Here is a 57,671-nt window from a genome sequence, read left to right as displayed (position 1 = left end):
CCTCAACTTCCTAAAACTTACACAGTAAGCTTTTAGGGGATTTTCGGCTCGTGCTGATCCCACTGGAGTCGCCGCCTTCCACTCCTGAAGCAATACCTATTTTCAGGGTAGACCTCACATGCAAGCAATATTTGCACCATGGAGGATGAAAATACTCATCAAGGTCGTTCAATATGATATCGCTTATTACAAAACATTAAATTGTTAAAAACAATTTTGCATTGATTATATAAAAGAATAGATTCACGGAAATTCACATGAACGGAGGTAGAATGGCGTGTTAGAAGAAATAGGTCAACCATCATCACAAACCTTTCAATTAGTCTCTAAATATGAACCAGAAGGGGATCAACCTACTGCAATTAAACAGCTCGTTGAGGGAATAAATAATGGGGCGAAATATCAAACTCTCTTAGGTGCAACAGGTACTGGAAAAACTTTTACGGTCTCTAACGTAATTAAAGAAGTGAATAAACCAACACTTGTCATTGCCCACAATAAAACGTTAGCAGGGCAGCTATATAGTGAGTTTAAAGAATTTTTTCCGAACAATGCCGTTGAATATTTTGTCAGCTATTACGATTATTATCAACCAGAGGCATATATTCCATCGTCGGATACTTACATTGAAAAGGATGCAAGTATTAATGATGAAATTGATAAATTACGTCACTCTGCTACAAGTGCCCTCTTTGAACGGAAGGATGTCATTATTGTTGCAAGTGTATCGTGTATATACGGGTTGGGTTCTCCAACGGAATATAGCGAATTAGTTGTTTCCATGAGAACAGGTATGGAAAAGGAACGGAACGAGCTTCTTCGTGATCTAGTAGATATTCAATATGAAAGAAATGACATTAATTTTACCCGTGGTACCTTTCGTGTTCGTGGAGATGTTGTGGAAATATTTCCAGCCTCCCGTGATGAGCATTGCCTTCGAGTAGAGTTTTTCGGTGATGAAATCGATCGGATTACAGAGGTGGATGCACTCACAGGTGAAATTCTTGGTGAACGAAACCACGCAGCAATATTCCCAGCCTCCCACTTTGTCACGCGGGAGGAAAAACTAAAGCGAGCCATCGTTAACATTGAGAAAGAGCTAGAAGAAAGACTAAAAGAATTAAACGAACATGGAAAGCTCCTAGAAGCACAGCGATTAGAACAACGAACCCGGTATGATATAGAGATGATGCATGAAATGGGCTACTGCTCTGGTATTGAGAATTACTCTAGACATTTAACGTTAAGAGGAGCTGGAGCTACTCCATACACATTGATCGATTATTTCCCAGATGATTTTCTTATTGTCGTAGATGAATCACACGTTACATTACCTCAAGTGCGGGGAATGTACAACGGTGACCAAGCTCGAAAAGGGGTACTTGTTGATCATGGGTTTCGTCTACCGTCGGCGAAGGATAACAGACCATTAAGGTTTGAAGAGTTTGAGGATCATATTCATCAAACGATTTTCGTTTCCGCCACACCAGGACCATATGAGTTAGAGCATTGTCCAACGATGGTTGAACAGATCATTCGTCCAACTGGTCTATTAGATCCGACCATCGACGTCCGTCCAATTGAAGGACAAATTGACGATCTTATTGAAGAGATTCACGTAAGAAAAGAACGGAATGAACGAGTTTTAATTACAACTTTAACAAAAAAAATGTCGGAGGACCTTACAGATTATCTGAAGGAGATCGGAATTCGAGTGCGTTATCTCCACTCTGATATAAAAACATTAGAACGAATTCAAATCATTCGTGAGCTTCGTCTCGGTCACTTTGATGTACTTGTAGGGATTAACCTATTACGGGAAGGACTAGACATTCCAGAGGTATCACTCGTAGCTATACTAGATGCAGATAAGGAAGGCTTCCTTCGTTCAGAACGATCCCTTATCCAAACGATGGGAAGAGCTGCGCGAAATGCTAATGGACATGTCATTATGTATGCAGACAAAATTACGAAATCAATGGAAATTGCTATGGAAGAAACAAAACGACGAAGAACCATTCAAAAAGAGCATAACGAAAATCATGGAATCGTACCTCAGACCATCCAAAAGGCTGTTCCGGAAATTATAAAAGCAACCTATGCTGCTGAAGAAGATGAAGCATATGAAGTAATGGAAATTGCGAAAGCAGCACCGAAACAAAAGTTAAGTAAGCAGGAACGATTAAAGGTCATCGAAAGAATGGAGAAAGAAATGAAGGAGGCTGCGAAGAACTTAGACTTCGAACGGGCCGCAGAGCTTCGTGATATTGTTATTGAATTGAAAGGGGAAGGGTGACCAAAGCATATGGCACTAAATAATATTGAAGTTAAAGGTGCACGATCACATAATTTAAAAAACATAGACGTAACTATTCCGAGAAATAAGCTCGTTGTTTTAACAGGACTATCAGGATCAGGAAAATCTTCTCTGGCATTTGATACCATTTATGCAGAAGGACAGCGACGGTATGTGGAATCATTGTCTGCTTATGCACGACAATTTTTAGGACAAATGGATAAACCAGATGTGGATGCCATTGAGGGTTTGTCCCCAGCCATCTCTATCGACCAAAAAACGACCAGTCGAAATCCTCGTTCAACAGTAGGAACAGTAACGGAAATTTACGACTACCTACGGCTTCTCTTCAGTCGTGTAGGAAGACCAATTTGTCCAACGCACGGAGTGGAAATTACGTCGCAAACGATACAGCAAATGGTGGATCGTATGCTCCAATATTCAGAACGAACGAAAATGCAAATCCTATCCCCAGTTGTTTCTGGTCGTAAAGGGACACACGTGAAGGTACTTGAAGATATGAAAAAACAAGGATTTGTACGTATCCGAGTGGACGGTGAGATGCGAGAGGTAGCTGAAGAAATTGAATTAGAAAAAAATAAAAAGCACAATATCGAAGTAGTAATTGATCGTATCGTTATTAAGGAAGGGATTGAATCCCGCCTTGCAGATTCGTTAGAAACAGCATTAAATTTAGCTGATGGACGTGTTATTGTAGATGTCATTGGGGAAGAGGAACTTCTTTTTAGCCAGAAGCACTCCTGTCCTCATTGTGGTTTTTCCATTGGTGAATTAGAACCGAGAATGTTTTCCTTCAACAGTCCCTTTGGGGCTTGCCAATCGTGTGATGGGTTAGGGACAAAGCTTGAGGTAGATTTGGAGCTTGTTATTCCTGATTGGAGTAAATCATTAAATGAAAATGCTATTGCCGCTTGGGAACCAACAAGCTCACAATATTATCCACAGCTATTATCGAGTGTGTGTGATCATTTTGGAATTGACATGGACGGACCTCTTGAACAGCTTCCAAAGTCTCAAGTAGATAAAATTTTATATGGCAGTGGTAGTGAAAAAGTATATTTCCGTTATGAAAATGAATTTGGAAACGTCCGAGAAAAGGAAATCTATTTCGAAGGTGTAGTCAAAAATATTGATCGTCGTTACCATGAAACAAGCTCTGATTATATCCGTGAACAAATGGAAGGCTATATGGCCCAAAAGGATTGTCCAACTTGTAAAGGAAACCGTCTGAGAAAAGAAAGTCTTGCTGTTAAGATTGGGGACAAGCATATTGGAGAAGTTACGCACTTTGCTATTAAAGATGCAAAGGAGTTTTTCAACAATCTTCAGCTTACAAATAAAGAAATGACAATTGCACGAATGATCTTAAAGGAAATTGACGAACGACTCGGTTTTCTAATAAATGTAGGACTTGACTATTTATCGTTGTCTCGTTCAGCAGGGACATTGTCAGGTGGAGAGGCACAGCGAATTCGTTTAGCTACTCAAATTGGTTCATCCCTAATGGGTGTTTTATACATTTTAGATGAACCGTCCATCGGTCTTCATCAGCGAGACAATAATCGACTTATTGAGACGTTACAAAAGATGCGTGATTTAGGAAATACACTCATTGTGGTGGAGCACGATGAAGATACGATGCTAGCAGCAGATCATATTATTGATATTGGACCTGGAGCTGGTGTTCACGGTGGAATGGTTACAGCAGAAGGTACGCCTGAGGAAATATGTCATGACGATAATTCTTTAACTGGGCATTATTTGTCAGGAAAAAAATTCATTCCTTTACCTGCAGAACGTAGAAAGCCGAATGGAAAGAAACTTTCTATTTTGGGAGCAAAGGAAAATAATTTAAAAGGGACGAATGTTCATATTCCATTAGGCATAATGGTAGCAGTCACAGGTGTATCAGGATCAGGAAAAAGTACGCTAATTAACGATATTTTATACAAATCAATCGCACAAAAGCTCACAACTGCAAAGGATAAGCCTGGGGAGCATAAGGGTGTTGAAGGAATTGAGTATCTTGATAAGGTAGTTGATATTGATCAATCTCCTATTGGTCGTACGCCACGATCTAATCCAGCAACGTATACAGGTGTCTTTGATCAAATTAGAGATGTATATGCTATGACGAATGAAGCAAAGGTCCGAGGGTATAAGAAGGGACGCTTTAGCTTTAATGTAAAAGGTGGCCGTTGTGAAGCGTGCCGTGGGGACGGAATTATTAAGATAGAAATGCATTTTCTCCCTGATGTGTATGTTCCTTGTGAGGATTGTGATGGGAAACGTTATAATAGAGAAACGTTAGAGGTTAAGTACAAAGGAAAAACGATAGCAGATGTCCTTGATATGACAGTTGAGGATGCCGTGGAATTTTTTGAAAACATCCCTCGTATTAAGCGGAAGATTGATACATTATTTGATGTAGGTCTCGGCTATATGAAGCTCGGTCAACCTGCCACAACCTTATCAGGAGGAGAGGCTCAACGAGTAAAATTAGCGTCTCAGCTCCATCGCCGTTCAACTGGTCGTACGCTTTACATTTTAGACGAACCAACAACAGGCTTGCATGTTGCTGATATTGATCGATTACTAAAGGTTCTGCAACGTTTAGTTGAAAACGGTGATACAGTTCTCGTCATTGAGCATAACCTGGACGTTATTAAGACAGTTGACCACATTATTGATCTTGGTCCTGAAGGTGGAGACAAAGGGGGAACTCTTGTAGCTCAAGGAACTCCAGAAGAAGTGGCTGAGGTGTCTGTATCTTATACGGGAGAATATTTGAAACCTATATTAGATCGGGATCGACAGCGAATGGAACAGCGTATAATGGAAAAAGAAAAATTAGCTACCCACTCCTAATAAGAGGAAGGGAACGGCATTTCATTATTTGAGGGATATCGGTTTTAACTAAGAAGTCCCGTATAGAGAGAGAAAAAAATAAAGCAAAGACGAGACCTTTTCACTTAGTGAATTTGTCTCGTTTTTTATTGAAAGTTAATTTATACATTCTTTTCTCGACTAGAGTCTAGGAGACAGGACGTAATGACGGGCTAATAATAGTGATCAAGACATAAAATACAAAAACATACAGAGGTTGAAAAACATAAATATTGAAGGAGAACTAGGTTTGCTTGTCGAAAAAGAATGTGGGTATATTTGTAATAAAATTTGCATGAAATAAGAGAAACATAGAAGGGATTGTTCATATGGGGAAATATAAACGAGAATTAACAGAAGAACTTATTCATTTTATAAAACAACAAAAATTATTTTTTGTTGCTACCGCACCTTCTGATGAAGGAAGAATCAATCTATCTCCAAAAGGCTATGATTCTCTTGTTGTTATTGATAGTCATACAATTGCTTACCTAGATTATGCTGGAAGTGGCAATGAGACGGCCAACCACATTAACGATAATAAAAAAATAACATTTATGTGGTGTAGTTTTGAGGAAACACCATTGATTTTGCGTGCGTATTGTTTTGGTCACATTCTTGAAAAGGATGGTGATGTTTACCATCAATACATGCAAAAATATTTTGAAGAAATTGATCCTAAATCTGCTAGAAGAATCTTTATTTGTGATATAGAAGCAATACAAACTAGCTGTGGATTTGGGGTACCTTTATTTGATTATATTGGAGAACGAGATACGATGGCAAAATGGACTGAAAAGCAACTTGCTAATGGGAATCTTGATCAATATATAGAAGAGCATAGTGCACGTCTTGAAGAAAAATTCCCTCTATTAAAAAAGTGAGTGCAACAGGTTTTAATATATAAATGATTAGTATAAACCGTTTTGTTTTAAAAACGTGGTAATAACAGTTGATAATCAATGACACATATCTAAAGGTACACAACGCAGAAATTTAAAAGCATAGTTTTTTTGGAGTGGCGGACATGATAGCCTCGTTTGGCTTGCCAGCTACCTTTTGAAAATGGAACTTTAAACTAAAAGAACTGACTACTCTGTGTAGTTGGTTCTTTTACATGTATCTTTATTTGATATTTAATTTCTGTCTAACTCCGAATGTGTAATTGATATGGTCTAAAATTTAACCACTATTATTCATCCTGCATGATCATGGTGCAAATTAAAACTTGCATGAGTGGTCTACCTTGAAAATAACTGAAATTAATCGGTTCAATCCGAGAGCAAGAGGGAGTATGAGGGAGGTTGAACCAGGGGAAAACAAAGCAGGTACAGACGAAGCAGGTACAAAAACCCCCGGTTCAAATCGAGAGCAAGAGGGAGTATGAGAGAGGTTGAACCAGGGGAAAACAAAGCAGGTACAGCTGAAGCAGGTACAAAAACCCCTGGTTCAATCCGCGAGCAAGAGGGAGTATGAGAGAGATTGAACCAGGGGGTAACGAAGCAGGTACAGGGGAAGCAGGTACAAAAACCCCTGGTTCAAACCGAGAGCAAGAGGGAGTATGAGAGAGGTTGAACCAGGGGAAAACAAAGCAGGTACAGCTGAAGCAGGTACAAAAACCCCCGGTTCAATCCGAGAGCAAGAGGGAGTATGAGAGAGATTGAACTAGGGGAAAACGAAGCAGGTACAGGTGAAGCAGGTACAAAAACCCCTGGTTCAATCCGAGAGCAAGAGGGAGTATGAGAGAGATTGAACCAGGGGAAAACGAAGCAGGTACAGCTGAAGCAGGTACAAAAACCCCCGGTTCAATCCGAGAGCAAGAGGGAGTGAGTATTTTCTTCCTCCATGGTGCAAGTTTGACTTCACTTGCATAGGCGTTCTACCCTAAAAGACTCAGGAATGGAATGGAATGGGGCTCCATGGGGAAAGCAACAGCTACGAGAAATCTAGCTAGAGCTCTGTGTTTAAAAAAATATCAGTCTCAGGTCCTAGTTCAATACAGTCTCCCGTCCGTAGGAAATAGGAAGTCGGTATTGTATTCTTTATATATAAACCTTTACTATTTAGAAGATAATTTTAGGTCAATATGTAAAACCTTATAAAAGTCAGCATGAATGATATAGAAAAGCAAAAATGTGGGAAGAGAATAGTAACTGAATTTTTTCTAATTCTTGTGTAAACTGTATACATTTTTGAAACCTTTTTATGAAATTATCGTAAAAATAGTAGAAGATTAATGAATATTATCCATTCCATCAAAGGGGAAGTTGTACCTTAAGACTTCATTACTCCATTTCTTACTAAGGTAAACAAAAGCAGACAAACAATATGTGATAAAAATTATTTAACTATGTTAAGGAGGATGTTATTTATGCAAGAAGAACGTAAGATGATATTAAAAATGATTGAGGACGGGAAAATCACAGCAGAAGAAGGACTTCAGCTATTAAATGCATTGAAGGAAGATAATGGTGAAGGTACTGATGCAACATCGTTCAAAACAGATTCGACTGAGACCTCCGTTTCTCGTGATGTGGATTGGGAAAAAGGATCAGGATATCGCCAGCAGCATACGCAACGAAATCCATCCTTTGCTACGAAGTTTACAGAGTTCATTGAAGATGCAGTTCAGAAAATTAAGGAGTTTGATTTAGACTTTAACTTTGGTTCTTCTATCGAAATTCAACACATTTTTCAGCACCGTGATGCAGATGTATCAAAGGTGGACGTATCCATTGAAAACGGAAGCTTGACGTTCAAGCCATGGGATGAGAATGACATTCGAGTAGAATGTAATGTAAAGGTTTATAAAGTGAGAGATTCAGATGAAGCACGACGGACGTTTTTAGATGAAGTGTTTTTCGACTTAACGGATGAAAAGCTACGCTTTGAATCGCGTCGCAAGACAATGAAGGTAAATACTGTTGTTTATGTACCTAAAAAGTCATTAGAAAAGATAAAGCTCTATACTTTCAATGGTAAGATTACAGGGGATGTAGTATCCACAGATAAATTCGAAGCGCAAACGGTGAATGGCCGAATTAGTCTAGAGGAATTAGAAGCTGAAGAAGTTCGATTGGAAACAGTAAATGGGACAATATCTATCAGTCAGCTTGATGCAGAGCATTGTGATGCAAAAACCGTGAATGGTACGATTGCTTTAAGTGCATTGAAAGGAAAGCTAGATGCAGAAACATTAAACGGTACGATTCACTATACACTATTAAAGGCAAATGATAGTCGAGCATATATTAAAACAACGACAGGAAGTGTCTCTGTACATGTACCGGAGAATGTGAAAACAGAAGGAGAACTTAAAACAACAGTTGGTGGTATACAGTGTGATTTGCCACAGCTATCTATTATTGAAGAAAAGAAGGATTTTGCAAATAAGCAAATGTCATTTTTAGCAAATAAAACTGGGGAGCACACATTCTACATTGAGGCAGAAGCAACTACAGGATCCATATCTGTACGGAACAAATAAACGTGCTTCGCCTTATGGAACTCCCTCTTTCTCCATCTTGATTCATCATTTCTAACAATATGGTAAGCATAATAGATATAATAACAGACCATATACGATATTTTTGTGAAAGAATGAAAGGGGCGTATTACCATGAAGCGTTTATACCGTACAATCCATGATAGAAAATTAGCAGGAGTTTGCGGGGGACTTGGTCATTATTTCAATATAGACCCAACGATGGTTCGTATATTAGCCATTATCCTTTTCTTCGCATCAGGAGGAGTAGGCTTTATTATCGGCTACATTATTGCAGTATTTGTTATTCCAAACGAGACGGAAGTTTGATAAAGATGAAGGTATGGATTTTACAATTATTTGTTCATGCTATTACTCTTTTGATTATTGCACACTTCATGAATGGAGTTGAGATTTCAGGTATTGGTATTGCCATATTAGCGAGCTTCATTTTGTCTTTTGTGAATGCTATTGTTAAGCCGATACTTGTCGTTCTGACTCTTCCCATTACTGTGTTGACCCTTGGTTTGTTTCTACTCGTCATTAATGGAATGACATTGATGCTTACCTCTTTTATAATGGGGAGTAGCTTTGTAATCAGTGGATTAGGAACAGCAATTATTGCAGCAATCATCTTTACAGTATTAAATACACTCATTAATTCGTACGTTGTAGATCCAGTAACGAAAAGATGACCATTAGGATTAAGAGTTATTGATAAAAAGGTATGGGAATGGAAACATTTTCCCATGCTTTTTTTATTTCTGATAAGTACATTTATAAAAAAATCATAAACGATCTTAATTTATGTATAGTGAAAGGATGGGGTATGATAAAATGAGAGATGTCTAAATGAACGGGAAAAGCTCGTATTTTGATTTTACCCAATAAAAAAAGCTTAGGAAAGCAGTACAATAGAAATAGAACCTTTCCCTTTTTTTCATGAGACGTAATGGCACCTAGAGTTTTTCTAATCCCATCACGATGCTGCTTGTATACATAAAGGAGGTCAAAAGAATAATATGGTGAAAGTAAATGCCAAAGACTTAATGGAAGAGTTCGACTTAGAATTGTTAAATAAAGAAGAGGATGTAGCGTTTAGGCCCATTACCACGAGTGACCTTTCTCGTCCTGGTATGGAAATGGCTGGTTTTTTCACTTACTATCCTGCAAAACGTATTCAACTACTAGGAAAAACGGAAGTCTCTTTTTACAATCAATTAAATGATGTTGATAAAAAGGATCGCATTGAACGACTCTGTACATACGATACTCCAGCGATTGTTTTATCTCGTGGATTAGATTGTCCGAAGTTTTTAATAGAATCAGCAAGTAAAGTTGGAGTACCTATTTTGCGTTCTCAATTAACAACAACACGATTAAGTTCCTTGCTTACGACCTACCTTGAAAGGGAATTAGCACCAATGACAGCCATGCATGGTGTATTGGTAGATATTTATGGAATTGGAGTGCTCATTACAGGATCAAGTGGTGTCGGTAAAAGTGAAACAGCCTTGGACCTCGTTCGTCGTGGACACCGTCTCGTTGCTGACGATTCTGTTGAAATTAAACAGGAGCATGACGGAGTGTTAGTTGGACAAGCCCCTGAGCTTATCCGTCATTTGTTAGAAATTCGCGGATTAGGCATTATTAACGTCATGACATTGTTCGGTGCAGGCTCTGTTCGACCATTTAAGCGTATTGTGTTATCAATCCATTTAGAATTATGGGATCAGAAAAAACAATACGATCGCCTTGGAATAGATGAAGATAAAATTAAGATCTTTGATACAGAAATTACGAAAATGACGATTCCAGTTCGTCCAGGACGAAATATTGCCGTCATTATAGAGGTGGCAGCAATGAATTTCCGTTTAAAACGCATGGGAATAAACGCAGCGCAGCAGTTTACGGAGCAGCTGTCTAATGTAATTGATGAAGGGGATCGTGACGAGTTTTTATAAGGCATAGTGAAAATATAATCTTAACGTTTTAGCTACAACAGTTACACTTCATTGTTTCTTCATAAGTATATGGGAGAATGTCTACATGATACGGAGAAAGTTCTGTTGTACTGACGAAGAAGGGCAGCATAGTGTAACAGAACAGCACCAGTTTAATTATAATTGGTGCATTTCTGGAGGCTGAGCTTTCTTTCGTACAATTCTTTTACACTATGGTAAAGTTAAGAAGGGATAGTGATAACACAGGCTGTCCCTTGGATTTTTTTAAAAGTGAGGTGTTTACAATGTTGCTTGCTACGGTTGAACCATTGAACCCTATAGCTATTGATTTTGGCCCGATCACCATTTATTGGTACGGTTTAATTATTGGTTTGGGAGGAGTTCTTGCCTATTTACTAGCGAACCACGAAGCGAAGAAACGGGGACTTCCAAAGGACTTATTTTTAGACTTACTTATTTTTGCTGTTCCTGCAGCAATCATTGGTGCAAGGCTTTACTACGTTATTTTTCGCTGGGAGCATTACGCCCATAATCCGTTAAAGGCATTTGCGATCTGGGAAGGTGGACTTGCCATCCATGGAGCCCTAATTGCTTCTGTTCTTGTTGCTTACATATTTGCGAAAAAACGAGGTTTATCCTTCTGGAAGATTGCGGATATTGCAGCACCAAGTATCCTATTGGGACAGGCCATTGGTCGTTGGGGAAATTTTATGAACCAAGAAGTGTATGGAAACGAAGTGTCTAGAAGCTTTTTGGAAAACATGATGCTCCCTGAGTTTATCATTAACCAAATGTATATTGAAGAAGGTGGCGTCTATGCTTACTATGCCCCAACCTTCTTATATGAATCGTTGTGGAATATACTAGGGGTTATCATTCTTATTCTATTACGCCGTGTAAATCTTCGTCGAGGCGAGATGTTTATAACATATGCCATCTGGTATTCGGTAGGGCGCTTCGTAATAGAAGGACTACGTACAGATTATCTACTCATTTTCGGTGTTTTAAAAACAGCACAAGTTGTCTCTATTATTACGATCGTTGGTGGGATTATTCTCATCATTTACCGTAGAAAAAAGGGACTTGCGAATGAACGGTATTTAGATGAAGAAGAACCGCCGAAGGGAAATAAAAAAGGTGCTGCTGGAAACTCAAAGAAAAAATCTAGCGGTAAAAAGAAAAAGAAGAAATAGCCACCTTTCGAATTAAATAGTTTTCAAAAGGATGTAGCAATCTTCTATTAATGAAATCTTCAAAGAGAAGGAATATAATTAAATACGATATATTGTGGCGTCTAGAATAATGTGGTTCTTGACGCCACCTTTTTTTTCTTATACGTTAAGAAAGGATTCGTTTTTAGAAGAACCTTTAAAAAGGAATATACGATGCAACAGATGTCGCACTTATGCCTGTGGTGAAAGCTGTTACCTGTAACGGGTGAACACCATTAGAAGGAAAATTTTCATACTCCATAGTGCAAAATTCACTTGCATGTGGTGGTACTTTGAAAATAATTGTGAGTGTCCGTATTGGGAACTTGGAGGAGATACTTATGAAAACATTAAAGGCAGGGTTAAAGGTAGGCCTTCAAACTACCTGGACATTAGGAAAAATCATCTTTCCAATTACACTAATCGTAACCATCCTAAGCCATACCCCTGTCATGGACTGGCTAACGAGGATACTATCCCCTTTAATGGGGTATATTGGGTTAACAGGGGAAGCTGCTATTCCTCTCGTTTTAGGGAACGTCTTGAATTTATACGCAGCTATCGGTGCTATTCTCACGATGGATCTCACGGTGAAGGAAGTTTTTATTCTCGCGGTAATGCTATCATTTTCTCATAATTTATTTGTAGAATCTGCTGTAGCAAAGCAGGTTGGGGTTAAAATTTGGATTGTTTTAGTCGTGCGCATTGGCTTGGCATTATTTTCCGCATGGCTAATTAATGTGACATGGCAAGGTGGAGGAGAGCAAGCGAAATATGGCTTAGTTCCTTCATCAAGTGGTCAGGAAACTGTATCAGGTTTTGGTGCCATCGTCTATCAAGGTATAGAAAGTGCCTTATTAGGAATTTTTCAGCTTGCCTTGATTGTTATTCCGATAATGGTATTTATACAGATTATGAAGGATTTGAGATGGCTTGAAGTCTTTTCAAGATGGATGTCTCCATTTACAAAAGTGTTAGGAATTAGAGAAAATACTTCAACTACCTTAGCAGCTGGTCTCGTATTTGGTTTAGCCTATGGAGCTGGTGTGATGATTCAAGCAGTAAAGGAGGATGGAGTACGGAAAAAAGATGTTTACTTAGTAATGATATTCTTAGTAGCCTGTCACGCTGTCGTAGAAGATACGTTACTATTTGCTCCATTAGGTATTCCATTATGGCCATTATTACTCATTCGACTAATCACTGCCATTCTCTTAACCATAACTGTAGCCTTCATATGGAACAGAATCGAGAAAAAAGAAGCCAATAAAGAAGAAACAGAAGAAATCAAAGGAACAGGGTAAAAATGTTCAGGGACATGGTTTCGTACAAATTTATGAACAAACATAAAAGGTCACCAAAAGTTCAGAGACCATGTCCCGCACAATTTTATGACAAAATTTATTTTCGTTAAGGAGTGTTGTTACAGTATGTCTACAGAAAAAAATACAACGTCACAGCATGTTGATTTAAAGGCTATTGACACGATTTTATTTGACTTAGATGGAACATTAATTAATACGATTGACTTAATCATTGCTTCTTTTTTACATACGATGGATACTTACTATCCAAACAAATACAAGCGAGAAGATGTGATTTCTTTTATTGGTCCACCACTATCAGAAACCTTCCATCGTCTTGATCCTGAAAAAGTAGAGGAAATGACGAACACCTATCGGACTTTTAACCATGCAAAGCACGATGAATTAATCAGTGAATATGAGGGAGTAGTTGAAACAATTGAAGCACTTCATAAGGAAAAGTATAAGATGGCAATCGTAACTACGAAACGGCGTGATACAGCGGTAAAAGGAATGGAGCTCATGGGCTTAGACAAGTATTTTGATGTTGTCATTGCATTAGATGACGTTATCAATTACAAGCCTGATCCAGAGCCGCTAAACAAAGCAATGGAAGCATTAGGGGCAGATCCAACAACTACCTTGATGGTTGGAGATAGCAAGCATGATATATTAGGTGGGAAAAATGCAGGGACAAAAACAGCAGGGGTAGCGTGGAGCATTCAAGGACGAGAACAGTTAAACTCCTTTGAGCCTGATATTATGCTAGAAACGATGACAGAACTATTAGACTACCTACATGTAAAGAAAAATTAATCTGAAGATGGTACATACGGAAGTGAGGAATGCACAATGAGACGGACGACACGTTATCCAGTGCAAGAAGCGAACTCTCTATGGCAAATTTATAAGACCGTTTCCTTCTGGAAGGTTGTAAAAAACTTTATTGTCATCCAACTAGCAAGGTACACACCATTTTTAAATATGAAAAACTGGTTGTATCGTACTTTTTTACGAATGGATGTAGGGGATCAAGCAGCCGTAGCCCTTATGGTTATGATGGACATTATGTTTCCTGAAAAAATAAAAATTGGACGTAATTCTGTCATTGGCTATAATACAACGATACTTGCTCATGAATATTTAATTAAGGAATACAGATTAGGTGAGGTTCGTATAGGAAGTAATGTCATGGTAGGAGCCAATTCTACTATTCTTCCAGGTGTTGAAATTGGCGATGGTGCCATTGTATCTGCAGGTACTCTCGTTCATAAGGATGTACCTCCTGGAGCATTTGTTGGTGGAAATCCCATGAAAATGATTAAAACGAAAGAGGAAAGAGAATCAGAAGAACAAAATGAGATGAGCTCCAATGAGGCATAAAATACATGCCTCATTGGAGTTTTCTTTTATTAATGTAATCCAGCAAGAAGTCTCCCACTCATGCAGAAAACAAGTTCTTAAAGATCAAACACAGCTCTTTAACATAGCTCATCCTTAGAAGTCTGTGAATTTAAAACATTCCAACTAAATTTATTATTATTGACGCCTAATTTAGTGTAAAGTAAGTATTAATGGTTGACGGCATTAGGAAAGCAATGTAGACTACTAATTAAATCTTTATTTCGTTATCACATTAGCGAACTAAAGTAACACTACGTTTTGATGATTAGTTCAAAGATATTCATTCCTTTAATACAAGTACAATAAAGAAATAATAATTAAACAAAATATAACGAGAACCAAATCAAAAAATGTCACAAAATTGTACGGAACCTGGTTAGTGACAGGAATGTGAATAGATAAAAACATTCACCAAATGTTCAGTAACCATGTCTGTGAAGAAACTGTGAAAATGGAGAATGAGGTGGAGTGGATGACGAAGTTGTTTATGTTTGAGAAACCTGTTGGGATGAAGGATACGCTTCCTGAGCTATATGAGCTTAAAAGACAGGTGAGAGATGCCATTGCAAAGGAAGTAAGCCAATGGGGATACTCGACGATTGAAACACCTACTTTAGAATTTTATGAAACGATTGGCGCAGCATCAGCCATCTTAGATCAACAGCTATTTAAGCTATTAGATCAAGAGGGAAATACGTTGGTGCTTCGTCCAGATATGACTGCACCAATTGCTAGAATTGCAGCATCAACAATGAGCTCGGCAGAACGGCCGTTACGCCTTACCTATGATGCACCCGTTTTCCGTTCCCAACAGCGGGAAGGTGGAAAGTCAGCAGAGTTTGAGCAAATCGGTGTGGAGCTAATAGGGGACAGATCTAATAGTGCCGATGGAGAAGTAATTGCCTTAATGATGTCCTCATTAGAAAAGGCAGGTCTAGAAAACTACCAAATGGCCATTGGACACATTGGCTTTGTTAATGCTTTCCTCTATGAAATCTTAGGAAATGAAACGCGTGTGGACGTATTCCGTCGTTATTTATATGAAAAAAATTATGTAGGATTCCGAAAAGAAGTAGAAGCACTCCCTCTTTCTTCGATTGACCAGCGAAGACTAAAAGAGCTCCTACGCCTAAAAGGTGGTCCTGAAGTCATTGAAAAAGCTAGAACATTAGTTGAAAGCCAGGAAGCAAAGAATGCCTTAAACCAGCTTGATCAGCTCAATGAGGTTCTTCATGCATACGACTTGTCGGAAAAGATAATCATCGATCTCAATCTCGTTATGCACATGAGCTACTACACAGGAACGGTCTTCGAGGCATATAGCGAAGGTCTTGGCTATCCATTGGGAAGCGGAGGTCGCTACGATGATCTTTTGGAGAAATTCAATCATCCTGAGCCTGCCACTGGCTTTGCCTTAATCGTGGATCGATTAACAGAAGCCCTTGGAAAAACAAAGGAGTCCATTGTAAACGATGTTTGTATTATTTTTAGCAACGAACGTCGAAAAGAAGCTATGAAGAAAGCACAAGAGCTACGAAAAGATAGCAATACTGTAATTATGCAGGATATTAAAGGAATTAATGATGTAGATACGTATTCCGCACAGTTTTCTGAAGTCATTTATTTTGTAGGATCTAACGGTAATGGAGGTGGTGCACGATGACAAAGGGGCAAGCAACCGGAGAAAAACAATTACTTACTGTAGCCATGCCAAAGGGACGGATTTTTGACGAAGCAGTATCCCTTCTAAGGAAAGCAAACTATCCTTTACCGCCAGAATTTGATGAATCTCGCAAGCTAATTATCGATTCCCCAGAAGCAGGGATGCGCTTTATTTTAGCAAAACCGATGGATGTTCCTACTTATGTAGAGCATGGTGTGGCAGATGTTGGAGTTGCGGGGAAAGATGTTTTAATAGAGGAAAAACGAGATGTATATGAAGTCTTGGATTTAAAAATAAGTGAATGCTATATGGCAGTAGCGGCACTTCCATCCTATAATCCGAAGGCAGATATTGCACCAAAAATTGCCTCTAAGTATCCTAATTTAGCCTCCAGCTATTTTCGTGAACAAGGGGAGCAGGTAGAAATTATTAAGCTTAACGGTTCTATCGAATTAGCACCAATTATTGGGCTAGCTGATCGAATCGTAGACATCGTATCCACTGGTCGAACATTAAAGGAGAACGGACTTGTGGAGATAGAAACGATGATTCCAATTACTTCACGGTTTATTGTTAATCCAGTAAGCTATCGGACAAAGTCCGCCCAAATAGATGATATGGTCGAAAGAATCTCTACTGTCATTGAAGGAGGTTCAGAGGAATCGTGAAAATTATCCCATTAACCAAGGACGTATCATTGAAGCGATCCATTGATCAAGGAACGACTTCTCAACGACAAGCAGTTAGTGAAATTGTAGATGCTGTGAAAAACGAAGGTGATCAAGCTATAGCAAGATATACGGAAAAGTTTGATCAAGTATCATTAGACTCTCTAGTTGTTACAGCTGAGGAGATTGAGGCTGCATACAAAAAGGTTAGTGACGAAACAATTCAAATTATTCGCGAGGCGCGGGACAATATACGTGATTTCCATGCTAGACAAGTGCAGCAATCATGGATGACTACTCAGCCAAATGGAACAATTCTTGGTCAAAAGGTGACACCGCTAGATGCAGTAGGAGTGTATGTTCCAGGAGGCCGTGCAGCATATCCATCCACGATTCTCATGAATGTTGTTCCAGCTCAGGTTGCCGGTGTAGAACGAATCGTAATGGTTTCCCCACCTCAAAAGGACGGATCATTAAATGACACGGTTCTCGTAACAGCAGCGGAGCTTGGAGTGAAAGAAATTTATAAGGTCGGTGGTGCACAAGGCATCGGAGCCTTAGCATATGGTACTGAAACGATTGCACCTGTAGATAAAATTGTCGGACCTGGAAACATTTATGTTGCTTTAGCGAAGCAACAGGTTTTTGGTACAGTAGCCATTGATATGATTGCTGGTCCAAGTGAAATTGTTGTATTAGCAGATGATACAGCTGAAGCACCTTTAGTGGCAGCAGATCTTTTATCTCAAGCAGAACATGATCCTATGGCCTCAGCCGTGTTTGTAACAACAAATGAGAAGTTAGCAGAAAATGTTGCAGCAGAAGTGACAAAGCAACTGGAAACATTACCGAAGCGAGATATAGCGGAAGAATCAGTTAGAGATTATGGAGCAATTTATGTTGCAAAAACTTTAGATGAGGCAGTGGATGCAGTAAATGAATTAGCACCAGAGCATCTAGAGATAGCAGTGGAGGATCCTTGGTTAGTATTACCAATGATTCGTCATGCTGGAGCAATATTTCTAGGGAAATATAGCACAGAGCCTGTTGGAGATTATTTTGCAGGTCCCAACCATGTACTCCCAACGAATGGGACGAGTCGCTTTTCAAGTCCTTTAAATGTGGAGGATTTTACGAAAAAATCAAGCATTATATCCTATAGCCAAAAAGCAATTGAAGAGCATGGGGAAAAAATATCCGCCTTTGCTCGTTTAGAAGGACTAGAAGCTCATGCCAGAGCAGTAGATTACCGACTAGGAAAAATCAAATAAATGAAGGCAATGTCACAAAAATGCCACGAACCATGTCCCTGAACATTTTCTGAACTTTCACGAAAATGTCAGGAAATTGTGCGGGAACAGGTCCCTGAACATTCTGTGACAGAATGGAGGAAGAGAATGGGAAATAAGCGTGAGGCTACAATTGAGAGAAAGACAAACGAAACGAATATTGCAGTGACTTTTAATGTAGATGGGACAGGAAAAGCAGAGTTAGATACAGACGTACCTTTCATGACTCATATGCTCGACCTGTTTACGAAGCACGGGCTATTTGATGCCAAAATTGTCGCTAAAGGTGACGTGGAAATTGATGATCACCACACCACAGAGGACGTTGGAATCGTATTAGGTGAAGCTTTGAAGCAAGCTCTTGGAGACAAGAAAGGAATCCGACGTTACGGAAATGCGTTCGTACCAATGGATGAGGCCCTGGCCCAAGTTGTTGTGGACCTCAGTAACCGTCCACACCTTGAATTTCGAGGAGAGCTTCCTGCACAAAAAGTAGGCACATTTGACACAGAGCTTGTGCACGAATTTCTTTGGAAGCTGGCACTGGAGGCAAGAATGAACCTTCATGTTATCGTGCATTACGGCCACAATACACACCATATTATCGAAGCGATTTTCAAAGCACTTGGTCGAGCTTTGGACGATGCCACACAGCTAGACCCACGTGTAACAGGAGTGCCGTCAACGAAAGGAAGTTTAACATGATTGGAATCGTAGATTATGGAATGGGAAACCTTCACAGTGTTACGAAAGGCCTTGAAAGAATCGGTCATTCCCCTTTTGTTTCTGAAAAAATAGAGGAACTTGAAAAGGCATCGAAAATCATTCTTCCTGGTGTAGGATCTTTCCGCGATGGCATGAGAGAACTGAAGGATAGAGGTCTCGATACATTTTTAAGGGATTGGGCTGAAACAGGCCGTCCTCTCCTCGGAATTTGTTTAGGGATGCAACTCCTATTTGAAGAAAGTGAAGAAAATGGTCCAACGACAGGGCTTTCCTTACTTCCAGGACATGTTGTTCGTTTTCCTGGAAAAACATCAACAGGTCAAGCATACAAAGTGCCTCATATGGGCTGGAACCGACTCAAGTTTCAACAGCCGGATCACCCAATTTTACAGGAGGTACCTACAGGGCACGTCTACTTCGTTCATTCCTATGTGGTAAACGCAGCAGAAAGTGTTCTAGTAGCTTCAACGGAGTACGGGGACCAGCTCGTTCCGGCAGTTGTGGGGCGAAACAACGTATGGGGGACCCAGTTTCATCCGGAAAAAAGCAGTGTCCTAGGCATGCAAATGCTCCGTAATTTTGCAAATGTAGTTGAGGTTGACCAGGAGGTGGCAAAGTAATGTTTACAATTTATCCAGCAATAGATATTCGAGGTGGGAAATGTGTCCGCCTGCTCCAAGGAGACTACGATAAGGAAACTGTTTATGGAGATTCTCCTTTTGAAATGGCAAAAAGCTTTGTAGAAAAAGGAGCACAATGGATTCACATGGTAGACCTTGATGGAGCAAAAAAAGGGGAACCAGTCAATCATGAGGTAGTGCTCCAAACAGCCCAAAAACTAGATGCGAAGGTGCAAATAGGTGGAGGCATTCGTACACGTGAGTCTGTAGCCAAATATTTAGATTCCGGCGTAAGTCGTGTCATACTCGGAAGCTCCGCAATATCTGATCCAGAGTTTGTAAAGGAAATGCTTCGTACATACGGTGGGCAACGTGTTGCTATTGGAATCGATGCCCGTGACGGCTATGTAGCTACACACGGTTGGCTGCAGACATCTGAAGTGAAGGCTGAGGAACTTGCCACAGAATTAGTGCAATATGGGGCAGAAACATTTATTATGACGGATATTTCAAGAGACGGGATGCTTTCAGGACCAAACGTAGAGGCGATAGCCAACCTTGGCCGGGTTACTGGAAAACAAGTGATTGCTTCAGGTGGCATGTCCGAGATGAAAGATGTTCAAGATCTTCTGGCACGATCCAATGACGGCATAGAAGGAGCTATCATCGGAAAAGCGTTATACACAGGTCGCATATCTCTTGAAGAAGCTTTATTGGAGGTGTCCAAGTAATGCTTACGAAACGAATTATACCGTGTCTTGATGTAAAAGAAGGACGGGTCGTAAAAGGGGTTCAATTCGTTAACCTTCGTGATGCAGGAGATCCTGTAGAGCTAGCTAAGTTTTATGATGAGCAAGGTGCTGATGAGTTGGTGTTTCTTGATATCTCTGCCTCTCACGAAGGTCGAGAAACGATGGTAGATGTGGTAGAGCAAGTTGCTGGAAAGCTAGCGATCCCATTTACGGTTGGTGGTGGAATTAATACGCTAGAGGATATGAAGCGGATCCTCCGAGCTGGGGCAGATAAAGTGTCCGTCAATACAGCTGCTGTACTTCGCCCCGAATTAATTAAAGAAGGAGCAGACTTTTTCGGATCTCAGTGCATTGTGTTAGCTGTAGATGCAAAGTGGGACGAAGAACTTGGCTCATGGCGAGTATATACTCATGGTGGCCGTCGAGCAACGGAACGAGAAGTTGTGGCTTGGGTGAAGGAAGCAGTGGAGCTTGGTGCTGGAGAGATATTGTTAACGAGCATGGATCAAGATGGAGAAAAATCAGGCTTTCACGTCTCGTTGACGAAGGCAGTAAGCGAAGCAGTATCTGTACCCGTTATCGCTTCAGGTGGTGCCGGGTCAAGTGAACATTTCTACGATGCTTTTGTCGATGGATTAGCAGATGCAGCCTTAGCAGCGTCTATCTTTCATTATAAAGAAACGTCCGTAGAAGAAGTGAAGGGGTATTTGAAGGAAAAGGGGCTGGAAATACGATGACAAATGTAAAGTTCGATAAAAATGCCGTTCAATTTGATGATAAGGGACTTGTTCCAGCAATCGTGCAAGATTACCAAACGAAAGAGGTTTTAACGTTAGCATACATGAATGAGGAGTCATTGACAAAAAGCTTAGAGACAGGAGAGACGTGGTTTTACAGTCGATCTCGTCAGGAACTTTGGCACAAAGGGGCAACCTCTGGTAATACGCAACGAATTGTGCAAATGCTTCTTGATTGCGACCAGGATGCCATCGTTGTGTTAGTGGAGCCAAGTGGCCCAGCGTGTCACGAAGGAACATTCACTTGCTTTACTGGAAAACTAGAAGGGGAACGTTTTGCAGAAGCAGCACCAGGTGAAAATGGGGGAGACACAGAATCCGAGAGTGCAGGATATGAACAACGAGCTGGTCGTTTTGCCATTATTGAGCAATTGGAGTCGGTTATTGCTGAACGGGAGGCAGAACGCCCTGAAGGTTCTTACACTACGTATTTATTTGACGAAGGGGTAGATAAGATCTTAAAAAAAGTAGGGGAAGAAGCAACAGAAGTAGTTATTGCTGCCAAAAACCGTTCGAAGGAAGAGCTTACTTGGGAAAGTGCTGACTTGCTTTATCATTGGCTAGTATTACTTAGAGAGCAAAAATTACCTTTAGACGCTGTGTTAAGACGATTAGCTGAAAGGCATGGGGAAAAATAACAATCTTCAACAGGAAAAGTCTTTTCTTGATAAATAGTTCATAGAAAAGACTTTTTTTTGTGGGTAAAAATTGCAATATATAAAAAAATCACACAATTTTTTCGAAACCATGTTAATATATTATGAAAGCGCTTACTTACATAATAGAGCAAATACATAACGATAAGCGTAAAAGGTCTGATGATTCTACTTAGGAGACGAATCATTATAATGAAAAGACCCTTATACAGTTTCACTAATGTTACATAAAATCTACAAGAAGGGAGATAAGTTGATAACTGCGCCAGGAATAGGTTTACAAACTAGCTTGTCAATGGAGAGGAGAAAAATATGAAGCAAATGAAACGAATAGGATATATGGCAATTATATTTGTATTTACCTTTATGAGTATTTTTTCTACAGCATCACTTAGTATTGTAGGAGCAAATCAATTTGAAAGTAGTACAACTACTGATGGAATGAATGGTATTTATGAAGCGGAAAATGCAAATTTCGATCTTGCTATTATTGACAATAAGCATGTTGGTTTTACTGGGACAGGCTTTGTAGATTATGTACCGAATGCACCAGGTGGATGGATTGAATGGACAGTGAATGTACCTGTTGATGGAGAATACACACTTGGTTTCCGCTATGCACATGGGGGAGGCGATTTACGTCCAAAGGAAATTGTGTTGAACGGTGAAGTCATCAACCCTGAATTACCCTTTGACCCTACTGGAGGTTGGAGTACGTGGGAGTATTCTTCCATGAAGGCAGACCTTGAACAGGGGGAGAACGTTATCCGGGCAATTGGAATTGCCCCAAGTGGTGGAGCAAATGTTGATCACCTTAAAGTAACGTTGGAATTTGATGAAATATTTGAAGCAGAAGAAGCTTTATTTGACGCTGCGATCATAGATGATAAACACCCAGGTTTTACAGGGACGGGCTTTGTAGACTATGTCCCAAATGCACCAGGTGGATGGATTGAATGGACAGTTGATATTCCGGTTGCAGGAGCATATTTCCTTGATTTCCGCTATGCTCATGGTGGAGGCGATTTACGTCCAAAGGAGATTGTGTTAAATGGTGAAGTGGTTGAACCAGAATTAGCCTTTGATCCTACAGGCGGGTGGTCAACATGGGGATATTCATCCATGGAAATAGACCTTACTGAAGGGGAAAACGTTATTCGTGCCATTGGTATAGCGCCAAGCGGTGGTGCTAACGTGGACCATTTGAGAGTTCATAATAAGGAACAAAACGAAAAAGACGACTCTATTGATCTAGAAGTTGTGGACTTGTTAGAGGTAATAACAGAAAATCAACTCAACGAATTTAAAGAGATGGGTCTTGTCGTTACAGATCAAGTGGTTGTGGAAGCCCCTATCAGTCTTCTTGCTTTTATGGCCTTAGTTAACGATGCGTTAGGGCTGAAAAAAGAAGAACAGTTTAAAAACTTAAGCTTACTTGATGAGATTTGGGGTGTTCCAGCACACAAATGGTACTCCTTTGTTTTAGAGACTGCAAAAGATGCAGGCTATATGGACAGCCTAATTCAAGGTGGCACATTAAACTACGAACAGACTATTACTCAAGGAGAAGCTGCAGCAATCATAGATGCGTTAGGTAAAACTGTCACAGGTTTAGATCAAGACACCGATGCCTTAACATGGGGAGAGGCAAAGGAAATAGCGGATAGTATTCGTCTAAATGATTTTGATCAACAAAATGTAGAGATCCTAGCTGTCAATGCTTTAGCCAACGATCTCGTTGCAGTAACACTAAATAGTTATTTTGAAAACTTTGATTATAATGATTTGGATGTATTAATAGCTACAAGACATTGGACGACAATGTCTCCAGGCTTTAGAAACATCCAAATTTCTAAAGCAGCAAAAGGAACGAACCAATTTGGACAAACAGTGTTGTTTTTCAAAAGCTTAGAAGAATGGGATGAAGCAGGGAACTTTAAAGGGGATTTACAGGAGCCAACTTTCACAGGCGATCTGGAAGCAGCCATTGAAAAAGCATATAATCTCGTTTCTTGGCAAATGGATCACGGTGGTTGGACAAAAGATATGGAAACGGAATATGGAACGCGATGGAATGGAAGTGCCCCGAGATCGAAGCAGATTTCAAATGGAAATGAACTAGGAACAATTGATAACGATGCTACATTTACGGAAATCCAGTTCCTTGCAGAGGTATACCAAGAAACAGGTGATGAAGTATTAAAAAATAGTATATTAAGAGGATTCTATTTCTTATTAAACATGCAATATCCTTCAGGTGGCTTCCCGCAAGTGTATCCGAAGCGTGGAAACCCTGGTTCTAGCGTTTATTATTCAAACTACGTTACCTTTAATGACGAAGCAATGGTGAATGCTTTACAATTGTGGGATGATGTTTTGGAACAAAGATATCCTTTTAATAATGATCTTGTTCCGGAGGAGTATTATAGTTTAGTAGAAAATTCTATGAATCGCGGATTGGATTATATTTTAAAATCTCAAATAGAAGTAGATGGTGTATTGACAGCATGGGGGCAACAGCATCATCCAGAAACGTATGAACCATTGACTGGACGTAGCTATGAGCTTCCTTCAATAACGGCTTATGAGTCAGTTGCCATTATCAATTTCCTCATGTCTCGACCAAATCAAACACCGGAAATTAGACATGCGATTAGAAGCGCCCTTGAATGGTTGGACGAGGTAAAAGTAGATGGCTATCGTTATTTTGGACGCGATCCTAATCAGGTGTACTTTATTGAGGATGATAATGCTACTATGTGGTACCGATTCTATGAAATTGGTACAAACAAACCAATTTTCTCCGGTCGTGACGGTGTAAAAAGATATAGTATTCACGAAGTCGAAATGGAGAGAATACATGGCTATGCGTGGGCTGGAAACTGGCCACAGCAATTAATGAGAACCAGTCAATTAACAGGTTATTTTGGGGATAAAATCTTTGTCCAAGTGGCAAATACAAATTCAGAGGATACACATGTTCGAACACTACAAAAGGACGATATCGTACGAATGAGTAGCATACAGCCAGTTGAGTTTAAAGAATTTGATTTAACACCTTTACCACTTCCGGGGATTCCTGATCCAATGGATGTGGACAATGGACAAGATCCAGAACCAGGACCAGGACCAGGTGATGGAGAACATATTCCTTTTATACCTGAAGGTTACGAAGGAATTGTCCTAGTAGATGAGAATTTTAACGATGTAGAAACAGGTTCGCAGCCTGCAGGATTTACATTTGGTGGGGATGAAGGTTCAGTAATGGAGTTGCCACATCGTACTGGAAAAGTATTAGAACTTCCAGCGTCTAACCAGGGCAATAGTTTTACAAAAGCCTTTGATGCTCAAGAGGGATTAATACTAGCCCAGCTTGATTTTATGCAACCTACTAGATCAAATGCGGCACATGTCATCGCTTTAGCGGATGCTAGTGGAACGGATGTTGTACGAATAGAAACCCGTGATCATCAATTTAAACCAAGATATCCAGACAATACCTTTATGGATAGTGGAATAGAAAATGAAAATGGTGTATGGAGAAATGTAGCCGTAATCGTAGATATTCCGGCACAATCATTCGATCTCTATATTGATGGAGAGCTAATCTTAGAAAATCAACCATTCTTTAATGAATCTACCCACATTTCCCAGGTGAGATCTCAAACACCAGGAAGTAGTGAACGAGAGCACTATGTAGATAACTTAAAAGTGATGGAGCTTGTTGAGAAAGAGGAGCCCGTTGAGAGTGGTAATGGACCTGATATTCCTGAAGGGTTTGAAGAAGTTGTACTTATAAATGAAAATTTCAATAGTGTAGAAACAGGTGCACAGCCTGCAGGATTTACATTTGGTGGGGATGAAGGTTTAGTAATGGAGTTACCACATCGTACTGGAAAAGTATTAGAACTTCCAGCGTCTAACCAGGGCAATAGTTTTGCAAAAGCCTTTGATGCTCAAGAAGGATTAGTACTAGCCCAGCTTGATTTTATGCAACCTACTAGATCAAATGCGGCACATGTCATCGCTTTAGCGGATGCTAGTGGAACGGATGTTGTACGAATAGAAACCCGCGATCATCAATTTAAACCAAGATATCCAGACAATACCTTTATGGATAGTGGAATAGAAAATGAAAATGGTGTATGGAGAAATGTAGCCGTAATCGTAGATATTCCGGCACAATCATTCGATCTCTATATTGATGGAGAGCTAATCTTAGAAAATCAACCATTCTTTAATGAATCTACCCACATTTCCCAGGTGAGATCTCAAACACCAGGAAGTAGTGAACGAGAGCACTATGTAGATAACTTAAAAGTTAGTGCTTTAGTAGAACAAGAAGAACCACCAGTGGAAGAACCACCAGTAGAGGAACCACCGGGTGAAGAGGAGCCGCCTGTGGATGAACCACCAGTAGAAGAGCCACCTGTAGAAGAACCACCTGTAGAACAGCCACCTGGAAATGATGAAGATCAGGAGAATGATCGTAAAGTAATTATTGGTGGTGTACAAACAGAGGTATCAGGAGGAGATAAGGTAAATATTCCAGGAACAAACTCGTATATTGTATTCCCTGAGGATTTACCTGCTGGTTCAAGTCTTACTGTAGAAGAGGTATTAGAAGCTGAACAGGGAGAATTGGTTAGTGGAACCACATTTGAAATTGCTGGTGACCTATACCGATTTAATTTCCATAATCCCAATGAAACTTCATTTGATGGTAGTTTCACTCTAATTTTTAATTATAATACAGATGTATATGAAGCTGGAGATATCCAAATCTATCACTTTAGTGGAGATACTGGACAATGGACACCAATCGAAAGTGTTGTAGATGCAACGGAAGGAACTGTTTCTGCAAATGTAACAAGCTTCTCGTTGTATGGTGTTTTAGCTCATGTTACTGAAGAAAATGAACCTTCTAACGGCTTGGATGGGGATGAGGAGAATGATGAGGATAAAGATCCTGTAGATGATTCAGACTCTAAATCTCCAAAAGAAGATGAGGAAGAAAAAACGGAAGATGATGGAACTGAAGAAAAGGCTGACGAAACAAAGGATGATACTTCTACAGAAGATGAAAAATCTGACGATGGAGAAGCGTTACCTGATACAGCCACAAATATGTATAACATGTTATTGGTAGGATTTATTTTACTAGCATTTGGAATGACAGCCGTGCTAGTGGGAAGAAACAGAATGGGTATTAACGTACAAAAATAAAAAAATAATTCGATTTATTAGGTGTCTCAAGGGAGTATATTATCCCTGAGGCATCTTTTTTTTATATCATAGTATCCATTAATCCCTTCATCCTAGAGGATTGAACAACTATTGTATTGGTTTCAGCGCCGTTGTTTAATGTGGGTTTGACGTGTTATACTGCAATTATTATATTATTGGTATTGGAAATTGTATTTACTCTTATATCCATTTGTCTAAGAAAAAGTAAAATGAAGTTAGGATTACAACGTACAATGTATTTTTTTTACGATTGGAGGCTCACATTATGTCTGAATTACATTCCAACAAAAAGGGACAAGTGATACCCTTTATGCAAGATGGTGGCTATTTTTACAAAAAAGGAATTGAAGCCTATCAAAACCGCCAAATTGATCAAGCCCTACAGTATATCGAGCGAGCCATTCGTATTGAACCTGAGGAGCCAGTTTTTGTTTGCCAGCTAGCAATTGTCCTATCTGAAAAAGGGGAATTTGAACGAGCAAATGACTTATTGCTAAAAATTGTTTCGGAAATTGATGAAACAATGGCAGAGTGTTATTTCTTTATGGCAAACAATTATGCTCATCTTGGGAAGTTTGATCTAGCAAAGCTACGTTTAAATAAGTATATACAGATGGAGCCAGAAGGTGAATTTTCTGAGGATGCACACTCCTTTCTATATATGCTTGAAGAGGAGCTCCTTTTTGGTGATGATGAAACTTCACTTTTTTCTTTTGAACCTTCAGAGCTTGAAAAAATTGTTGACTTGATAAATAAAGGTGAATATATTCAAGCGGAGAAAGAAGCAAGAGGTTATTTAATGGAAAATCCGAAAGATTGGGATGTTTATGCTTACCTTGCAGAATCTTTAATGTATCAAGGAGAGTTAGAGCATGCAAAATCAATCTTACAGGATCTTCTCATAAAGGATGAACCAAATTTTCTAGCTCAGTGTATTATGACTGTCCTTTTAACGAAGGAGGGACATAATAAACAACATGTTTGGGTAAAAAATATAGTTAACCTTAGACCGATTAAGGATTGGCATTGCTATTATTTAGCGAAAACTTTATATTTAGTTGGCGAATACAGTGTTTCCTATAAATGGTTTAAAAAGTTATTACATGAAAGTGATTTTAATAAGCTTCCAGCATATTTTCATCAAATGGCAGTAGTAGCTTGGAAAAACGGTTATTATAAAAAGTCACGGAAACTCTGGGAAAAGGTGAGAGATATTGACACTGAAAATGATATCATCGCGGAAACATTTTTAGAGCAATTATCCGTTCAAGAGGACAATATACTTCCTGACGATAACTGGTTTATTTATACAGAGCCAATTGATCTTTTAGAGACCATTGAGTAATTTAAAAGGGTAGCTATAAATGAAAGCCAATCAGTTTCACCTTTTGCTGGATGAGAACTTCTGTCGCTTGAGCTGTGTGAACTAGTTGACAGAAGTTTCGTCATACACATTCATAAATAAATGAACATACTGTGAACAATAAATGGATCCTGTATCATAACGAGACTTTCGTATGAGCAGGATTTTGGACTTCTTACACTTTTTTTTTTACAATATACACGAGATAAAAGAAAGTTGAAGTATTCGTTTGAGGTAGGTAAAGTTTTATTGGTTATACTATACTTTAGGTGGATCTTTAATAAAGAAAAAAAAGATAAATACAGAATGTTGAATAATAAGGGGATTAATAATAATTTTTCAAGCTAGGGAGTGGAATCAATGAACGAAGAACAAATTTATGACGTTGCCATAATCGGAGCAGGCCCAGCTGGTATGACAGCAGCTGTATACACATCTAGGGCAAATTTATCTACCGTGATGATTGAACGAGGTATCCCAGGTGGGCAAATGGCAAATACAGAGGATGTAGAAAATTATCCAGGTTACGAAAGTATTTTAGGACCAGATCTTTCGAATAAAATGTTTGAGCATGCTAAGAAATTTGGTGCTGAATATGCTTATGGTGACGTTAAGGAGATTGTTGACGGTAAAGAGTTTAAACGTATCGTTACAGGAAATGGAGAATATAAAGCACGTGCCGTTATTATTACTACTGGTGCAAAGTATAAGCATTTGGGAGTACCTGGTGAAACGGAATTAAGCGGTCGAGGCGTTTCTTATTGTGCCGTTTGTGATGGGGCCTTCTTTAAAAACAAAGAGTTAGTAGTAGTGGGTGGAGGAGATTCCGCCGTAGAAGAAGCTGTTTATCTTACAAGGTTTGCAAGTAAAGTGACAATTATCCATCGTCGCGATGAATTTCGTGCACAAAAAATACTTCAAGATCGTGCATTTTCCAATGAAAAAATTGACATCATTTGGAGTCATGTAGTAAAAGAAATTAATGGAAAAGATAACAAAGTTGCTAGTGTAACACTAGTAAACAAAAAGGATGGATCTGAAAGAGAATTTAAAACTGATGGAGTATTCATCTATATTGGAATGTTACCTATAAATGAACCATTCCTAAATCTAGGTATTACAAATGCAGATGGTTATGTTGAAACAAATGATGAGATGGAAACGAAGATACCAGGAATCTTTGCAGCGGGAGATATTAGAGAAAAAACGTTACGTCAAATCGTTACAGCAACTGGTGATGGTAGTATTGCTGCACAAACAGCTCAACATTATGTTGAGAATTTAATGGAAGAATTAGAAGCTGCAAAACATAGTTAACGACATTATATAGGTTAATAAAGTTTGTGAAAAAAATTTAAAATCAATCAATTTTCAACAGATCAAATTACATTTTATTTGGTCTGTTTTTTCTTTTTTCAATTTATGTTAGTGTAAGGGTGTGTACAAACTGTATTACAATTTTTTTTTATCTGTTATATATGTGGAATGTAAAAAGGTTATCTCTTTTTTCATAATGTTAAAAGACGAACGACAAATTATAATAAAAAGTAATTGTCACTTAACCCTATTGTAACAATGCTGAAATATAAAATGGATATGATATAAATAAGTAATTGACCCCCTTTTTTATATATTATTTTTTGCACGAGTATTCACTCGTGCTATTTTTTTGTTTTGTTTACCACTTATCCAAAAAAAACCATTTTACATAGTTTTTGCAGATGGTTGAAAGAAATAAGATGTAGTATAATTTGTGTATAAGCTGTTATATTATAACAACCGATTTTTTAATCTAAAGGGAATGACAAAATAACAAAACTTTCAAGGAGAAGTGGAGGACAATAGCACTTCAAGATCTTCATTGAATAGTATGAAGAGATGTCATTTGTAATAATTAATGAAAAAATTGTGAATTCATATTATAAAGAAAGAGATCGCAGTTCACTTATTCCTTCTATGCTCCATTTCAATGGTATAATAAATTATCACTTAATAGTAAATAGGGATAGATGGATCTCATAGTTTGAGGTGAGAATATTGCAGCGAGTTACCAATTGTATTTTACTTAAGGATAACCAGGCTTTGTCATTAAAAAAACCAAGTCGTGGATGGTGGGTTGCACCAGGTGGGAAGATGGAAGTTGGTGAATCCATTCGAGAAAGTGTGAAAAGAGAGTTTTATGAAGAGACAGGATTAAAATTAATCGATCCAGAACTAAAGGGAATTTTCACTATTGTAGTGGAAGAAGAAAATGAAGTCATCGATGAATGGATGATGTTTACATTTTTTTCAACACAGTTTACTGGAGAACTATTAGAAAATTCCCCAGAAGGACTACTAGCTTGGCAACCAATTCAATCCCTACAACAATTACCTATGGCTCCTGGGGATTACTTTATTTTTGATCATATATTACAAAATAAAGAAATCATGTACGGTACATTTGTTTATACAAAAGAATTTAAGCTATTAGATTACCGATTGGATAGTAACCTTAATAATGATAAAACGAATATTTAAAAATGAAAATAATATTTCATTAGAACAGAAAGGTGGGGTTAACATGGATCAAAATGTAGATTCGAATCAGACTTCTCAAGATTTAGAGCTTGTCATTATTACAGGAATGTCTGGTGCAGGGAAAACTGTAGCAGTACAAAGCTTTGAGGATATGGGATATTTCTGTGTAGATAATCTACCACCAGCATTAATCCCAAAATTTATTGACCTTGTTGAAGGGTCAGGTGGAAAAATGCAAAAGGTAGCTCTCGTCATTGATTTAAGAGGAAGAGAGTTCTTTGATCAATTATTTGGAGCTATAGATACGATTGGAAGAGAATCAAAGGTAGTTCCTCAAATTTTGTTTTTAGATTCCAAAGATAATGTTTTAGTTAGACGATATAAAGAAACACGACGTTCTCATCCTCTTGCTGGAGGTGGTCCTCCACTTGAAGGAATACAGATTGAACGGAATCTATTAGATGACTTAAAGGGACAGGCACAAATGATCGTCGATACAAGTGATTTAAAGCCTGTACATTTAAGAGAACGGATTATTCAACGTTTTTCTTCTGATAAACAGGTGTTTAATGTGCAAATATTATCATTTGGATATAAGCACGGCATCCCGATTGATGCAGACTTAGTTTTTGATGTGAGATTTCTACCAAACCCCCATTATATTGATCATTTGCGTCCTAAAACCGGACTAGATAAACAAGTGTCTGATTATGTGTTAAAATGGTCAGAAACACAGCAATTTATTGAAAAACTAAATGACTTATTAGAATATATGCTCCCTCATTATAAAAGAGAGGGAAAAAGTCAGCTTGTAGTAGCTATTGGTTGTACTGGAGGAAAACATCGATCCGTAACATTAGCTGAATTTTTCAAGTCGAAATTAGCAGAAGATGGATACTATACGTATGTTACCCATCGAGATACTGAGAAAGGAAAGCTAGAAGGTTGAAAAAGGCGAATGTTGTTGTTATAGGTGGAGGCACTGGCTTATCTGTTCTGTTAAGAGGATTGAAAACCTTTCCAGTGGATATAACTGCTATTGTAACGGTGGCAGATGATGGTGGTAGCTCTGGGAGATTAAGGAAAGAATTGAGAATACCTCCTCCTGGAGATGTAAGAAATGTTCTGATTGCATTGTCTGAAGTGGAGCCATTAGTGGAACAGCTATTTCAGCATCGTTTTAAAAATGGTAGTGGGTTATCCGGTCATTCCCTTGGTAATTTATTATTAGCGGGTATGACGTCTATAACGGGGGACTTTGCTAGAGGTGTACAAGAAATAAGTAGAGTCTTGAATGTGAAAGGTAAAGTACTTCCAGCAGCTAACGAGGAAATAATTCTTCACGCTGAATTAGAAGATGGGACCTTTGTAGAAGGAGAATCTAATATTCCATTAGCAGGAAAACGAATTAAAAGAGTATATTTAGAGCCTTCTCACCCTGAGCCACTGCAAGAAACGTTGCTTGCATTAGAAAAAGCTGATTTAATTGTATTGGGACCTGGAAGTTTATACACTAGTATTATTCCAAACTTACTGGTGCCACAAATTTCAGATGTTATAAAGAAATCAAAAGCCTGGAAGATATATATATGTAATGTCATGACCCAACCTGGCGAAACAAAAGGCTTTACTGCAGGAGATCATGTGCAAGCCATTTATGATCATGTTGGAAGTCAAATATTAAATGCAATTATCGTAAATAAACAGAAAATACCTTATTCTTATGCCAAAAGGTATGGGGATGAGGGTGCAGAGTTTGTAGAAGTAGATGAAACAAGACTACAAAAAATGGGAATAGAGATTGTGGATGATGAATTACTGTTTTTTGATAATTACTTCTTAAGGCATGATGCATTGAAGCTTTCACAGCGACTATTATCTATGCTTTAATAAAATAGATATGTTGAAATTACTTGTATTTTATGTGTTGAAAAGAAAAATTTGGGGGTGAGGGGATGTCTTTTGCTTCCATGACCAAGAAAGAATTAACCCAGTTAGAAGGGGACGAATGTTGCTCCAAAGCAGAACTAGCAGCGTTAATTCGAATGAATGGGTCTATTTCATTACGAAATATGGAAATAACTTTAGATATTCAAACTGAAAATGCAGCAATTGCAAGGCGAATCTACACTTTAATAAAAGCGCTTTATGAAGTTCATGTCGAACTACTTGTCCGTAAAAAAATGCGTTTAAAAAAGAATAATGTATATGTAGTACGAATTTTAAAGAAAGCAAGATTAATGTTAGAGGATCTAAAAATTGTAGATAATACTTTTATATTCACTAGAGAAATTGCAGATTCTTTAATTGAAGAGGAATGCTGTAAACGAGCATATTTAAGAGGTGCTTTTTTAGCAGGTGGTTCAGTGAACCATCCTGAAACGTCTTCCTATCATCTAGAAATCTTTTCGTTTTATGAGGAACATAATGAATCGTTGTGCAAGCTTATGAATACTTTTCATTTAAACGCAAAGACATTAGAACGAAAGAAAGGTTTTATTCTCTATCTAAAAGAAGGAGAAAAAATTAGTGAATTTCTTAATATAATTGGTGCCCACCAAGCACTACTAAGATTCGAAGATGTTAGAATAATGAAGGATATGAGAAATTCAGTTAATCGCTTAGTAAATTGTGAAACAGCTAATTTAAACAAAACTGTTGGAGCAGCTATTCGTCAGGTTGAAAACATCCGTTTTATTAAGCAAGAAGTAGGCTTAGAGGTTTTACCAGACAAGCTAAAGGAAATTGCTGAACTACGATTAGAACACCAAGACGTTACACTAAAAGAGCTAGGAGAAATGGTTTCAACAGGAAATGTAAGTAAATCAGGTGTAAATCACCGTTTAAGAAAAATAGATGAATTTGCAAATAAATTAAGAGCAGGAGAAAAAATTTAACCTTCTCGACTATTAATAAATATGGAAGCGCTTGAAGTTTAAAACTCAAATTGGAAGATAACAAATTTAAAATGAAATTAACGAATGGAGAGGATAAAAAATGATTGAAAAAACAGTAGTAGTAAAAAGGAAAAGTGGTTTACAGGCTCGACCAGCAGCAATGTTTGTGCAAGAAGCTAATCGATTTAATTCAGACGTTTTTATTGAAAGAGAAGGTAAGAAAGTAAACGCTAAAAGTATTATGGGTATAATGAGTCTTGCTATAAGCACGAATAAAGAAATAACGATTACAGTTGATGGAAATGATGAAGAAGCTGCAATGGAATCTTTAATCGCTTTCATTAATGAAGAAGAATAATAAAGGAACGAGATAGACGGATGAAGGAATCGTTCGTCTATTTTTTGTGTTCTTCTAATGTTTTTGTTGTGAAGTTTGTAAAAAGAATTAGTAGCCCTTTTACAATAAGTGAAACTTGCTCCACTGGAGTTACTGCCTTCCACTCCTGAACTAACGCTTATTTTCAGGGGAGATTTCTCATGCTAGTGGAGGTTTGCACCATGGGGGATGGAAATGTTCTTTCAAAGCAATAACATTATAGTGGTTTTATTGCTTTTCAGTCGTCCACAAGTTTCCTATTGTACCGCAAATTGTAAGAATATTGCTTACAGGCAAAGAGGAAGTAGCCAGCGTGCCTGCAAAGAGTGAAAAAGAGGTTTGCAGGCACGGAGGAAGTAGCCAGCGTTCCTGCAAAGGGTGAAAAAAAGGTTTGTAGGCACGGAGGAAGTAGCCAGCGTTCCTGCAAAGGGTGAAAAAGAGGTTTGCGGTAACAGAGGAAGTAGCCACCGTTCCTACAAAGGGTGAAAAAGAGGTTTGCGGTAACAGAGGAAGTAGCCACCGTTCCTGCAAAGGGTGAAAAAGAGGTTTGCGGTAACAGAGGAAGTAGCCAGCGTTCCTGCAAAGGGTGAAAAAGAGGTTTGCGGTAACAGAGGAAGTAGCCAGCGTTCCTGCAAAGAGTGAAAAAGAGATATGCAGGCACAGAGGAAGTAGCCACCGTTCCTGCAAAGGGTGAAAAAGAGATATGCAGGCACAGAGGAAGTAGCCACCGTTCCTGCAAAGAGTGAAAAAAGGTTTGCGGTAACAGAGGAAGTAGCCAGCGTTCCTGCAAAGGGTGAAAAAGAGGTTTGCGGTAACAGAGGAAGTAGCCAGCGTTCCTGCAAAGAGTGAAAAAGAGGTTTGCGGTAACAGAGGAAGTAGCCAGCGTTCCTGCAAAGAGTGAAAAAGAGATATGCAGGCACAGAGGAAGTAGCCACCGTTCCTGCAAAGAGAGCAAAGGATTAGCAGAAAGCTTCTTAGCTACCGCATTTCATGATTTCCTGCTTTCCGGTAGTCAAGCCTTTTCTAGAGTGCTTCATTTGCTTATTTCCCTGCTTTCCTAGCTTCTAGAACGCTTCATGAAGTGTCGGTACCTTACCAGTTGCTGATCCCGCTGGAGTCGTCACCCTTCACTACTGAACTAATACTTATTTTCAGGGTAGACCGCCGATGCAAGTGAAGATTTGCACCATGAAGTATGAAAATAATCATTTTTGTCTATACTTCATTTTGCTTTTATAACAGCTATTTTCAGGGTAGACCGCCCATGCAATTTATTCTTACTGCATTTTTGTTTTCCCATCATTTGCGGGAACAATAGCGAGTCTTCTTTCGTATTTTCAGGGTAGAGCCATAAAACAAAGAAGCCATCAAATAGCAATTAGCTTAATGATGGCTTCATATTTATTTCCATTTAAATCTACTACCGTATGTAATGGTTTAAGATTGCTTTTTCTCCATTACATCATCAATTAATCCATATTTCTTTGCTTCTAAAGCAGTCATGAAGTTATCACGATCTGTATCACGTTCAATTACCTCTAATGGTTGGCCAGTACGTTGAGAAAGGATTTCATTCAGCTTTTTCTTCATTTCTACAATACGTCTTGCGTGGATTTCAATATCCGTAGCTTGCCCCTGTGCGCCACCTAATGGTTGATGAATCATTACTTCACTATTAGGCAAGGCAAAACGTTTCCCAGGCTCACCTGCTGCTAAAAGAAAAGCACCCATAGAAGCAGCCATACCAATACAAATCGTTTGAACCTTTGGATTAATGAATTGCATCGTGTCGTATATAGCCATTCCGGCAGTGATAGATCCTCCAGGGCTGTTGATGTAAAGAGATATATCTTTTTCTGGATCATCTGCAGCTAAAAATAGTAGTTGAGCTACAATGGAATTTGCAACATTGTCATCAATGGCAGATCCAAGCATGATAATACGATCCTTTAACAAGCGAGAATAAATGTCATAAGCTCTTTCACCGCGATTTGTTTGTTCAATTACTGTTGGGACTAAATTCATTAGTACTCCTCCTTTGTCTAAACTAAATATATGTGGTTAAGACTTTCATGATTACTATTTCAAGCTTATCATAATCTAAAAGGTCAATGAAGGTCAAATATTTTGATTAAAGAAATCTTTCCTTTTTTCGACACTCATGCTTTTTACGAATCAGCTTCAAAATCTAAAACCATTACTACATCATATCCGAAAATCTACCTTTTCAAACTTAAATACTACCTATAATTTAGATCACAGTTCTAATGTAATAATTTGAAAACGTTTACATAGTATCTGTTATTAGAGTTATTCGTGTATAATAACCCATAAGGGGGATGGCTTTATGAATATGGATTTTGGCTTATTTCAACAGCAATCAATGAAGCTAGTCATGACTAATGAGTTGCGCCAAGCAATAACCATATTGCAATACTCTGTTTTAGAGCTAACTCACTATTTGCATGAGCAGCAGTTAGAAAATCCACTAATTGAATTGAAGGACAGCGAATCTCACTCTATGACGAAGGTAGAGAATATGAAAATAACAAACTCCCATCCTGACACCAGTGGAAAGTTTCAAGGACAAGATGATACTTATTCTGGCATTGATCATCTTAGTGTTGAAAGGGATGGATTACAAGAATTTTTATTAAACCAAATCCGCTTCTTAAATATTGACGATCATATAAAGAAAATTGTTACTTACCTGGCTTGTTGTGTCGATGAAAATGGATATTTGCAGCTTTCACCAAATGAATTGGCAGTGGAACTGAACGGGCCAACGTCATTAATTGAAGAAGGCATTTCTGTTTTGCAAAGCTTAGAACCTTATGGGATTGGTGCGTCATCCTTAAAAGAATGTTTATTAATTCAATTAAATCATCTAGGTGTAAGAGATGTTTTAGCTGAAAGAATTGTTGAACACCACTTAGATTTATTAGGGGAAAGAAAGTTTAAACAAATTGCAGCTATAGAAAAAGCAGATATAGAAGACATCTATTATATTGCAAATTTTATCCAAACTTTAAACCCGAAGCCAGGAACCTTATTTAATCACGAACCTGCAAAATATGTTGTTCCAGACGTGACTGTTTTAAAAAATAACGATGGGTTTGATGTGGTTTTAAATGAAGAATATATGCCGAAAATGACAATGAACCGTCGTTACGAGGCTCTTCTTAAAAATGAAGATGCTGAAGTAAATGAATATGTGAAACGAAAATACGAACAGTTTCAATGGATAAAAAAAAGCATTGAACAACGTCAAAGAACGATAGTGAATGTAACGAGGGCCATTATGTCCTATCAAGTGGATTTTTTGAAGCATGGACCTACTCATCTATCTCCACTAACATTAAAAATGATTGCAGATGAGGTGCAGGTTCATGAATCGACTGTATCAAGAGTAACGACTCAAAAATATGTTCAAACACCTAAGGGGTTATTTGAATTAAAATATTTCTTTACCTCTTCCGTTGGTAAAAATTCAGAGGAATCCAATTCCTCAGAGAAAGTGAAGAGTTATTTAAAAAGACTAGTTGAAGAAGAAAAGAAACAAGCACCATTATCTGATCAAAAACTATCTGAAAAATTGAAGGAACAATTTGGAATAACGGTTTCTCGACGAACGGTTGCGAAATATAGAGAACAGATGAACATTCCATCTTCTAAAAAGCGAAAATCCTTTTTTTTGTAAAATATATTTTGCATTCTTGAAGGGAAATTAGATTAAATCAAAATTTTTCGTTATAAACGTTAAGGAGAATATTACTGTGAGAACACTATACTTTTATACAAAAACTGGTTGTCCACTTTGCGATAAAGGATTGGCAACGTTAAAAAGCTTAAATGGCAGTAAGGAGACATTTCACATTGTGGAACGGGATATATATAAATCAGATGAATGGCTAGAAAAGTATCAAATTCGTATTCCCGTAGTAGAAGACGATAATGGAACAGTACTAGACGAAGGAATACTATCGAGGGAAGTTTTACTGGATAAGATGAAGTACTTATCCAAATGAAGTCTACCCTGAATATAGATAATACTAATAGGATCAATAACAAAGTATTTTTTCATTCCCATGATGCAAGATTTCCCTGCGTGTAAATCTACCAACTGTCCAAAATATGAGTTATCAACAAAAAGTTCACATGTTTGCCCTTGCTCGACAATCATTTCCTTGATACAATGATTGAGGAAGTTTAAGAAAAGCTTTCCAAATTGTTGTACATAGAAATGATCTTTTTTTTCCCTTAAGTGGGACATAATATGTCTATGCGGGACGCAAACGAACCCGTTAAATTGCTGGAAGTGCCACAAAAAGGAGCCCTTATAAAGATGCGAATGCTGTTAGAGATACAAAAAAAGCTGTTACCTGATTTAATTGATGTACTTGGCATGCGCTTTAGAGTACTTCGGTTTATAAGGTTAATGCAACCGATTGGGAGACGAACGCTAGCCAACAATTTGGAAATGTCAGAACGAACCCTTCGGAGTGAAGTTACTTTTTTAAAAGAACAAGGTCTAATTTATGTGGAAACTTCAGGAATGAGATTAACTGAAGAAGGGAATAATTTATTATCGCAGCTTGAAGATATGATGAAAGAAATTTTTGATATTCGTGCCATGGAAAATGAATTAAAGGACCTTCTTGGATTGAAAGAGGTTTTTATTGTTCCCGGGAATAGTGATGAATATCCTTGGGTAAAAAAAGAAATGGGACGTACTTGTATTTCGTTGATGAAAAAAAAGTTACTTGCAAATGGAAATACGATTGCAGTAACTGGTGGGACGACCATTGCTGCTGTTGCAGAGATGATGGTTCCAGATGTAGATTTAAAAGAAGCACTATTTGTTCCTGCAAGAGGTGGTTTAGGGGAGCAAGTGGAAAATCAGGCAAACACCATATGTGCAACAATGGCAAGAAAAGCAATGGGGGAATACAGACTACTATACGTACCAGATCAGCTTAGTAAAGAAGCGTATGAATCGTTAATAGATGAACCTTCCATTAAACAAATACTAGATCTAATTCATTCTGCAAATTTGGTGGTACATGGCATTGGTGATGCTAATACAATGGCCAAAAGAAGAAGTTCTTCAATAGAAGTTGTAGAAAAGTTAAAAAATGAAAAGGCAGTTGCTGAAGCCTTTGGTTATTATTTTAATAAGTCAGGGGACATTATACATAAAGTACTGACTATCGGATTGCAGTTAGAAGAGTTGGTGACAATACCTCACATAATCGCGGTCTCTGGAGGTACTTCTAAAGCAATGGCCATACAAGCATATATGAAGCATGGTCCTTCTCAAGTCCTTGTAACAGATGAGGGAGCTGCTAAAGCAATCTTAAAAAATTCAAAAGTTTAAATTGTCGTTAAATAGTTAACTACAATAAAAGAAAACTATTATGTATTTCGAGGGGCAACAACGTTTTCCCTTTGATATAGATTTATTGTTATTTAATAAAAGGAGGAATTTTTAACATGGCTACAAAAGTTGGAATTAATGGATTTGGACGTATAGGACGTATTGTGTTCCGTGCAGCACTAAATAACCCTGAGGTGGAAATCGTTGCAGTTAACGATTTAACTGATGCAAATACTTTAGCACACTTACTAAAGTATGACTCTGTACATGGTAAATTAGATGCTACAGTTGAAGTATCTGGGGACAACCTAATTGTTGGTGGACAAGAGATTAAAGTTATTGCTGAAAGAGATCCAGCTCAACTTCCATGGGGAGACCTAGGTGTAGAGGTTGTTGTAGAATCTACTGGGCGTTTCACAAAGCGTGCTGACGCTGCGAAACACTTAGAAGCTGGTGCGAAAAAAGTAATTATTTCTGCTCCTGCATCTGAAGAAGATATTACAATCGTTATGGGTGTTAACGAAGATAAGTACGATGCTGCAAATCATCACGTTATCTCAAATGCATCTTGTACTACAAACTGCTTAGCGCCATTTGCGAAAGTATTAAATGACAAATTCGGAATTCGTCGTGGTATGATGACGACTGTTCACTCTTATACAAATGACCAACAAATTCTAGACTTACCACATAAAGATTTACGTCGTGCTCGTGCGGCTGCAGAAAACATTATCCCTACAACTACTGGTGCTGCAAAAGCGGTTGCTCTAGTACTTCCAGAGTTAAAAGGAAAATTAAACGGTGGAGCTATGCGTGTACCAACTCCAAACGTTTCTCTTGTTGACCTTGTTGCAGAATTAGACAAGGAAGTTACTGCTGATGAAATTAATGCAGCTTTAAAATCAGCTTCTGAAAACGAATTAAATGGAGTTCTTGGTTATAGCGAAGAGCCACTTGTTTCTGGTGACTATAACGGAAACTCTAACTCATCTACTGTTGACGCATTATCAACAATGGTAATGGAAGGTAACATGGTTAAAGTTATCTCTTGGTATGATAACGAAACTGGTTATTCTCACCGTGTTGTTGACCTTGTAAATTATATTGCTAAAAAGGGTCTATAAGAACACCTCTCTACGTATGAAATGAAAAGGAAAGAGGAGACAGTGCTGTGTCCTGTTCTCCTCTTTCCTTTGTATGTGTATGAATAACACTGAAGGAGGATCACTACATGAATAAAAAATCACTACGGGATATTGATGTAAAAGGGAAACGAGTATTTTGCCGTGTTGACTTTAATGTACCAATGAAAAATGGTGAAGTTTCCGATGATACAAGAATTCGTGCTGCACTACCAACAATTAAGCATTTAGCCGACCAAGGTGCAAAGGTAATTTTAGCTAGTCATCTAGGACGTCCAAAAGGGGAAGTAGTGGAAGAACTACGTTTAGATGCTGTTGCAAAACGTTTAAGCGACTTACTAGGAAAAGATGTATCAAAAACAAATGAAGTTTTTGGTGAAGAGCCTAAAAAAGCAGTAGAAGGACTTTCTGAAGGAGATGTTCTTTTACTTGAAAACGTTCGTTTTGAAAAAGGAGAAGAAAAAAATGATCCTGAATTAGCGAAGCAATTAGCTGAGTTAGCGGACGTTTATGTAAATGATGCCTTTGGTGCTGCACACCGTGCTCATGCTTCTACAGAAGGGATTGCACATCATTTACCTGCAGTTGCTGGTTTCTTAATGGAAAAGGAACTAGAGGTTCTTGGTAAAGCTTTATTAAATCCTGAACGCCCATTTACAGCAATTATCGGTGGAGCAAAGGTTAAGGATAAAATTGGTGTAATTGAAAACCTGCTTGAAAAAGTAGATAACTTAATTATCGGTGGCGGTTTAGCTTACACGTTTATCAAAGCAAAAGGCCACGAAGTTGGGAATTCCTTATTAGAGGAAGACAAAATTGATTTAGCAAAGGAATTTATGGCTAAAGCTGAAGAAAAAGGCGTTAAATTTTATATGCCTGTAGATGGTGTTGTAGCAGATAAATTCGGTGCAGATGCTACTACACAAGTGGTTGATATTGATAGCATTCCTGCTGATTGGGAATCCCTTGATATTGGACCTAAGACGATCGATATTTATCGTGACGTTATTTTAAGCTCTAAGCTTGTTATTTGGAATGGACCAATGGGTGTATTTGAATTAGAACCATTTGCAAATGGAACAATTTCAGTAGCAAAAGCTCTTGCAGATGCAGAACAAGCATACACAGTAATTGGTGGCGGAGATTCAGCTGCTGCTGTTGAAAAGTTCCATTTAGCCGAAAGCATGGATCACATTTCAACTGGTGGTGGAGCATCCCTTGAATTTATGGAAGGTAAAGAACTTCCTGGTGTTGTTGCGTTAAATGATAAATAATTTCATATTTTAATTCTCTTTACAGTAAAATAAATCTCCTTTCTGGTAAAATAAAACATAATTGCTTTACAACGATGAAAAGGGAGGCACCTAATATGCGTAAGCCAATCATTGCAGGTAACTGGAAGATGAATAAAACGAAAGTGGAAGCTTTAGATTTTGTTAATGAAGTAAAACAGTCTGTCCCTTCGATGAATTCCGTAGAATCTGTTGTTTGTGCACCAGACCTATTTCTTGATGCACTCGTTCAAGCTGTTAATGGCACAGATTTAGCCATTGGAGCTCAGAATATGCATTTTGAAGTAAGTGGGGCTTATACAGGGGAAACAAGTCCAGTAGCACTGAAAGACTTAGGAGTAGAGTATGTTATTATCGGACACTCTGAACGTCGACAAATGTTTGCTGAAACAGATGAAGGTGTAAATAAAAAAGTACATGCTGCTTTTGAGCATCAATTAATTCCAATTATATGTGTTGGAGAAACGTTGGAGGAACGAGAAAGTAATAAAACCTCCGACGTTGTAACAAAACAAGTAACTGCTGCATTACATGGTCTATCAGAAGAACAAGTGAAAGCCACAGTCATTGCTTATGAGCCTATATGGGCCATTGGAACTGGAAAGACAGCTTCTTCTGAAGATGCTAACGAAACGTGTGGTGTAATACGTGAAGTCGTTCATGAAAGTGTTTCTAAAACGGCTGCAGATGCCATTCGTATCCAATATGGAGGAAGTGTAAAACCTGCAAATATTGTAGAGCTTTTAGCACAGCCCCATATTGATGGTGCGCTCGTTGGAGGTGCCAGCTTAGAACCGAAATCTTATTTACAACTCTTGGAGGCAGGAAATGAGTAAGAAACCAAATGCTCTAATTATTCTTGATGGCTTTGCCCTTCGTGATGAAACGAAAGGTAATGCTGTTGCCCATGCAAAAAAACCGAATTTTGATCGTTATTGGAATGAGTTTCCTCATGCAACCTTAACAGCCAGTGGAGAAGCTGTTGGTTTACCAGAAGGTCAAATGGGGAATTCAGAAGTAGGTCACATGAATATTGGTGCTGGCCGTATTGTTTATCAGAGTCTTACTCGCGTTAATTTAGCTATTCGTGAAGGGGAATTTTTTCAAAACCAAACATTTCTTAATGCTATGAAGCATGCGAAAGAAAAAGGGACAAATCTTCATTTGTATGGACTTTTATCTGATGGAGGCATTCACAGCCATATTGAACATATGTTTGCTCTATTAGAACTAGCAAAACAAGAAGGTCTCGAAAAAGTATATATTCATGGATTTTTAGATGGAAGAGATGTAGGCCCTACTTCTGCTGAAACGTACATACGTAAAACAGAAGAAAAGCTTAAAGAGCTTGGAATTGGTGAGATTGCCTCAATTCAAGGTCGTTATTATGCAATGGATCGTGACAAGCGATGGGATCGGGTTGAAAAATCATACCGTTCCATGGTTTATGGTGATGGGTTGAAATACAGTGATCCAGTAGAAGCACTTCAAGATTCGTATAAAAACGATATCCATGATGAGTTTGTATTGCCATCTGTTATTACAAAAGAAGATGGGGAAACACCTCGAGGAACAATTCAAGATGAAGATGCAATTATTTTCTTCAACTTCCGTCCTGATCGTGCCATACAAATGTCTCAAGTTTTTACAAACAAAGAGTTTGAAGGCTTTGATCGTGGAGATAAATTGCCTAAAAACCTACACTATGTTTGCTTAACGAAATTTAGTGAAACAGTTAATGGTTATGTTGCATTTGAACCAACAAACCTTGATAATACAATGGGAGAGGTAGTTTCGAAGGCAGGATTAAACCAGCTTCGAATTGCTGAAACAGAAAAGTACCCTCATGTTACCTTCTTCTTTAGTGGTGGTCGTGAAGAAACATTCCTAGGAGAAGAACGAGTATTAATCGATTCTCCAAAGGTAGCTACATACGACTTGAAACCCGAAATGAGTGCGTACGAAGTTACAGATGCATTATTGGAGGAGATCAATAAGGACAAGCACGATGTTATCGTCTTGAACTTTGCCAATCCTGATATGGTGGGTCATTCTGGAATGCTAGATCCTACTGTGAAAGCTATTGAAGTAGTTGACGAATGCTTAGGGAAAATCGTTGACCTAATCCTTGAAAAAGGTGGGAAGGCTATTATAACGGCAGATCACGGCAATGCAGATATGATTGAAACTGCAGAAGGAACGCCAATGACTGCTCATACTACGAATCCAGTTCCAGTTATCGTAACGGATAAGGAAGTAGATATCCGTCACGACGGTATTCTAGGTGATTTAGCACCAACAATGCTAGAATTAACTGGCGTGGAGCAACCTGCTGAAATGACAGGGAAATCATTAATTAAAAAGTAGAATTCAATTTAGTATTAAAAAGAAAAAATAACTTATACGAATGTTACATTGAAGGATACTAAATGTGATATTTAAAAACTAATAGCTTTTATAAAAAAAGGAGTGTTTTGTATAATGACAATTATTTCTGATGTATATGCTCGTCAAGTTTTAGATTCCCGTGGTAATCCTACAGTTGAAGTTGAAGTTTACCTTGAAGATGGCGGATTTGGCCGTGCTTTAGTACCAAGTGGTGCTTCTACTGGTGAATACGAAGCTGTTGAATTACGTGATGGCGGAGACGCTTGGATGGGGAAAGGTGTTACAAAAGCAGTTGCTAACGTTAACGAAGTAATTGCTCCTGAATTAGTTGGTTTCGATGCACTTGATCAAGTTGGTATCGATCAATTAATGATCGAGTTAGATGGAACTGAAAACAAAGGGAACCTAGGTGCAAATGCAATCCTTGGTGTTTCCATGGCTGTAGCTCGTGCTGCTGCTGACTCTCTTGGATTACCATTATATGTTTACCTTGGTGGATTCAACGCAAAAACACTTCCAACTCCAATGATGAACATCGTTAACGGTGGTGAGCATGCAGATAACAACGTTGATATTCAAGAGTTCATGGTTATGCCTGTTGGTGCAGAAAACTTTAATGAAGCACTTCGCATGGGTGCGGAAATTTTCCATAACTTAAAAAGCGTATTAAAAGGAAAAGGCTACAATACTGCTGTCGGTGACGAAGGTGGATTTGCTCCAAACCTTGGTTCTAACGAAGAAGCTCTTTCAACTATTATCGAAGCTATCGAAAAAGCTGGATACAAGCCAGGTGAAGAAGTTCTTCTTGCTATGGACGTAGCAGCTTCTGAAATTTATGAAGACGGTAAGTACAACCTTAAAGGTGAAGGCGTTGTAAAAACTTCTGAAGAAATGGTTGCATTCTACGAAGAGCTTTGCAGCAAGTACCCAATCGTGTCTATCGAAGACGGATTAGACGAGAATGACTGGGAAGGCTTCAAGCTTTTAACTGAAAAATTAGGAGATAAAGTTCAATTAGTTGGTGACGATCTATTCGTAACAAACACAGCTAAGCTTTCTCAAGGTATTGAGCAAGGAATTGGTAACTCTATCTTAATCAAAGTTAACCAAATCGGTACATTAACTGAAACATTTGATGCAATTGAAATGGCGAAACGTGCAGGATACACTGCAGTAATCTCTCATCGTTCTGGTGAAACAGAGGACAGCACAATTGCTGATATCGCTGTTGCAACAAACGCTGGACAAATCAAAACTGGAGCTCCATCTCGTACAGACCGCGTTGCGAAGTACAACCAATTATTACGTATCGAAGATGAGTTACAATACATCAGCCAGTATGCTGGAAAAAATGCATTCTATAACTTAAAAAATAACTAAGCTATTCTTTTTTAAAAAAAGAAAGCATTGTCCCTTATGGATTATGACATTATAGGGGCGAAATAACGAAGCCGACAGTGTGATGTGTCATGATCACTGTCGGCTTTTTTATATGTTCCTTCAATTAACTTTATGTCAATATATAGTAATATCGGCGTGACTAATGAGCCTGTAAATGGTGGGAAGAAGTTTCCAGGCACAGAGAAGCGGCTAGCGTACCTGCAAATAGGAAAAAAGCGGTTTGCAGGAACAGAGGAAGAATCCAGCGTTCCCGCAAATAGAGAAAAAGAGGTTTGCGGTCACAGAGGAAGAATCCACCGTTCCCGCAAAGAGAGATAAAGCGGTTTGCAGGAACAGAGGAAGAATCCACCGTTCCCGCAAAGAGAGATAAAGCGGTTTGCAGGAACAGAGGAAGAATCCACCGTTCCCGCAAAGAGAGATAAAGCGGTTTGCAGGAACAGAGGAAGAATCCAGCGTTCCCGCAAATAGAGAAAAAGAGTTTTGCAGGAACAGAGGAAGAATCCAGCGTTCCCGCAAATAGAGAAAAAGAGTTTTGCAGGAACAGAGGAAGAATCCAGCGTTCCCGCAAATAGAGAAAAAGAGGTTTGCAGGAACAGAGGAAGAATCCACCGTTCACGCAAAGAGAGATAAAGCGGTTTGCAGGAACAGAGGAAGAATCCACTGTGCCCGCAAATAGAGAAAAAGCGGTTTGCAGGAACAGAGGAAGGATCCACCGTTTCCGCAAACAGAGGAAAAGAGGTTTGCAGGCACAGAGGAAGGATCCACTGTTCCCGCAAACAGTGAAAAAGAGATTTGCAGGCACAGAGGAAGGATCCACCGTTCCCGCAAATAGAGAAAAAGCGGTTTGCAGGAACAGAGGAAGGATCCACTGTTCCCGCAAATAGAGAAAAAGCGGTTTGCAGGAACAGAGGAAGAATCCACCGTTCCCGCAAACATTGAAAAAGAGGTTTGCAGGAACAGAGGAAGAATCCACCGTTCCCACAAACATTGAAAAAGAGGTTTGCAGGAACAGAGGAAGAATCCAGCGTTCCCGCAAATAGAGAAAAAGAGGTTTGCAGTAACATAGAAGTCTTTTAGATCCTCTAAAAAGAAATAGAAAATTATTTGTTATGTTTAAGCAAGAATCAAGAGCCACAGAAAGTCTTACAATCAGCCAATCCAAACAAAGTCCAATGATTCTACATAAAGAATATTTGCGAGAAAGTTGTATCTGTAGGACAATTATTAATTAAAGTAAGAACGAAGACGGTCTTTCTTTGTTTCTTCTTAAAAGATGATGATCATATGTGACAAAAATGGAACATGGATTGTTAAGACGAAGTTGACGCAACTCAGTGGAGAGATCACAATTTATAAATTGGACGGCACAATTTGGCTTTTCAACTGTAGGTATTCGATCAACTCTACGAAATTTCCGTTCCTATTTCTCCTGTTGCTTTGTCCTACTTTTCATGGTATATTCAAATAAGATTGAGTGACACGCTGGAGGTGTAAAGTTTGGGAACATTTGCGTCTATTTTATTAGTTATTGTATCTATTTTATTGATTACTGTAGTGGTATTACAATCAGGTCGTAGCGCTGGTCTTTCTGGAGCTATTTCTGGTGGTGCTGAGCAAATCGTCGGAAAGCAAAAAGCTCGTGGACTTGAAGCTGTATTAAATAAAGCTACTGTCGTTCTTGGAGTACTATTCTTCGTACTTACAGTTCTAGTTGCTTTTTATATGTAATTAAAACGGAAATAGTAGCAGCAGGCATACGCTTGCTGCTTTTGTAATTTCTTCATACATACCTCTTCTTCTTAAGACTTCTTCATCAATAGCCATACTCACCTTGAGAATGAAAATTTTTGGTTAAAAATTGTCGTAACAGGGAAAATAAATGATAAAGTATGTATTATAGTGAGCATTTAACATGACATTTTGAATGTAATATGAATATGATAACAATAAGTAAATAAAAGAACGGGTGTGATCTTATGATAGGATGTCTTTGCTTACACGGTTTTACAGGTACGCCTGCTGAAATTGATGCAATTACCAAGCACCTGGAAAAGAAAAACTGGTTAGTTTATAGTCCGACACTTCCCGGTCATGGATCAAAGGATGGCTTAAGAGGAGTGACGTACAAACATTGGATATATGCAGCTACCGTTGCTGTTGAAGAATTATTAAAAAGATGTGAGAAAGTATATGTTATTGGTTTTTCTATGGGTGGTATGATTGCCAGCTACATTGCATCAAAATATCCAGTTGAAAAACTTGTGTTAATAAGTGCATCTGCCTATTACATTAATCCAAGACAACTGTTTCAAGATGTGAAGGGATGGTTTTTGGAGGGATTAAGAGGTGAATTAGAAGATGATAAATTGTATGTGTTTTATCGTCAAAAGATTAAAGAAACACCTCTGATTGCAACGAAGGAATTTGCTAAAATGGTTAGGCAGCTTCGAAGGCATTTAAGAAACATTAAAGTTCCAACCCTTATTATACAAGGGGAATGTGATGGGCTTGTTCCTAAAAAGAGTGCTGAATTTATTCACGAGCAAATTGAATCTGAGGAAAAAAAGGTATACTTTTTTCCTAATGCAAAGCACTACATTTGGTTTGGAGAAGATAAAGATGAATTGCTTAGAAGAATAGAAGAGTTTTTATGGGAAAGTGATGTAGAGGGGTTGTCTAGTTAATTTACCTTCTAATATTTCATCAAGGTAGTGTTGCATAATAAACTATTTGTCCATGCCTTCTCAGCACATCGTAAGGCATGGTTTTTTTTTTCAGGGTAGACCGCCCACGCCCATGCAAGTGAAGATTTGTATCATGGGGGATGAAAATTTCTTTCTAAGGTATATTCCCTTACCATGGGGGATGAAAATTAATTTATTTCAATTAGAATGACTGGGAATCCCACGGAGACTCTTGCTTTTCAGAAGCTGAGGAACGTATTACATATCTATCATTATAAAAGGAGAAATTGACATGATGAATATATCACAACCGAAACCGTTTACCTTTGAAGGAGGGAAGCGAGCTGTACTGCTTCTTCACGGTTTCACAGGGAATTCCGCAGATGTACGAATGCTAGGTAGATATCTTGAGAAAAGAGGATATACCTCTCATGCGCCCCAATATAAAGGGCATGCGGTTCCACCAGAAGAGCTCGTTCATTATGGGCCAGAGGATTGGTGGGATGATGTTCTCACTGGATACAATCATCTTAAAGAGCTAGGCTACGAGGAAATAGCTGTTGGAGGACTTTCATTGGGTGGTGTATTTTCATTGAAAGTTGGGTACACACTACCAGTAAAGGGAATAATACCAATGTGTGCTCCTATGTATATTAAAAGTGAAGAAGTGATGTATAAAGGTGTAGTCGATTACGCTAGAGAATATAAAAAACATGAGAAGAAACCAGAAGAGCAAATTGAAAAGGAAATGGAAGAATTTAAAAAAACACCAATGAAAACGTTAAAAGCATTGCAAGGTCTAATTAAAGAGGTTCGTGAAAATGTCGATATGATCTATGCACCAACTCTCGTTATTCAAGCGAGAGAGGATGAGATGATTAATCCTGATAGTGCAAATATCATTTATGATCAAGTCGAAGCAGATCATAAGAAGTTGCAATGGTACGAAGAATCAGGACATGTCATTACACTAGATAAAGAAAGGGATAAGCTTCACGAGGAGGTTTATGCCTTTTTAGAGGAATTAGATTGGTCTGTATAAACTGTCCCTAAGTAGAAAGGAGTGTTAGAGATTATGGCAGAAATGACGAAGGAACGATTACTTTCTTATATGAAAGAAGAAGCAGAAAAGCCCCTAGCCATTAAAGACATTGAAGAAGCATTAGGATTGGAGGATTCCAGTCAGTTTAAAGAGTTTGTTAAGCTATTAAATGAATTAGAAGAAGAGGGGGAGCTCGTTCGGACGAGAAGTAACCGGTATGGTATTCCGAATAAAATGAACCTTCTAAAAGGCGAAGTGATTATGCACCCGAAAGGCTTTGCTTTTGTAAAAACAGAAGTGGAGCACGATGACGTTTATATTGCTTCTGCTGAAATGAATGGAGCAATGAATAAGGATAAGGTGTTGGTGAGACTTCATCCTGGATCAACTGGTGCAAGACCAGAAGGGGCCATTATACGTATTCTAGAACGTGGTGTGAAAACAACGGTAGGGACGTATGTGGATGATAAGCATTATGGATTTGTCATACCTGATGACAAACGTATCCCAAATGATATTTTTATTCCGAAGAAAAAAGAAGGTTCCGCTGTTGATGGTCATAAGGTACTTGTTGAAATCACGAAATATCCAGAAGGTAGAATGAGTGCTGAAGGTCAGGTGTTAGAGGTTCTTGGTCATAAAAATGACCCTGGGGTAGATATATTATCCGTCATCTACAAGCACGGCTTACCAGGTGAGTTTGAACAGGAAACTCTCGATCACGCTAGCTCTGTGCCAGACGAAATAGATCCTAGTGAAATTGAAAACCGTCGTGATTTACGGGATGAAACAATTGTAACTATTGATGGGGCTGACGCCAAGGATTTAGATGATGCCGTTCAGGTGAAAAAACTGGAGAATGGTAATTACTTATTAGGGGTACATATTGCAGATGTTTCTTACTATGTGAAAGAAAACTCCCCCATTGATAAAGAAGCATTGGAAAGAGCAACGTCTGTCTATCTTGTAGATCGAGTTATTCCAATGATTCCACATCGTTTATCAAATGGGATTTGTTCCTTAAATCCTCAGGTGGATCGACTCACATTATCATGTGAAATGGAATTTAATCCTCAAGGGGAATTAGTCCACCATGAAATTTTTCAAAGTGTCATTAATACGACAGAACGTATGACTTATACAGAGGTTCGGAAAATTCTCCAAGAGGAAGACGAGGAAGTATCAAAACGATTCGAAGAGCTCATTCCATTTTTTAAAGGGATGGAAGAATTAGCGGAAATATTACGGAATAAGCGTATGGCTAGAGGTGCCATTGACTTCGATTTTAAAGAAGCGAAGGTATTAGTGGATGATGAAGGGAAGCCAACGGATATTGTCATGCGAGATCGTTCCGTTGCGGAAAGATTAATTGAGGAATTTATGCTTGCTGCAAATGAAACAATTGCGGAGCACTTCCATTGGATGAAGATTCCTTTCATGTACCGTATCCATGAGGATCCAGATGAGGAGAAATTAAATAAGTTCTTAGAATTTATTACGAACTTTGGTTATGTAGTGAAGGGAGCTGCTAATACGATTCATCCGAGAGCCTTACAGGAGCTTCTTGAACAGGTGAAAGGGGAGCCAGAGGAAGCGGTCATCAGTACTGTTATGCTTCGGTCGATGAGACAAGCAAAATATGATCCAGAAAACATCGGTCACTTTGGGTTGTCAGCAGATTTTTATACACACTTTACATCACCGATTCGAAGATACCCTGATTTAATCGTTCATCGCTTAATTCGAACGTATTTAATCGAAGGGAAAACAGATGAAAAGACCCGAGAAAAATGGGGCGAGAAGCTGTATGAAATTGCGAAGCATTCCTCAGAAATGGAACGTCGTGCAGAGGATGCAAGTCGTGAAACAGATGAATTGAAAAAGGTACAGTTTATGGAAGATAAAGTAGGACAAGAGTTTGAAGGCATTATTAGTGGCGTAACAAACTTTGGATTGTTTGTTGAATTGCCTAATACGATCGAAGGACTTGTCCATGTGAGCTATTTGACTGATGATTACTATCACTACGATGAAAACCAATACGCCATGATTGGAGAACGGACTGGGAACGTCTTCCGTATTGGTGACGAGATTGAGGTTCGCTTAATCAATGTTAATATAGAGGAACGTATTATTGATTTTGAAGTAGTTGGCATGAAACCGAGAAAAGAAAGAAAACTTGATCGTCCTCGTGTCATTGAAGGAGGAAAACGGCCATCTCGTAAAAAGAAGCCGGGAAGTGAAAAGGGTGGCTTAGATCTTGGGGCAAGGCCTCCTAAAGGTGATGGGAAAGATAAAGGAAAAGGCAAAGGGAAAAAGAAGAAGAAAAAGTTCTTCGAAAACGCCCCAGCAAATAAGCGGAAAAAAGGGAAGAAGAAGCGGAAATAAAAGTGAAGAAATAATCCTGCTACAGGGGATAGTCTAAAGCAAGCTAAGAAATTCTCAGTAATGAGTCTGAGAAGATTAGCTTGCTTTTTTCATGGAGGATATTAACTAAGAAGGATAATGGAGATCAATAAACGCTTATTCTTGGTGTAATAAGAACGCTACTCGAAACACTGAAACAAATTGAACAACTACAAGAAATTTGATAAGATAAAGTAATGAGCTGTATGGAAAGGATGCAAAATTATGGCAACTGAAGGGAAACTAATCGCCCAAAATAAAAAAGCAAGACATGACTATCATATTGAAGAAACATACGAAGCAGGGATGATTTTAACTGGAACAGAAATAAAGTCTCTTCGAAATGGCCGGGGCAATTTGAAGGATTCCTTTGCCAGAGTTAGTAATGGAGAAGTGTGGCTACATAATATGCACATTAGTCCGTACGAACAAGGGAATCGCTATAATCACGATCCTGTTCGTACGAGGAAATTACTCATGCATAAAAAGGAAATTAGTAAGCTTATTGGATTAACGAAGGAAAAAGGGTACACACTGGTTCCTCTTAAAATTTATATTAAGAACGGTTTTGCGAAAACACTTCTTGGACTTGGAAAAGGGAAGAAGAAGTATGATAAGCGTGAAGATTTGAAGAAAAAGGATGCAAAACGTGAAATTCAACGGGCCTTCAAAGACCAACAGTTAGGACGTTAACTAAATGAATGACCTCGGATAATGTATCCGAGGTCATTTGTAACTTGCGTATCCTACTTGGTATGTCCTTTTACGTCTGTTTGTTTAACAATATCATTTATGTTGATAGAAAATAGTGTTTCCCTTTTTCCGTCTCAAACTGGAAAACGAAGTCTTCTATCTTTTTAACCTGGACTTCTACATCATCACAAGTAATGAGGGAAATGTCATTAGGTAATCTCACTGTACAAGTATTCCCAATTAAAGATGTTATCTGTGCATTTTTTAATTTGTTATCTTCCCAGTCCATCGCTATTTCAAAGCCCCCTCTTGCTCGTAGACCCTTTACTTTGCCGCTTGACCATTGTTTTGGCAATGCCGGTAGTAAACTAACTTCCTCCAGATGACTTTGCAGCACCATTTCTGCCATACCAGCTGTACCGCCAAAGTTTCCATCGATTTGGAATGGTGGATGATTGTCAAATAAATTTGGTAGTGTAGATGCTTTCAGAAGGTCTAGCAAGTTTTGATATGCTAATTCGCCATCTTCTAACCGACTCCACATGTTAATGATCCAAGCTCTACTCCACCCTGTATGTCCACCACCGTGCTTCAGTCTTCTTTCTAATGTTATTTTCGCTGCTTCCGCTAATTCAGGTGTCTTTCTTGGGGATATTTGTTTGCCAGGATGTAGGGCAAAAAGATGGGAGATATGCCGATGGCCAGGTTCCGCTTCTTCATAATCCTCTAACCATTCTTGAATTTGACCATACTTCCCAATTTGCGGCTTTGGAAGCTTTTCTTTCATTCTTTCTAATTGAATGCGGTATTCCTTATCCTGTGCGAGAATCTCACTAGCTTTTACGACAGACGTAAACAAAGCATGGAGAATCTGACTATCCATAGATGGTGCTTCACACAATACGCCTTTTTCTCCATTTGGCAATAGATAAGTGTTCTCTGGTGAAACAGATGGAGTTGTGATCAAATAACCATCCTCTGTTTCTTGTAGAAAATCTACAAAGAACAAGGACGCTTCCCTCAGAGTATCGTAAATGTTGTGCAAAAACTCTGTGTCTCCTGTATATTCGAAATGCTCCCACAAATGTAAACATAACCAAGCTACACCCATTGGCCAAAATGATGCTAGCATATAAATATCTTTTGGTGCTGTATCGCCCCAAATATCTGTATTATGGTGGGCTACAAATCCACGACAACCATACATTTTTTCAGCTGTGATACGTCCAGGTATTCTCATCCTTTCAATAAGATCGAATAAAGGTTCGTGACACTCTGATAATTGACATATTTCAGTAGGCCAGTAATTCATTTCTGTATTGATGTTAACCGTGAATTTACTATCCCACGGTGGAGTCATTCTATCATTCCATATACCTTGCAAAGTAGCTGGCAGTGATCCTGGACGACTAGAGGAAATCAATAAGTACCTTCCGAAATGGAAGTAGGTAGAAAGTAAATCCAGATCACTTTCCCCATTTCCATTTCTAAGTAATTCAAGTCGTTCATCAGTAGGGAGGGAATGTTTTACATGGGGTTCAACCAATTGAAATTCTACACGTTTAAATAGTTCTTGATAGTCATGTAAGTGGTGTAGAAGTAATTGTTTATAAGATAAAGCCGAAGCAGAGTCCAGTAATTGTAAACAATAATCCTCTGAATTTTCAAAACGATAGGAAGTTCCTGCAGTTAAGATGACAGTTACAGCATCAGCGTTTTCTACAATGAGACGGTTTCCGATTGTTTTTACGGTTCCATTATCAGGAATTGCCTGCACGACACTTCTAAAATGAATGCCATCTTTTCCTCCAGTAACACCTCGCATTACTAACCGGTCCTTTGCCAAAGCCTCCATATTGTCATAGTTTCTTCCTTTTCCTCGATCGAGATATGTCTGAAACGAAATACTCTTTTCAACTGAAGATGTAATTCTCATAACTATTGCTTGATTTGGATAACTTGTAAACACTTCTCTTTTATATGCTATGTCGGCTATTTTGTATTCAACGGTTGCTACTCCAGTGTGTAAATTCAATTCTCGACGATAATCTGAGAATTCACCTAAACCATGTTTCATTTGAATATAAAGATCACCGAGAGGTTCATAATGTCTTTGGCATTCAGGAATTCCTGGTAGAGCAAGGGCTGCTAACTTTTCAGCTTCTTTTAACTTTCCTTCAGATAAAAGCTTTCTTATTTCTGGTAAGTACTTTTGTGCATCAGGGTTGTTTCGATCTCTAGGGCCTCCATACCATACCGAATCTTCATTCAGTTGCAAACGTTCTTTTTCTACTTCTCCAAAAACCATTGCTCCTAATCTCCCATTTCCAAGTGGTAAGGCTTCATCCCAATCCTTAGCTGGTTGTTTATACCAAATTGAGGTTCCCATATAATCTCCTTTCATGTTCCATTAGGGTCATAAAAGTGGTTAACTTCTAATACCATTATATTTAGACAACAATTTAATTTATCCTGCTACGATAAGGCATGTTCTAAATTCAGATAGAGATAATTGCAAACTTATTCCTTTATGATAGTTAGCAACACTGGTGATGGTTACCATTTGAACTATAATGTAAATGTGTTATAATTATTTATACAGTTACGAAACATAATTGAATAAGCGATCAGCTTAGATCTATTCTATCCGTAACGATTCCTTATGTGCATCGAACAAATAAGGTCGATGTCACTTACATGGGGACGTTCTGGATTCGACAGGGGTAGGTCGTGCTTAAGTCGCGGGCCGAGCTGGGTGTCCTCGTATAAAACGCCCATCGCCTATAGTTGGCAAAGAACAAAACAACTTCGCTTTAGCTGCCTAATAAGTAGCGCATAGCGGTTCCTCCCTTCATCGCCCATGTGAAGGATCAGGGACTCACTTATAGTGGGATACGCCTTGCGTCCACCGCCTGAGGACAATAGGAAGAGATTAATCAGGATAGCTACACGGAAGCCTGTCAGTTGGCTGAAGTGTTAGCGAAATGCTAATAAACTGACTACGCTCGTAGACGCTTAAGTTGCGTTATCTCTGGACGTGGGTTCGATTCCCACCGTCTCCACCATACATATATATGGTGGTTTTTTATTTGTGTTTAAAATGGGACATAGGGACAGGGACTTTGTCCCACTTGACTTCAATAATTTAATTTATTTGTATAACAGCTACTGCAAAGTAGACTCAAAACTGCGACATAGGAGGATTGAGAATGACCGAAAAAGAATTGGATGATTTAGTTGATGATTTATCAAAAAGCAAAATTGATTTAAGGGAATTTGTTATGAATTCTCTTGAAATATCTGAGAAAATTAAGAGGTTGCATAGTTTTATTGAGAATCTCCAATCTGCCCATTTTGTTTAATTTCAAAGAGAAAAGAAAAAAATCAGCAAATGAAAGTTACAGATTAGCTTTAAAAGTATGTAAAGAAGCTATTGGAAGGAATTTAGAATATGCAATATTAAAAGATGAAAAGGTTTTATTAGAAGCGGTTAGAATAGTAGAAAAAGAACTGATCGATTGATGCAGAGTTCGACACGTATGAGATGTACTCCGAACATAAAAAAAATGTAATTGATTGAGATTAAATTGACAACTTTTTTAAAAATAATCTTTAAAATAAAGAGAAGTTTGTTCCCTCTTTTTAGTATCATGCTATAATTTGTTAGTAAAAAATAAGTAGAAATATGGAAGTGGAGGAACGTTTATGAAAACTAGGCAAATAGTAATTTTAGGAGTATTATTGTTATTTTTAACGGCATGTAGCAACGAATCTAGCAGCGCAACAGATAACGGGGAAGCTATCGACCTTGACAAACAAGAAGAGACAAGCGCAGCAGAAGTTGATGAAATTATAGGAGAAGAAGTATTTTTTAGGAACTCTACATGGGGAATGAGTGCTGATGAAGTGAAAAAAACAGAAACGGCTCATTTTTTAACTGAACAAGAAGATGGCGCATTACAATATTCAGATGAATTCTTTGATTACAATGCTGTGGTTATATATTCTTTCGTAGAAGGCAAACTATATAGCGGTTTTTATGTCATTCAAACTACAGGAGAGAAAGAAGATAAGAAAGCCTTAGAAGAAATAAAAGATAAACTTACGAATTTATATGGAAAACCTACTGGAAGACCTTCGGGTGATTCAGAACATATTACATATACTTTTAATAATTTATCCCATACGTCAATTAGAATAGTTTACAATAGTCGGAATACATTATATGTTCAGTATGAAAAAGCAGAAACAAAACAAAGTAAGATTGTTAATGAAGAGAAAACGGATAGTGGTCAAGGTGAATCGGTAAAAGAGCCTACTAATGAAGAGGAAGTACAGATGGAAGTGGCTAGCTACGCAGAAAGACATCCAGAACTAGATCCAGAGATTATAGAAATATTTTCATTAGATGAAGAGTATAGTACAAATGTAGATGAATTCTTCGGTGAGGAATTCTTTAGTGACATGGTCCGAGAGGGAACGGTTAACGTAGATGTAGGGCATGTTAGTTACTTATTTGATTTTTATGATGAGGAAATAGATTGGTATCGACTAAAAACGGCAGTAAGAGTGGGTATTTCAGACACATTTACCACAAGTCTTGGTCTAGAGAAAAAACCGCTGTCATTTAAAATCCTAAAGGATGAGGATGATAAACGTAGGAGTTTGAATGCTGTTGCGGATAGGCATGGAGTTGAAGAAGAAGACCTTTCAACTTTCAATCCTAGTTGGTATCAAATGTTGGATCACGAATTTGATAGAGTGTTTTCGTCTAAAGATAATGTGGTTGGAGGAAATAATTATACTTTATTCAAATTCATTCCCTTAAATGATGGATATATATTTGAAATCAAATTAGAAGTAGTAAGTGATTTTGGAGCTTTTGTTGATGAAATAAATTACCGTATGAATAATATTACATTCAATCCAGTGTTAATAGACTAATAAGTAATAAGTCACTATATACATTTTGTATAATAGTGGCTTTTTTCTTTTTTTACACGGGATTTAATGTTTTTTAACCCTTTCCTGTCCCTCTAAAATATACTATGTTAAATAGGCTTTGTCATTTATAGCTGGATCGTTTTGCTGCGGGGACATAG

Annotated in this window: 53 protein-coding genes and 1 other RNA gene; 52 read left to right on the top strand and 2 right to left on the bottom strand. The window is 38.4% G+C overall.

Annotation, left to right across the window (positions count from 1 at the left end; all coding sequences use genetic code 11):
• Positions 1–277: 277 nt before the first annotated feature.
• From uvrB to QA612_RS03790, 31 genes are all read left to right on the top strand, one after another.
• Positions 278–2,296, top strand: coding sequence for an excinuclease ABC subunit UvrB (gene uvrB, locus QA612_RS03940; protein ID WP_278282459.1), 2,019 nt, complete (start codon positions 278–280; stop codon positions 2,294–2,296).
• A gap of 9 nt (positions 2,297–2,305) precedes the next feature.
• Complete coding sequence (uvrA, locus tag QA612_RS03935) at positions 2,306–5,185, top strand: excinuclease ABC subunit UvrA (protein WP_278282458.1); 2,880 nt, start codon at positions 2,306–2,308, stop codon at positions 5,183–5,185.
• A 347-nt stretch (positions 5,186–5,532) separates the two neighbouring features.
• Positions 5,533–6,087: a pyridoxamine 5'-phosphate oxidase family protein gene (locus tag QA612_RS03930; protein WP_278282457.1), complete on the top strand. Its 555-nt coding sequence runs from the start codon at positions 5,533–5,535 to the stop codon at positions 6,085–6,087.
• A 362-nt stretch (positions 6,088–6,449) separates the two neighbouring features.
• Positions 6,450–6,590, top strand: a complete 141-nt coding sequence (locus QA612_RS03925) for a hypothetical protein (RefSeq protein ID WP_278282456.1) — start codon at positions 6,450–6,452, stop codon at positions 6,588–6,590.
• A gap of 352 nt (positions 6,591–6,942) precedes the next feature.
• Positions 6,943–7,077, top strand: a complete 135-nt coding sequence (locus QA612_RS03920) for a hypothetical protein (RefSeq protein ID WP_278282455.1) — start codon at positions 6,943–6,945, stop codon at positions 7,075–7,077.
• Positions 7,078–7,574: 497 nt separating this feature from the next.
• A complete protein-coding gene (locus tag QA612_RS03915; protein ID WP_278282454.1) occupies positions 7,575–8,690 on the top strand; it encodes a DUF4097 family beta strand repeat-containing protein in 1,116 nt (371 codons plus the stop codon).
• 132 nt (positions 8,691–8,822) lie between these two features.
• Complete coding sequence (locus tag QA612_RS03910) at positions 8,823–9,017, top strand: PspC domain-containing protein (protein WP_278282453.1); 195 nt, start codon at positions 8,823–8,825, stop codon at positions 9,015–9,017.
• A 5-nt stretch (positions 9,018–9,022) separates the two neighbouring features.
• Entirely contained in the window at positions 9,023–9,382 is a 360-nt protein-coding gene (locus tag QA612_RS03905) for a phage holin family protein (RefSeq protein ID WP_278282452.1), read from the top strand.
• A 327-nt stretch (positions 9,383–9,709) separates the two neighbouring features.
• Positions 9,710–10,651, top strand: coding sequence for an HPr(Ser) kinase/phosphatase (gene hprK / locus QA612_RS03900; protein WP_278282451.1), 942 nt, complete (start codon positions 9,710–9,712; stop codon positions 10,649–10,651).
• Positions 10,652–10,935: 284 nt separating this feature from the next.
• Positions 10,936–11,844: a prolipoprotein diacylglyceryl transferase gene (lgt, locus tag QA612_RS03895; protein WP_481804408.1), complete on the top strand. Its 909-nt coding sequence runs from the start codon at positions 10,936–10,938 to the stop codon at positions 11,842–11,844.
• Between the two features lie 359 nt (positions 11,845–12,203).
• Positions 12,204–13,166: a nucleoside recognition domain-containing protein gene (locus tag QA612_RS03890; RefSeq protein ID WP_278282450.1), complete on the top strand. Its 963-nt coding sequence runs from the start codon at positions 12,204–12,206 to the stop codon at positions 13,164–13,166.
• 126 nt (positions 13,167–13,292) lie between these two features.
• Complete coding sequence (ppaX, locus tag QA612_RS03885) at positions 13,293–13,982, top strand: pyrophosphatase PpaX (protein ID WP_278282449.1); 690 nt, start codon at positions 13,293–13,295, stop codon at positions 13,980–13,982.
• Positions 13,983–14,018: 36 nt separating this feature from the next.
• Entirely contained in the window at positions 14,019–14,549 is a 531-nt protein-coding gene (locus QA612_RS03880) for an acyltransferase (RefSeq protein ID WP_278282448.1), read from the top strand.
• 493 nt (positions 14,550–15,042) lie between these two features.
• Positions 15,043–16,233, top strand: a complete 1,191-nt coding sequence (locus tag QA612_RS03875; protein ID WP_278282447.1) for an ATP phosphoribosyltransferase regulatory subunit — start codon at positions 15,043–15,045, stop codon at positions 16,231–16,233.
• Positions 16,230–16,901 carry an ATP phosphoribosyltransferase gene (gene hisG / locus QA612_RS03870; protein ID WP_278282446.1) on the top strand — a complete coding sequence of 224 codons (672 nt, stop codon included), beginning with the start codon at positions 16,230–16,232 and terminating at the stop codon, positions 16,899–16,901. The genes QA612_RS03875 and hisG overlap by 4 nt, the downstream gene beginning before the upstream one ends.
• On the top strand, positions 16,898–18,172 hold the full coding sequence (hisD, locus tag QA612_RS03865; protein WP_278282445.1) for a histidinol dehydrogenase: 1,275 nt from the start codon (positions 16,898–16,900) through the stop codon (positions 18,170–18,172). The genes hisG and hisD overlap by 4 nt, the downstream gene beginning before the upstream one ends.
• Before the next feature lie 126 nt (positions 18,173–18,298).
• Positions 18,299–18,895, top strand: coding sequence for an imidazoleglycerol-phosphate dehydratase HisB (gene hisB / locus QA612_RS03860; RefSeq protein ID WP_278282444.1), 597 nt, complete (start codon positions 18,299–18,301; stop codon positions 18,893–18,895).
• Positions 18,892–19,536, top strand: coding sequence for an imidazole glycerol phosphate synthase subunit HisH (hisH, locus tag QA612_RS03855; RefSeq protein ID WP_278282443.1), 645 nt, complete (start codon positions 18,892–18,894; stop codon positions 19,534–19,536). The genes hisB and hisH overlap by 4 nt, the downstream gene beginning before the upstream one ends.
• On the top strand, positions 19,536–20,267 hold the full coding sequence (hisA, locus tag QA612_RS03850) for a 1-(5-phosphoribosyl)-5-[(5-phosphoribosylamino)methylideneamino]imidazole-4-carboxamide isomerase (RefSeq protein WP_278282442.1): 732 nt from the start codon (positions 19,536–19,538) through the stop codon (positions 20,265–20,267). Before hisH ends, hisA begins: the two co-directional genes overlap by 1 nt.
• Positions 20,267–21,025: an imidazole glycerol phosphate synthase subunit HisF gene (hisF, locus tag QA612_RS03845; RefSeq protein WP_278282441.1), complete on the top strand. Its 759-nt coding sequence runs from the start codon at positions 20,267–20,269 to the stop codon at positions 21,023–21,025. The genes hisA and hisF overlap by 1 nt, the downstream gene beginning before the upstream one ends.
• Entirely contained in the window at positions 21,022–21,723 is a 702-nt protein-coding gene (gene hisIE / locus QA612_RS03840) for a bifunctional phosphoribosyl-AMP cyclohydrolase/phosphoribosyl-ATP diphosphatase HisIE (protein WP_278282440.1), read from the top strand. Before hisF ends, hisIE begins: the two co-directional genes overlap by 4 nt.
• 330 nt (positions 21,724–22,053) lie before the next feature.
• Positions 22,054–26,967, top strand: a complete 4,914-nt coding sequence (pelA, locus tag QA612_RS03835) for a pectate lyase (protein WP_278282439.1) — start codon at positions 22,054–22,056, stop codon at positions 26,965–26,967.
• 286 nt (positions 26,968–27,253) lie between these two features.
• Positions 27,254–28,333, top strand: coding sequence for a tetratricopeptide repeat protein (locus tag QA612_RS03830; RefSeq protein WP_278282438.1), 1,080 nt, complete (start codon positions 27,254–27,256; stop codon positions 28,331–28,333).
• A 378-nt stretch (positions 28,334–28,711) separates the two neighbouring features.
• Positions 28,712–29,668, top strand: coding sequence for a thioredoxin-disulfide reductase (gene trxB, locus QA612_RS03825; RefSeq protein ID WP_278282437.1), 957 nt, complete (start codon positions 28,712–28,714; stop codon positions 29,666–29,668).
• 720 nt (positions 29,669–30,388) lie between these two features.
• Positions 30,389–30,871, top strand: a complete 483-nt coding sequence (locus tag QA612_RS03820; protein ID WP_278282436.1) for an NUDIX hydrolase — start codon at positions 30,389–30,391, stop codon at positions 30,869–30,871.
• Positions 30,872–30,914: 43 nt separating this feature from the next.
• Positions 30,915–31,820, top strand: a complete 906-nt coding sequence (gene rapZ, locus QA612_RS03815) for an RNase adapter RapZ (RefSeq protein ID WP_278282435.1) — start codon at positions 30,915–30,917, stop codon at positions 31,818–31,820.
• Entirely contained in the window at positions 31,817–32,761 is a 945-nt protein-coding gene (locus QA612_RS03810; RefSeq protein WP_278282434.1) for a gluconeogenesis factor YvcK family protein, read from the top strand. The genes rapZ and QA612_RS03810 overlap by 4 nt, the downstream gene beginning before the upstream one ends.
• Before the next feature lie 65 nt (positions 32,762–32,826).
• Entirely contained in the window at positions 32,827–33,768 is a 942-nt protein-coding gene (gene whiA / locus QA612_RS03805) for a DNA-binding protein WhiA (RefSeq protein ID WP_278282433.1), read from the top strand.
• Positions 33,769–33,868: 100 nt separating this feature from the next.
• Positions 33,869–34,126, top strand: coding sequence for an HPr family phosphocarrier protein (locus tag QA612_RS03800; RefSeq protein WP_278282432.1), 258 nt, complete (start codon positions 33,869–33,871; stop codon positions 34,124–34,126).
• Between the two features lie 708 nt (positions 34,127–34,834).
• A complete protein-coding gene (locus QA612_RS03795; RefSeq protein ID WP_278282431.1) occupies positions 34,835–34,993 on the top strand; it encodes a hypothetical protein in 159 nt (52 codons plus the stop codon).
• Positions 34,990–35,205, top strand: a complete 216-nt coding sequence (locus QA612_RS03790; RefSeq protein ID WP_278282430.1) for a hypothetical protein — start codon at positions 34,990–34,992, stop codon at positions 35,203–35,205. Before QA612_RS03795 ends, QA612_RS03790 begins: the two co-directional genes overlap by 4 nt.
• Positions 35,206–35,581: 376 nt before the next feature.
• On the opposite strand, the gene clpP is transcribed toward QA612_RS03790, so the two are convergent.
• A complete protein-coding gene (gene clpP / locus QA612_RS03785; protein WP_278282429.1) occupies positions 35,582–36,169 on the bottom strand; it encodes an ATP-dependent Clp endopeptidase proteolytic subunit ClpP in 588 nt (195 codons plus the stop codon).
• A 322-nt stretch (positions 36,170–36,491) separates the two neighbouring features.
• On the opposite strand from clpP, the gene rpoN reads away from it, so the two are divergent.
• The 17 genes from rpoN to smpB all read left to right on the top strand — a co-directional run bounded on the left by rpoN (position 36,492) and on the right by smpB (position 52,569).
• Positions 36,492–37,844: an RNA polymerase factor sigma-54 gene (gene rpoN / locus QA612_RS03780; protein WP_278282428.1), complete on the top strand. Its 1,353-nt coding sequence runs from the start codon at positions 36,492–36,494 to the stop codon at positions 37,842–37,844.
• A 76-nt stretch (positions 37,845–37,920) separates the two neighbouring features.
• On the top strand, positions 37,921–38,172 hold the full coding sequence (locus QA612_RS03775) for a glutaredoxin family protein (RefSeq protein ID WP_278282427.1): 252 nt from the start codon (positions 37,921–37,923) through the stop codon (positions 38,170–38,172).
• A gap of 317 nt (positions 38,173–38,489) precedes the next feature.
• The gene (locus tag QA612_RS03770; protein ID WP_278282630.1) at positions 38,490–39,521 is read left to right on the top strand and encodes a sugar-binding transcriptional regulator; all 1,032 of its coding nucleotides are present in this window, start codon (positions 38,490–38,492) and stop codon (positions 39,519–39,521) included.
• A 116-nt stretch (positions 39,522–39,637) separates the two neighbouring features.
• The gene (gene gap / locus QA612_RS03765) at positions 39,638–40,645 is read left to right on the top strand and encodes a type I glyceraldehyde-3-phosphate dehydrogenase (RefSeq protein WP_278282426.1); all 1,008 of its coding nucleotides are present in this window, start codon (positions 39,638–39,640) and stop codon (positions 40,643–40,645) included.
• Positions 40,646–40,752: 107 nt separating this feature from the next.
• Entirely contained in the window at positions 40,753–41,937 is a 1,185-nt protein-coding gene (locus QA612_RS03760; protein WP_278282425.1) for a phosphoglycerate kinase, read from the top strand.
• A 95-nt stretch (positions 41,938–42,032) separates the two neighbouring features.
• Positions 42,033–42,791 (top strand): triose-phosphate isomerase, encoded by a 759-nt coding sequence (tpiA, locus tag QA612_RS03755; protein WP_278282424.1) that lies wholly within the window; start codon positions 42,033–42,035, stop codon positions 42,789–42,791.
• The gene (gpmI, locus tag QA612_RS03750; protein ID WP_278282423.1) at positions 42,784–44,322 is read left to right on the top strand and encodes a 2,3-bisphosphoglycerate-independent phosphoglycerate mutase; all 1,539 of its coding nucleotides are present in this window, start codon (positions 42,784–42,786) and stop codon (positions 44,320–44,322) included. The genes tpiA and gpmI overlap by 8 nt, the downstream gene beginning before the upstream one ends.
• A 114-nt stretch (positions 44,323–44,436) precedes the next feature.
• Positions 44,437–45,723 (top strand): phosphopyruvate hydratase, encoded by a 1,287-nt coding sequence (gene eno, locus QA612_RS03745; RefSeq protein ID WP_278282422.1) that lies wholly within the window; start codon positions 44,437–44,439, stop codon positions 45,721–45,723.
• 241 nt (positions 45,724–45,964) lie between these two features.
• Positions 45,965–46,114, top strand: a complete 150-nt coding sequence (locus tag QA612_RS03740) for a hypothetical protein (RefSeq protein ID WP_278282421.1) — start codon at positions 45,965–45,967, stop codon at positions 46,112–46,114.
• Between the two features lie 6 nt (positions 46,115–46,120).
• The gene (locus tag QA612_RS03735) at positions 46,121–46,264 is read left to right on the top strand and encodes a hypothetical protein (RefSeq protein ID WP_278282420.1); all 144 of its coding nucleotides are present in this window, start codon (positions 46,121–46,123) and stop codon (positions 46,262–46,264) included.
• A 64-nt stretch (positions 46,265–46,328) separates the two neighbouring features.
• Positions 46,329–46,628, top strand: coding sequence for a hypothetical protein (locus QA612_RS03730; RefSeq protein ID WP_278282419.1), 300 nt, complete (start codon positions 46,329–46,331; stop codon positions 46,626–46,628).
• A gap of 12 nt (positions 46,629–46,640) precedes the next feature.
• Complete coding sequence (locus QA612_RS03725; RefSeq protein WP_278282418.1) at positions 46,641–46,784, top strand: hypothetical protein; 144 nt, start codon at positions 46,641–46,643, stop codon at positions 46,782–46,784.
• Between the two features lie 457 nt (positions 46,785–47,241).
• The gene (secG, locus tag QA612_RS03720; RefSeq protein ID WP_278282417.1) at positions 47,242–47,472 is read left to right on the top strand and encodes a preprotein translocase subunit SecG; all 231 of its coding nucleotides are present in this window, start codon (positions 47,242–47,244) and stop codon (positions 47,470–47,472) included.
• A 248-nt stretch (positions 47,473–47,720) separates the two neighbouring features.
• The gene (locus QA612_RS03715; RefSeq protein WP_278282416.1) at positions 47,721–48,428 is read left to right on the top strand and encodes an alpha/beta hydrolase; all 708 of its coding nucleotides are present in this window, start codon (positions 47,721–47,723) and stop codon (positions 48,426–48,428) included.
• A 295-nt stretch (positions 48,429–48,723) separates the two neighbouring features.
• Positions 48,724–49,470 carry an alpha/beta hydrolase gene (locus QA612_RS03710; RefSeq protein WP_278282629.1) on the top strand — a complete coding sequence of 249 codons (747 nt, stop codon included), beginning with the start codon at positions 48,724–48,726 and terminating at the stop codon, positions 49,468–49,470.
• A gap of 33 nt (positions 49,471–49,503) precedes the next feature.
• Complete coding sequence (gene rnr, locus QA612_RS03705; RefSeq protein WP_278282415.1) at positions 49,504–51,858, top strand: ribonuclease R; 2,355 nt, start codon at positions 49,504–49,506, stop codon at positions 51,856–51,858.
• 243 nt (positions 51,859–52,101) lie between these two features.
• Positions 52,102–52,569 (top strand): SsrA-binding protein SmpB, encoded by a 468-nt coding sequence (smpB, locus tag QA612_RS03700; protein ID WP_278282414.1) that lies wholly within the window; start codon positions 52,102–52,104, stop codon positions 52,567–52,569.
• 97 nt (positions 52,570–52,666) lie between these two features.
• On the opposite strand, the gene QA612_RS03695 is transcribed toward smpB, so the two are convergent.
• Positions 52,667–54,958, bottom strand: coding sequence for a glycoside hydrolase family 95 protein (locus QA612_RS03695; RefSeq protein ID WP_278282413.1), 2,292 nt, complete (start codon positions 54,956–54,958; stop codon positions 52,667–52,669).
• Positions 54,959–55,268: 310 nt separating this feature from the next.
• Here QA612_RS03695 and ssrA point away from each other — a divergent pair.
• The 4 genes from ssrA (at position 55,269) to QA612_RS03675 (ending at position 57,513) form a co-directional block, all read left to right on the top strand.
• Positions 55,269–55,634, top strand: a transfer-messenger RNA (tmRNA) gene (gene ssrA, locus QA612_RS03690).
• Positions 55,635–55,778: 144 nt separating this feature from the next.
• Positions 55,779–55,931 (top strand): hypothetical protein, encoded by a 153-nt coding sequence (locus QA612_RS03685; protein WP_278282412.1) that lies wholly within the window; start codon positions 55,779–55,781, stop codon positions 55,929–55,931.
• Positions 55,900–56,091 carry a hypothetical protein gene (locus tag QA612_RS03680; protein WP_278282411.1) on the top strand — a complete coding sequence of 64 codons (192 nt, stop codon included), beginning with the start codon at positions 55,900–55,902 and terminating at the stop codon, positions 56,089–56,091. The genes QA612_RS03685 and QA612_RS03680 overlap by 32 nt, the downstream gene beginning before the upstream one ends.
• Before the next feature lie 183 nt (positions 56,092–56,274).
• Positions 56,275–57,513: a hypothetical protein gene (locus QA612_RS03675; protein ID WP_278282410.1), complete on the top strand. Its 1,239-nt coding sequence runs from the start codon at positions 56,275–56,277 to the stop codon at positions 57,511–57,513.
• Positions 57,514–57,671: the final 158 nt, after the last annotated feature.

The organism is Evansella sp. AB-P1 (assembly GCF_029688925.1).
GTDB lineage: Bacteria > Bacillota > Bacilli > Bacillales > Salisediminibacteriaceae > Evansella.
This window is presented reverse-complemented; position numbering and strand designations above follow the sequence as displayed.

What these genes read in the sequence shown, in the direction of transcription:
- uvrA (WP_278282458.1), top strand. Translation starts at nt 2,306, where the DNA reads ATGGCACTAAATAATATTGAAGTTAAAGGTGCACGATCACATAATTTA.
- QA612_RS03770 (WP_278282630.1), top strand. Translation starts at nt 38,490, where the DNA reads ATGCGAATGCTGTTAGAGATACAAAAAAAGCTGTTACCTGATTTAATT.
- QA612_RS03890 (WP_278282450.1), top strand. Translation starts at nt 12,204, where the DNA reads ATGAAAACATTAAAGGCAGGGTTAAAGGTAGGCCTTCAAACTACCTGG.
- trxB (WP_278282437.1), top strand. Translation starts at nt 28,712, where the DNA reads ATGAACGAAGAACAAATTTATGACGTTGCCATAATCGGAGCAGGCCCA.
- hisA (WP_278282442.1), top strand. Translation starts at nt 19,536, where the DNA reads ATGTTTACAATTTATCCAGCAATAGATATTCGAGGTGGGAAATGTGTC.
- QA612_RS03760 (WP_278282425.1), top strand. Translation starts at nt 40,753, where the DNA reads ATGAATAAAAAATCACTACGGGATATTGATGTAAAAGGGAAACGAGTA.
- ppaX (WP_278282449.1), top strand. Translation starts at nt 13,293, where the DNA reads ATGTCTACAGAAAAAAATACAACGTCACAGCATGTTGATTTAAAGGCT.
- QA612_RS03930 (WP_278282457.1), top strand. Translation starts at nt 5,533, where the DNA reads ATGGGGAAATATAAACGAGAATTAACAGAAGAACTTATTCATTTTATA.
- QA612_RS03800 (WP_278282432.1), top strand. Translation starts at nt 33,869, where the DNA reads ATGATTGAAAAAACAGTAGTAGTAAAAAGGAAAAGTGGTTTACAGGCT.
- QA612_RS03685 (WP_278282412.1), top strand. Translation starts at nt 55,779, where the DNA reads ATGACCGAAAAAGAATTGGATGATTTAGTTGATGATTTATCAAAAAGC.
- QA612_RS03875 (WP_278282447.1), top strand. Translation starts at nt 15,043, where the DNA reads ATGACGAAGTTGTTTATGTTTGAGAAACCTGTTGGGATGAAGGATACG.
- QA612_RS03695 (WP_278282413.1), bottom strand. Translation starts at nt 54,958, where the DNA reads ATGGGAACCTCAATTTGGTATAAACAACCAGCTAAGGATTGGGATGAA.
- gpmI (WP_278282423.1), top strand. Translation starts at nt 42,784, where the DNA reads ATGAGTAAGAAACCAAATGCTCTAATTATTCTTGATGGCTTTGCCCTT.
- hisH (WP_278282443.1), top strand. Translation starts at nt 18,892, where the DNA reads ATGATTGGAATCGTAGATTATGGAATGGGAAACCTTCACAGTGTTACG.
- clpP (WP_278282429.1), bottom strand. Translation starts at nt 36,169, where the DNA reads ATGAATTTAGTCCCAACAGTAATTGAACAAACAAATCGCGGTGAAAGA.
- smpB (WP_278282414.1), top strand. Translation starts at nt 52,102, where the DNA reads ATGGCAACTGAAGGGAAACTAATCGCCCAAAATAAAAAAGCAAGACAT.
- hprK (WP_278282451.1), top strand. Translation starts at nt 9,710, where the DNA reads ATGGTGAAAGTAAATGCCAAAGACTTAATGGAAGAGTTCGACTTAGAA.
- rpoN (WP_278282428.1), top strand. Translation starts at nt 36,492, where the DNA reads ATGAATATGGATTTTGGCTTATTTCAACAGCAATCAATGAAGCTAGTC.
- hisB (WP_278282444.1), top strand. Translation starts at nt 18,299, where the DNA reads ATGGGAAATAAGCGTGAGGCTACAATTGAGAGAAAGACAAACGAAACG.
- hisF (WP_278282441.1), top strand. Translation starts at nt 20,267, where the DNA reads ATGCTTACGAAACGAATTATACCGTGTCTTGATGTAAAAGAAGGACGG.
- hisIE (WP_278282440.1), top strand. Translation starts at nt 21,022, where the DNA reads ATGACAAATGTAAAGTTCGATAAAAATGCCGTTCAATTTGATGATAAG.
- rapZ (WP_278282435.1), top strand. Translation starts at nt 30,915, where the DNA reads ATGGATCAAAATGTAGATTCGAATCAGACTTCTCAAGATTTAGAGCTT.
- QA612_RS03905 (WP_278282452.1), top strand. Translation starts at nt 9,023, where the DNA reads ATGAAGGTATGGATTTTACAATTATTTGTTCATGCTATTACTCTTTTG.
- QA612_RS03710 (WP_278282629.1), top strand. Translation starts at nt 48,724, where the DNA reads ATGAATATATCACAACCGAAACCGTTTACCTTTGAAGGAGGGAAGCGA.
- QA612_RS03920 (WP_278282455.1), top strand. Translation starts at nt 6,943, where the DNA reads ATGAGAGAGATTGAACCAGGGGAAAACGAAGCAGGTACAGCTGAAGCA.
- hisG (WP_278282446.1), top strand. Translation starts at nt 16,230, where the DNA reads ATGACAAAGGGGCAAGCAACCGGAGAAAAACAATTACTTACTGTAGCC.
- pelA (WP_278282439.1), top strand. Translation starts at nt 22,054, where the DNA reads ATGAAGCAAATGAAACGAATAGGATATATGGCAATTATATTTGTATTT.
- QA612_RS03830 (WP_278282438.1), top strand. Translation starts at nt 27,254, where the DNA reads ATGTCTGAATTACATTCCAACAAAAAGGGACAAGTGATACCCTTTATG.
- QA612_RS03715 (WP_278282416.1), top strand. Translation starts at nt 47,721, where the DNA reads ATGATAGGATGTCTTTGCTTACACGGTTTTACAGGTACGCCTGCTGAA.
- tpiA (WP_278282424.1), top strand. Translation starts at nt 42,033, where the DNA reads ATGCGTAAGCCAATCATTGCAGGTAACTGGAAGATGAATAAAACGAAA.
- whiA (WP_278282433.1), top strand. Translation starts at nt 32,827, where the DNA reads ATGTCTTTTGCTTCCATGACCAAGAAAGAATTAACCCAGTTAGAAGGG.
- QA612_RS03915 (WP_278282454.1), top strand. Translation starts at nt 7,575, where the DNA reads ATGCAAGAAGAACGTAAGATGATATTAAAAATGATTGAGGACGGGAAA.
- gap (WP_278282426.1), top strand. Translation starts at nt 39,638, where the DNA reads ATGGCTACAAAAGTTGGAATTAATGGATTTGGACGTATAGGACGTATT.
- lgt (WP_481804408.1), top strand. Translation starts at nt 10,936, where the DNA reads ATGTTGCTTGCTACGGTTGAACCATTGAACCCTATAGCTATTGATTTT.
- rnr (WP_278282415.1), top strand. Translation starts at nt 49,504, where the DNA reads ATGGCAGAAATGACGAAGGAACGATTACTTTCTTATATGAAAGAAGAA.
- QA612_RS03675 (WP_278282410.1), top strand. Translation starts at nt 56,275, where the DNA reads ATGAAAACTAGGCAAATAGTAATTTTAGGAGTATTATTGTTATTTTTA.
- QA612_RS03880 (WP_278282448.1), top strand. Translation starts at nt 14,019, where the DNA reads ATGAGACGGACGACACGTTATCCAGTGCAAGAAGCGAACTCTCTATGG.
- eno (WP_278282422.1), top strand. Translation starts at nt 44,437, where the DNA reads ATGACAATTATTTCTGATGTATATGCTCGTCAAGTTTTAGATTCCCGT.
- QA612_RS03910 (WP_278282453.1), top strand. Translation starts at nt 8,823, where the DNA reads ATGAAGCGTTTATACCGTACAATCCATGATAGAAAATTAGCAGGAGTT.